The organism is Pseudomonas machongensis, assembly GCF_034961125.1.
GTDB classification, from domain to species: Bacteria; Pseudomonadota; Gammaproteobacteria; order Pseudomonadales; family Pseudomonadaceae; genus Aquipseudomonas; species Aquipseudomonas machongensis.
The window spans coordinates 1-54,422 of the sequence record NZ_JAYFUI010000186.1 but is presented as its reverse complement, the minus strand read 5'-3'; the positions used below and the strand labels follow the sequence as shown (position 1 = coordinate 54,422).

Here is a 54,422-nt window from a genome sequence, read left to right as displayed (position 1 = left end):
CAGGGCTTGCAGGGTCAGGCCATTGCCCGACACCAGGCCGTCCTGGTTGCTGAGCAGCCGATCCAGGCGTACATCCAGTGCCTGTTCGCTGTACAGCTGGCCGGCACTGTTGTCGAAACCTCGGGCCACCAGTTCGAATGCCCGCTGGCTGGAGATTTCCCCAGCTCGGTTATCGACGTCGGCGATCTGGCGCAATTGCAACTGACGGGCGCTGATCAGCCCATCACGGTTGTCCAGTTGGCCATGGTTGAGGTCCAGCGTCAGCTCGGTCAGGCTGGTCAGGCGCCCGCCCTGCTGATCGAGCCGGCCGACATTGACGCCGACCGCGCCGTTGCCGCTGACCTGGCCGTCCTGGCTGTTGTCCAGGCGACTGGCTGCAAGGTCGAGTGCGGCCTGACTGGTGATGCGGCCGCCGCGGTTATCGACGTTGCCCGAACTGCTCAGGGCCAGGCCACTGGCTGCCAGAACGCGCCCACCACGGTTGTCCAGCCCGCCCAGGTTTAGCGTTACCACATCCAGGCTGGAGAGTTCGCCACTCTGGTTGTCCAACTGCGCCCATGCGGCGTTAAGTGCACCCTGGCTGGTGATCCGTCCTCCCCCGCCGTTGAGCAATTGACCACCCTCGAGCGTCATACGCCTACTGCTCAACACCTTGCCTTGCTGACGATTGTCCAGCGTACCTGCCTTGAGCCGCAGATCCCTCCCGGCACCAAGGTTCGCACCGCTATTGCCCAGTGCGCCAACCACCTCCACGCTCAAGTCGCGGCTGGCAGTGATGCTGTGGCCCTGGTTGTAGAGCGCGCCAGCAGCGATGGTCAAGTCGCCGTCGGCGGTCTGGCTGCCATCGGCCAGCACCCCTGCCTGAATCAGCCCACGGTTGCTCAACTGGCCGGCGGCCGACAGCTTGAGTTGCCTGGTGGCGGTCAGGCTCTGGCGGTTGGCCAGGTCTGAGCGGCTGTCCAGTTGCAAATCACGTCCGGCATGCAAGGCCCCCTGCGCATCAATGCCGCTGGCGGACACCCGCATATCGCCTGCGGCGCTGGCCTGGCCGATGCGCAACTGGCCATTGGCGTCGAGTTGTATATCGCCACCACTGGCAGCAAGCTGGCCATCCAGCTTCACCCCGACCCCCGCCTCTGTCCCCACCAGCTTGATAGCCCCGGCGTACATGCCACCCAAGGCGCTGGAGTCGATGGCCAACTGCGGCTTGGCGCTGCCATCGTCGGCCCGCGCGGTCGCGGCGAGGGTCTGGGCATCGACGTCGTTGCGCCCGGCGATGATCGCCAGCTGGCGCGCCTGGATCTCGGCGTTGACTTTGGCGCTGCGGGTGATGATCTCGAAACGGTCGACGTTGCCGGCATTGAGCCCAGCGCCTTCGATGGTCACGCTGCCCTGGTCGACCTGATAACGGCTCAACTGGCCGCTGTCGATCACGGGTTTGCCGGTGCTCAGGGTCACCTGCGGCGTATTGATGAAGCCGCAGCCGTTGCAGGTGATGCCATGCGGGTTGGCGACGATGACGCGGGCCGACTGCCCCGCCACTTCGGTATAGCCGCGCAGCTGACTGGGGTTGGCGCCGTTGACTTCGTTGAGGATGGTGCTGGCGGCTGCCCCTTGCAGGTTGGGGTTGCCGAGGATGATGCCGCCCAGTTGCGTGGCCTGGGTACGCTCGGTGGCGTTGTTGAGAATCAGGCCCTGCTGGCCGACGTTGTAGTCGCTGAACTGGTTGTGCGACAGGCCGCTGCCGTTGGGTGCGGCGATGTTGACGATCGGCACGCCGTTGCCCGCCTGGCCGAGGCTGGTGCCCGGTGCACTGACCGCAACGCCGTCGGCAGCCTGGGCCCACAACGGTTGCCAGAACATGACGTTGGCCAGCAGCAGCGCCAGTCCACGTTTGGGCAGGCCGCAGAAGTGCTCGCGCGTCTGCAGGCGGGCGGAAGGCTGGCGGGCGAGGAAGGCGAAGCGGCGAACGTCCATGTGCTGTCTCTTGAATCAGTGGGTCAGATGAACAGGTCCAGGCGGAAGTACACTGGGCGTTCCTTGTCGGGTAGCGCCCCTGGGCGCTCCAGGCTGTGGGCGAAGGTCACGCTGGCCGCCAGGTGCTGGCCGCGGGCGAACAGCTCGAAGGCGTGGCTGCTGGCCTGGCCATGGCGGTCGCCGTTGTAGCGGTCGTTGCGGATCACGCCAACGTCGTAGCCCAGGCCCACGCCATACTCGGCCAGCACCGGGCGCAGGGCGGCCCAGGTGATCGGGCGAGTCCAGCGCAGGTCGTTACGCCAGTACGCGCCACTGTCGCCCGACAACGACTGGTCCTTGAGGCCGCGCACCGAGGCCTCGCCGCCCAGGCTGATGCGCTGCGGGCTGAACAGCACGTCCTCGCTGCGCTGACCGGTGGCCAGGCTGCTGAAGCTCAGGCGCTCGCCCAGCACGTCGAAGCCCTGCACGTAGCTGACGGTGGCGGTGTACTTGCGATAGCGCGCCACCGGTTCGCCGGGGCGCGGGTGGCCGTTGTCCTGGGCGTCGAAAGCACCGATGCCTTCTTGCAGGCCGAGGTCGAGGTTGACGAAGGCATTGCCCAGGCGACGGCCATGGTTGATGCCGAACTGTGCTTCGCTCAGACGGTTGCTGCTGCCATCCAGGCGGCTGTCTTCGATGTAGTTGTTGGTGCGCAGGTGGGCGATGCCGGCGTTGAGCGAGGTCTTGCTGGTGGCGTCGCGGTGCACCACGCGCTCGGCACGCAACTGGTGGTTCTGGCTGTCGCCGCTTTGCCTGAAGCTGAAACCGTTGCCCTGGGCTTGGGCGCGGTACTCGCTCTCACTGTAGCTGTAGCTGAAGTTCCACCAGCCCCAGGGCAGGTTGTAATAGAGCGCGCCGTTCTTCGAGCCCTGGGTGTGGTCGCTGACCACGTCGTGGCCGCCGCGTAGCACCAGTTGGTCGGCCAGGCCCAGCGGGCTGTCCCATTCAAGGCCCAGGTTCAACTGCTGCTCGCCGGTGCTGCGCTGCCCGCCGTTATTGCGCGACAGCGAAGCGCGCCAGGGTTTCTGCGCCTGGTTGCGAACCAGCACCTGGCTGCCGCCCAAGGCCTCGCCGGGGGCCAGTTCCATTTGCGCCCGGTTCGACGGCAAGCGGTTGAGCTGGTCGACCATCTGCTCGATTTCACGCAGGTTCAGGCCCTCGCCCGGCGAGCCGGGAAAGGCCATGGCCAACTCGCGCTCGCTCAGGCCGCTGCCAGGATCCGCGCGCAGGCTCTCCAGGCGCCCTTCGACCACCAGCACTTGCAGATGGCCGGTGGACAGGTCCTGCTGCGGCAGGTAGGCACGGCTGGTCACCCGGCCACGGTCCAGGTAATGGTTGGTGATGACCTTGAGCAGATCGTTGAGCTGGCTGACGCCCAGGCACTGGCCAATGAACGGCGTCATCAGGCGTTCGCGTTCGCCCTTGGACAGGCTGTCGGCACCCTTGAGGGTAATGGTGCGGATGGTGAAGCAGCGAGTTTCTTCGCGCGACGGCGCCTCTGCCTGCCCGGCGGCTTTGCCCGGCAGGGTGCGCAACTCGTCGAGGCGGCGTTGCTGTTCTTCGAGCAGACGGTTCTGGCGTTCGCGGATCAGGTCCTGGTCGCCGGGTGAGGCGGCTTGGGCACCGCCGACATCAAGAATGGCCAGCAGCGCGCAGACGGCGAGTCGCGGTACGGGGGTAACACCTGCCAGCATGTTCCATTCCCTGGAAATGAAATAGCGGGCAATGTTATTTAGCCATCATCTTGGCGTCAATTTAGCGTCTTCTTTCTAATTGCCGATCCCGACTTGCCTGAGCCGTGTAACCCTCGTAGTAGAGCGCTCGGAAACCATGGATCTTTTTTTCAACAAAGGAATAAAAGGCGGGGCTTCCCATCCTTTTCCACCACATTCGCAGCCCTACGGCATCACCGGCCGCTCATAGTGCGAGGTCGTACACAACGTCCGCAGCGGCACATGCCGTCCGGCCCAGTTGCGTGCCAACCGGTGGGAACACGTCCCGAGATCATGACGTAATCATTTTCACTTCCACCCCGAGGACCTTCATGTGCTAATCCGAGCGACATTTCGGTGGGGCAAAAAGCGAGGCAAGATTTCTGTCAGCGATAAAATGAGAATGCATAAAAAATCCAGTCACCGCTAAGTGACTGGATTCTTTGGAGTTTTTTGGTCGGGACGGAGTGATTCGAACACTCGACCCCTTGCACCCCATGCAAGTGCGCTACCGGGCTGCGCTACGCCCCGACTCTATTCTCGATACCGCTGAGAACGGTAAGAAATCTAACCTAACCTTTTGAATAATGAAAGCTTTTTTTCAAAAAAATCCATTCATCGTCAAGCAGGTTACTTCTTCAACACCACCAACACATCCTCCAACTCGGCAATCATCTGTCGAATCAGCTGCTTGTACTGGGTCGTGTCATCCTTGGCCTCATCACTGGACATGCGCAAGCGCGCACCGCCGATAGTGAAGCCCTGGTCATACAGCAAGGCGCGGATCTGGCGGATCATCAGCACATCTTGGCGCTGATAATAACGCCGGTTTCCGCGGCGCTTGACCGGGTTGAGCTGCGGGAATTCCTGCTCCCAGTAACGCAGCACGTGCGGTTTTACCGCACAGAGCTCACTGACTTCACCGATGGTGAAGTAGCGTTTGCCCGGAATGGGGGGCAGCTCGTCGTTATGGCTTGGTTCCAGCATAGGCCTCAACCCGGGCTTTCAGTTTCTGCCCTGGACGAAAGGTGACGACGCGCCGTGCGGTAATCGGGATCTCTTCCCCTGTCTTGGGGTTGCGGCCCGGCCGCTGGCGTTTGTCGCGAAGGTCGAAGTTGCCGAATCCGGACAACTTGACCTGCTCGTTCTCCTCAAGCGCGTGACGAATTTCTTCGAAAAACAACTCGACCAGTTCCTTGGCCTCGCGCTTGTTAAGCCCCAGCTCCTCGTACAGCCTTTCGGCCATCTCAGCTTTCGTCAGAGCACCCATGCCGTTATTTCCTTAACGTGGTGTTCAACCTTTGTTCGAGCGAGGTGAGGATATTTTGCAGGGTGGTGTTCACCTCATCGTCGTTAAGAGTGCGCGATGGATGCTGCCAGGTCAAGCCGACCGCGAGGCTTTTTCTATCAGGATCAATACCTTTACCCTGGTAGACATCAAACAGCCTGAGGTCTGTGAGCCATTCCCCTGCATTGTCACGAATTACTTCAAGCACGGCGCTCGACGCCACATCACGTCCTGCGATCAACGCCAGGTCACGACGGGTTTCAGGGAACTTGGACAGTTCGCTGAATTTCGGCAGACGACCTTCGACCACATCACCCAATACCAGCTCGAAGACGAACACCGGACGCTCCAGGCCGAGGGTCTTGGCCAGTTCCGGGTGGATGGCGCCCAGGTAGCCCACCTCCTTGCCGTCGCGCTCGATGCGGGCGGTTTGGCCAGGGTGCAGGGCTGGGTGCTTGCCTGCGCTGAAGCTGAAGTCGGCGAGCGCGCCGGAGTAGCCCAGCAGGGCTTCGACGTCGGCCTTCATGTCGAAGAAATCGACACTGTCACGGCCGTTGGCCCAGCCTTCCGGCAGGCGGCCGCCGGTGATCACGCCGGCGATCATCGGTTGCTGCTTGAGGTCGCCCAACTGGCCGACGAAGCGCAGGCCGCTTTCGAACAGGCGCACGCGGTCTTGCTGGCGGTTGAGGTTGTGCTGCAGCGCCTTGACCAGGCCCGGCCAGAGCGAGGCGCGCATCGCGGCCATGTCGCTGGAGATGGGGTTGGCCAGCATCAGCGGCTCGACGCCAGGGGTGAACAGCTCGAACAGCTTGGGGTCGATGAAGCTGTAGGTGATGGCTTCCTGGTAGCCGCGGGCGACCAGCAGGCGACGCAGGATCGGCAGTTCGCCGCGCGATTCCGAACGAGCCTTGGGGGCCAGGCGGGCTTGCGGGTAGCGAACCGGCAGATTGTTGTAGCCGTACAGGCGCGCCAGCTCTTCGATCAGGTCGACTTCGAGGCTGATGTCGAAGCGGTGGCTCGGGATCTCGACAGTCCATACCCCTGCCCCATTGGCGCTGGTTTTCAGCTTCAGGGCGTTGAGCAGTTGTTCGATCTGGGCCGGGGCCATGTCCATGCCGAGCATCTGGCTGACGCGTTCGGCGCGCAGGGTGACCGGAGCAACCTTGGGCAGGTGCTGCGCGCTCACGGCTTCGACGATCGGGCCGGCTTCGCCGCCGACGATCTCGAGCACCAGGGCGGTAGCGCGCTCCATGGCTTCGCGGGCCAGTTGCGAGTCGACACCGCGCTCGTAACGGTGCGAGGCATCGGTGTGCAGGCCGTAGGAACGAGCCTTGCCAGCAACGGAAACGGGCTCGAAGAAGGCGCTCTCCAGGAACAGGTCGCGGGTCTTCTCGGTGTTGACACCACTGTGCTCGCCACCCATGACGCCGGCAATGGCCAGGGCGCGGGTGTGGTCGGCGATGACCAGGGTGTCGCTACGCAGGGCAACTTCCTGACCGTCGAGCAGGACGAGCTTCTCACCCTCCTCGGCCATGCGCACACGGATGCCGCCGTTGATTTCGGCGAGGTCGAAGGCATGCATCGGCTGGCCGAGCTCAAGCATCACATAGTTGGTGATATCGACGGCTGCGTCGATGCTGCGTACGTCGCTGCGACGCAGGCGCTCGACCATCCACAGCGGGGTCGGCTTGCTCAGGTCGACGTTGCGGATGACGCGTCCCAAGTAGCGTGGGCAGGCCGCGGGAGCGCTGACGTCCACCGGGCGTACTTCATCGTGGGCAGGTGCGACGGCCGGGACCACCGGGCGGGTAACCGGGACGTCGTACAGGGCGCTGACGTCACGCGCCAGGCCGGCCACCGACAGGCAGTCGCCGCGGTTGGGGGTCAGGCCGATTTCGATGCTGGCGTCGTCCAGGTTGAGGTACTGGCGGATGTCTTCACCCACCGGTGCGTCGGCTGCCAGCTCCAGCAGGCCGTCGTTCTCTTCGCTGATCTGCAGCTCGGCGGCCGAGCACAGCATGCCGAAGGATTCGACGCCACGCAGCTTGGCCTTCTTGATCTTGAAGTCGCCAGGCAGCTCGGCGCCGATCATGGCGAACGGGATCTTGATCCCGGGGCGCGCATTGGGGGCGCCGCACACCACCTGGAAGGTTTCCTGGCCGTTACTGACCTGGCAGACACGCAGTTTGTCTGCGTCCGGGTGCTGCTCGGTGGCGAGGATCTCACCCACCACGATGCCGCTGAACTGGCCAGCCGCCGGGGTGACGCTGTCGACTTCCAGGCCGGCCATGGACAGGCGGGCGACCAGTTCGTCACGGGAGACTTGCGGGTTTACCCAACCGCGCAGCCACTGTTCACTGAATTTCATGCTGTTCTCCTGAAGATTGCGTCGAGGTGTGGCCTAGCGGAATTGCGCCAGGAACCGCAGGTCGTTGTCGAAGAACAGACGCAAATCGTTGACGCCATAGCGCAGCATGGCCAAGCGCTCGACACCCATGCCGAAGGCGAAGCCGGAGAATTCTTCCGGGTCGATGCCGGACATGCGCAGCACGTTCGGGTGGACCATGCCGCATCCCATCACTTCCAGCCAGCCGGTCTGCTTGCACACGCGGCAGCCTTTGCCGGAGCACATCACGCACTCCATGTCGACTTCGGCGGACGGCTCGGTGAAAGGGAAGAACGACGGACGGAAACGCACCGCCAGCTCTTTCTCGAAGAACACCCGCAGGAACTCTTCGATGGTGCCCTTGAGGTCGGCGAAGTTGATGTCGCGGTCGACCAGCAGGCCTTCGATCTGGTGGAACATCGGCGAGTGGGTGATATCCGAGTCGCAGCGGTAGACGCGGCCCGGGCAGACAATGCGGATCGGCGGCTGAGTGCTTTCCATGGTCCGCACCTGAACGGGCGAGGTGTGGGTGCGCAGCAGCATGTTGGCATTGAAGTAGAAGGTGTCGTGCATCGCCCGGGCCGGGTGGTGGCCGGGGATGTTGAGCGCTTCGAAGTTGTGGTAGTCGTCTTCGACCTCAGGGCCTTCGGCGATGCCGTAGCCGATGTGGGTGAAGAACTGCTCGATGCGCTCGAGGGTACGGGTGATCGGGTGCAGGCCACCGGTGGCCTGGCCACGGCCTGGCAGGGTGACATCAATGCATTCGGCAGCCAGGCGAGCGTTCAGCTCAGCCTCTTCGAAGGCGGCCTTGCGTGCGTTGAGCACGTCAGTGACGCGTTCCTTGGCGTCGTTGATCAGCGCACCGACCTTGGGGCGCTCTTCGGCTGGCAGGTTGCCCAGGGTCTTCATCACCTGGGTCAGCTCGCCCTTCTTGCCGAGAAATTGGACCCGGATCTGTTCCAGGGTATTGATGTCTTCAGCGCGCTCCACGGCCTCAAGGGCTTGGGAGACCAGCGCGTCCAGGTTTTCCATGTACAGACTCCAGATACGAAAATAGGGGAAGAGCTTTGAAGGCTCTTCCCCTATCGATGACGTTTTACACCCGCCGACACGGAGCGCCAGCGGATGATTGTCGCGGGTACTTAAGCCAGGACGGCTTTAGCTTTCTCGACAATCGCAGCAAACGCCGCTTTTTCGTTCACTGCCAGGTCGGCCAGAACCTTGCGGTCGATTTCGATCGACGCCTTTTTCAGGCCAGCAATCAGACGGCTGTAGGACAGGCCGTTGGTGCGGGCACCGGCGTTGATACGAGCGATCCACAGAGCGCGGAACTGACGCTTCTTCTGGCGACGGTCGCGGTAGGCGTATTGGCCTGCCTTGATGACCGCTTGCTTGGCAACGCGGAATACGCGCGAGCGTGCACCGTAGTAGCCTTTAGCCAGTTTCAGAATTTTCTTGTGACGCTTACGAGCGATGACGCCACGCTTTACACGAGCCATGAGTAACTTCCTCTATCTTTGACCGAAATTAACGTACGCGCAGCATGCGCTCGACTTTTGCAACGTCAGACGGGTGCAGCAAGCTGGCACCGCGCAGTTGACGCTTACGCTTGGTCGACATTTTGGTCAGGATGTGGCTCTTGAAAGCGTGCTTGTGCTTGAAGCCGGAAGCTGTTTTCAGGAAACGCTTCGCAGCACCGCTCTTGGTTTTCATTTTTGGCATGTTGGAACTCCGCATTCGATAAAATTACACAATAATCATCAGGCCTGCCGTGCCCGGGAGATTACTTCTTCTTTTTGGGAGCGATGACCATCATAAGCTGGCGTCCTTCCATCTTAGGATGCTGTTCGACGGTCCCGTATTCGACGAGGTCGGTTTCGACCCGCTTCAACAGTTCCATACCCAGCTCCTGGTGGGCCATCTCACGGCCGCGGAATCTCAGAGAGATCTTGGCCTTGTCCCCATCGGTAAGGAAACGTACCAGGTTGCGTAGTTTTACCTGGTAATCCCCTTCTTCCGTCCCTGGACGAAACTTGATTTCTTTAATCTGGATCTGCTTTTGGTTCTTCTTCGCTTCGTTGGCCTGCTTCTTCTTCTCGAAGAGGTGCTTGCCGTAGTCCATCACCTTGCAAACAGGTGGGACAGCGTCAGCGGAGATTTCCACCAGATCCAGCTTCGCTTCATCAGCGATACGAAGCGCTTCATCAATCGAGACGATGCCAATCTGCTCGCCATCAGCGCCAATTAACCGAACCTCGCGTGCCGAGATATTCTCGTTGATCGGTGCCTTAGGTGCAGTTCGTTTATCGTTTCTCATTTCACGCTTAATAGTCATTACTCCGATTCTTGGCGACCACGCCGGGAAACCGCATGCGACAGAAGCTCAGCGAATTGCGCGACGGGCATGGAGCCCAGGTCTGCGCCTTCGCGAGTACGCACAGCGACGGTTTGCGTTTCGACTTCGCGGTCCCCTATAACCAAAAGGTACGGGACCCTCAGCAACGTATGCTCGCGGATTTTAAAGCCGATCTTCTCATTTCTCAAGTCGGACTTGGCACGGAAACCGCTTCCATTCAGCGTTTTTTCCACCTCGAGGGCAAAATCGGCCTGCTTGTCGGTGATATTCATGATCACCGCCTGGGTCGGCGCCAGCCACGCGGGGAACACACCGGCGTAGTGCTCGATCAGCATGCCGATGAAACGCTCGAAAGAGCCGAGGATGGCGCGGTGCAGCATTACTGGACGCTTACGGGCGTTATCTTCGGCGATATAGCTGGCATCCAGACGCTCCGGAAGATTCGGATCGTACTGCAGAGTACCGCATTGCCAGTTACGACCGAGGCAGTCGCGCAGGGTGAACTCGATCTTCGGACCATAGAACGCGCCCTCGCCCGGCTGGTATTCCCAAGCCAGACCGGATTCGTTCAAGGCGTCGGCCAGCGCACCTTCAGCACGGTCCCACAGCTCTTCGGAACCGACACGCTTGGCCGGACGAGTGGACAGCTTCATGGCAACGTCGGTGAAACCGAAGTCCTTGTATACGTCCAGGGTCAGCTTGATGAAGTCGGCCGCTTCCTTCTTCACCTGCTCTTCGGTGCAGAAGATGTGGGCGTCGTCCTGCACGAAGCCACGCACGCGCATGATGCCGTGCAAAGCACCAGACGGTTCGTTGCGGTGGCAGGCACCGAATTCGGCCAGGCGCAGCGGCAGATCGCGGTACGACTTCAGGCCCTGGTTGAACACCTGCACGTGGCACGGGCAGTTCATCGGTTTTACCGCGTAGTCGCGGTTTTCCGACGAAGTGGTGAACATGTTCTCGGCATAGTTGGACCAGTGGCCGGAACGCTCCCAGAGGATGCGGTCGACGACCTGCGGGGTCTTGATTTCCTGATAGCCGTTCTCGCGCTGGACCTGGCGCATGTACTGCTCGAGCACCTGGTAGACGGTCCAGCCGTTGGCGTGCCAGAACACCATGCCTGGGGCTTCTTCCTGAAGGTGGAAGAGGTCGAGCTGCTTGCCGATCTTGCGGTGGTCGCGCTTTTCGGCTTCTTCGATGCGCTGGATATAGGCCGCCAGCTGCTTCTTGTCAGCCCAGGCGGTGCCGTACACGCGCTGCAGCTGCTCGTTCTTGGCGTCGCCGCGCCAGTAGGCGCCGGACAGCTTGGTCAGTTTGAATGCCTTGAGGAAGCGGGTGTTCGGCACGTGCGGGCCACGGCACATGTCGACGTATTCTTCGTGATAGTACAGGCCCATGGCCTGCTCGTCCGGCATGTCTTCGACCAGACGCAGCTTGTAGTCTTCGCCACGGGTGCTGAACACATCGATGACTTCGGCACGCGGGGTCATCTTCTTGACGACGTCGTAGTCCTTGTCGATCAGCTGGTGCATGCGCTGCTCGATCGCAGCGAGGTCCTCGGGGGTGAAAGGACGCTCGTAGGCGATGTCGTAATAGAAGCCTTCGTCGATCACCGGGCCGATCACCATCTTGGCGGTCGGGTACAGCTGCTTCACCGCGTGGCCGATCAGGTGGGCGCACGAGTGACGGATGATCTCCAGTCCCTCTTCATCTTTGGGGGTGATGATCTGCAGGGTGGCGTCGTGTTCGATCAGGTCGCAGGCATCGACCAGTTTGCCGTCGACCTTGCCGGCCAAGGTGGCCTTGGCGAGGCCTGCACCAATGGATGCGGCAACTTCAGCTACGGTTACGGCCTTGTCGAACGAACGTTGACTGCCATCGGGAAGAGTAATGGTGGGCATGGCGCCTCCTCTCCTAGTGGTGACCCCTACCAAAGGTCACGTGGGTTGGGATGAGCCAGTACAAGATCCGACCTGCCTTTCCCGGGGGAAAGCCTGCCTCACAGCGGCAGAAGCCTTTCGGCCTGTCAGGGGCGAACCAGAGTGACTGGAAAGATAACTTGCGCGCTGGACGTGAACAGCTGCAAGCCGGCCATGCTAGCACGCGGCCTGCGCGTGACGCAGAAATATTTGGAATTTACGCCGGAGCGGTGAACTTGTACGGAAAAATTCCTATCAGACCCTCTGAAGCATCCTACTCTTGATGAGACCTAACCCAAGGAGTGTCTGGTTATGCGAGTTCAGTCTCTTCTGGCCGCGTGTGCCGCGAGCGTCCTGCTGCTGCCACTGGCCGCCACCGCAGGTAACTTCCCCGCCGGCAAGGAGGCAGCCTACATGACCCAGTGCCAGCAAGTCGCGACCGGCCAGGGCGTGGACGCGGCAACGGCGAAGAAGCACTGCGATTGCGGCGCCCAAGCCATCAAAAAGAATTTCACCGATAAGGAGATCCAGGACCTCGACAGCACGGACGGCGTCGACGCCAAGTTGATGGCGAAAGCCCAGAGCGTGGTACAGGCCGCCTGCAAGCCAAAATGATGACCCGCCGAGCCGCACCGATCGCGCATTGTTTGCGCCAGATCAGTATCCGGCTAAGGTAAACAGCGCTACATAAGCAGAATTAGACTATGATGTTGCCGGTGCTCCGTAGCCTCGGCCGCATTGCACCACTGAAAAACTAAATGTTCTGGAGATTCACCTCATGTCCAATCGCCAACAAGGCACCGTCAAATGGTTCAATGATGAGAAAGGCTACGGCTTCATCACCCCAGCAGGCGGCGGCGACGACCTGTTCGTACACTTCAAGGCCATCGAATCCGACGGCTTCAAGAGCCTGAAAGAAGGCCAGACTGTTTCCTTCGTTGCCGAAAAAGGCCAGAAGGGCATGCAGGCTGCTCAGGTTCGTCCGGAGTAATTCGGATACCGCAGTAAAAAAACCCGCCTTCACCGGCGGGTTTTTTCATGGATTCGGATTTATCCTGACAAACCATCTCCCTCGGGCGATCAGCCGCAGTTGGCGCGGATGACCTTGCCCTGCTCGTCGACGTTCAGGTTCAAACGATCGGAACGGTATTCCAGGGTGACGACATCATGGGGCTTGAGGATGCGAGCGGTCTGCGCGCCAGTTGCCTTGCGGGCCTGCTCGAGCAGCTCGGGCGTGCCCTGCTTGCCGACAGCGAAATCGGCACCACCGGCGCTGCAACGGCCATCGCCACCAGCAGGGGTCGCCGGCGCGGCGCTGCCGCCATCAGACGAGCCACCGGTGCTGCAACCAGCCAGAACGGCAGCCATCAGCAAGGTCGCCAGGGAAGCGCGGGTACGAAACATGAATCCTCCTAATCGATCTCGGGAACTGTCATATGCGACCGCTCCGCTCACAGTTTGTTGCAAAACCGCTCAAGTCTGCCTGATCTCGCCCGATCAGGCCAAAAGCAATCGTGACCGGATTTTGCACCGTGGCGATTGGTTAGGGCGGGCGGCCTGCTTATGCTTAAGTCGCAGCGCAACGGCGGCAAAGGCATGATTTACTTGGCAGACGTGGAGTGCGTCTCGCCTCCCCCGCGAACGCCAGGAGCCGGTGTTCGACCCCAGGCACTAGGCACAGTCGCGAGTACCCCCATGAACACCCACAGCATAGACGCCGACATCAAGGTCAAATGGGCCGAGGGCCAGAGCGCCTACAGCCCGGGCACTCCGGAAGAATTACTGCTGATCGCCATCGACCTGCTGGTCCGTGATCGGGGCAGTGAAGCGGCCCGCAGCTTCATCGAACAAGTGTTCGAGCGCTACGCGCCGCACGCCGCTATTTCAATCGAGCCAGGCGAGCGCTGAGCAGGTCGAAGAAGCCCTGGGCGTCGCCGTTCTCGACCCACATCACGTTGGCCGGCTGCTTGAGCACGCCGTACCAGTCGGCGACAGTCTGGGCGAAGGTCGGGCCTTCGCGGCTGTCGACCGTCATGTGGATCTGCTTGCCACTGAACAGCTCTGGCTTGAGCAGGTAGGCGATGACCGTGGCGTCGTGCACCGGGCCACCGCTCATGCCGTACTTGTCCATGTCGTACTTGATGTAGGCGTTGAGAATGTCCACCACCTTCTTGCTGGCGTCGTTGCCGACAGCGGCGAGCTGCTTGAGGCGAGCGTCGCTGGTGATGATCTTGTGGGTCACGTCCAGCGGCAGGTAAGTCAGCTTGACGCCACTGGCCAACACCACTTCGGCAGCATGCGGATCGGCGTAGAGGTTGAACTCGGCCACCGGGGTGATGTTGCCGCCATTGAAGTGGGCGCCACCCATGATCACCACTTCCTTGATGCCCTTGACGATTTCCGGCTTCTGGATCAGCGCCAGAGCGAGGTTGGTCTGCGGGCCGAGCATGGCGATGGTGATGCTGTGGGGCTCGGCGGCATCGAGGGTGTCGACCAGGTACTGCACGGCATTGCCTTTGGCCAGAGGCTGCTTGGGCTCATGCACCGCGACACCCGTCAAGCCCTCCTCGCCATGGACATCTGCAGCGTAGATCGGCGTGCGCACCAGGGGGCGCCCTGCCCCGGCGTAGACTGGAATGTCTTCACGGCCGGCCCATTCGCGTGCCAGGCGTGCGTTGCGGGAGGTCTTGTCGAGGCGCACATTGCCGGCGACGGTGGTGATGGCGCGGATCTTCAACTCCTCGGGCGAGGCCATGGCCAGAAACAAGGCCACGACATCGTCGGCGCCGGGGTCAGTGTCGATGATCAGGTCCCGCGGGGCGGCGAATGCACTGGCGGCGGCCATCGTCGACATGAGCACGACTCCTTGTAGCAAACGTTTGGCTTTGTTGATCAACATCCCGCTTCACTCCTTTGCTTTTGTTGTTTGGTCTGTTTCGGGTGGGCGGGCCGGTAAAGGCGCCCTCTACCTAGAACGTGACGCCCGCGATCAACGCGATATTGCTGTAGGGCTTGCACTCCCCGGTGCGGATCACCGCCCGCGCCCGCTGGCTCAAGGCCTTGAACGCCTCGTGAGGCATGCGCTCACGCTCACCGAGCAAGCCCAGCGCATGCTGCTCCTCGACCTCCACCAGCCCGGGCGGTGCGGCGCTGAAAATCTCGTCGGCCAACACGTGCCGCTCCACCTGCATCTCGCTGAGCACCACGCGCAGCACGCTGGCAAAATCCGGAATGCCCGGCGTCAATGCCAGGTCGATCAATTCCACCCCTGGCGGCACCGGCAGCCCGGCATCGCCGATCACCAGGATGTCGCCATGCCCCAAGCCGGCAATGGTGCGCGACAGGGCGATATTGAGCAGCGCGGTCTTCTTCATGGCGCCAACTCCTTGAGGAAGGGAATGGATGGCTGCGCCCCTGCACGGGTGACCGAGATGGCTGCAGCGCGCTGCCCCCGCACGATCGCCTCGCCCTCCTCCAGCCCACAGGCAAGCCCAGCCGCGAAGCCGCCGACGAAAGTGTCGCCTGCAGCCGTGGTGTCCAGCGGCTTGACCTTGGTCGCCGGGAAATGACGGCTGCCATGCTCGCTGACGAACAATGCACCTTCAGCGCCCAGGGTGACGATCACCTTGCCCGCGCCCCATTCGCGCAGGCGCTCGGCGGCACAGCGAGCACTGTCGATATCGTTCACCGGCAGGCCGGTCAAGGCCTCGGCCTCGCTCTCGTTGGGGATGAGGTAGTCGATATGGGCGAACCACGCTCTGGGCAGCGGGTCCGTCGCTGGGGCCGGGTTGAGAATGACCGTCTTGCCCAGCTCGCGACCGCGAGCCAGAGTCCACGCCACGGTGGCAGGTGGCACCTCGAGCTGGCAGATGATCACCTCGGCGTTCTGCAGCAACGCATCGAAGCGCTGCACCGACTCGGGGGTCAACAGGCCATTGCCGCCCGGGATGATGACGATGGCGTTCTGGCTGGCGGCATCCACCACGATCAACGCCACGCCACTGGACACGCCCGCGCAGACGCCCACCGCCTGGCAATCGATATTTTCGCTCTCCAGGGCCTGGCGCAACTGCTGGCCATAGGCGTCATCGCCGACATTGCCGACCATGGCCACGCTCGCCCCCAGGCGCGCGGCAGCGACGGCCTGGTTGGCACCCTTGCCGCCGGGCACGGTGAAAAAACTGTCGCCGGCGAGGGTTTCGCCGCCACGCGGCAGACGCTCGGCACGGGCCACCAGGTCCATGTTGAGGCTGCCGACCACTACGACCTTGGCATGCATGGGTCTTCCTTAGCGGTAATCATTGAACAGGTCCGGGCGCGGCCCGGTGGATTCGCGCAGCACGATACGCGGCGCGACGATACGTTGCTGCGCCGTATCGCGGCGCGGTGTGGCGATGCGCGACAGCAGCAACTGCGCAGCGCTGTCGCCCAGCTCGCGGATCGACTGGCCGACAGTGGTCAGCGGCGGATACACATAGCGGCTCAGCTCGATGTCATCGAAACCGATTACCGATAGCTGACCAGGGACGTCGATATTGCGCTCGGCCGCAGCACGCAACACACCGAAGCCGATCATGTCGTTGCCCGCAAAGATCGCCGTCGGCGGCCTGTCTTCGAGCAACTGCGCAGCCGCTGCGTGCCCACCAGGGCTGGTAAAGTCGCTATGCAGCACGCGATCGGCGGCCACGTCCAGTCCGGCCTCGGCCATGGCGCGACGAAAACCGGTAACACGCAGTTGGCTGACGCCGGTCTCGGCCGGCCCCCCGATGCAGGCAATGTCGGTATGGCCGAGCTCAAGCAGGTGGCGCGTAGCCAGATAGGCCCCCAGCTCGTGATCGATACGCACAAGGTCGGCATCGACACCTTCGAGGGCTCGGTCGACGATGACCATTGGCGTGCGCACGGCAGCCAGGCTTTCGAGCAGGTCACGGTCTTCGCCCACCGAGGCGACGATCAGGCCATCAATGCGTTTTTCCAGCAGCACCCTCAGGTAGCTGCGCTGCTTCTTCGGATCATCGTCCGAATTGCACAGGATCACGCAATAACCGTTGCGCTCGCAGCCGTCCTCGATACCGCGCGCCAGCTCGGCGAAGTACGGGTTGACGCTGCTGGGCACCAGCAAGCCGATGGTCGCGGTGCTGCGCGCCTTGAGCGAGCGGGCCACGGCGCTTGGAACATAGTCCAGTTCGGCGATGGCGGCCTCGACCTTCAGCCGCACGTGCTCGCTGACCGGACGGGTCTTGTTCAATACATGGGACACGGTGGTGTAGGAAATACCCGCCAGTGCCGCGACGTCTTTGATGGTTGCCATGGGTCAGTTCCGCCGGGTCGCACGTCGGCTGCGATAGGTCTCGAGGACCACGGCGATGACGATCACAGCGCCAGTGATGATGCGCTTGGTTGGCTCGGAAGCGCCGATCTGCGCCAAGCCCGCAGCCAGTACGGAAATGATCAGCACACCGAAGAACGTGCTGATGATCGAGCCTCGCCCGCCCATCAGGCTGGTGCCGCCGATCACCACGGCGGCAATCACCTGCAACTCAAGGCCCGAGCCCGCATTCGGGTCAGCGGCCTCAAGGCGGGAAATCTGGAATAGCGCGGCCAGACCGGCCAGCAACCCCATCAGCGCAAACACGCCGATCTTGTACGGACGCGGGTCGATGCCTGCCAGGCGCACGGCCTCTTCATTGGTGCCGATGCCGATCAGGTAACGACCGAACACGGTCCGGGTCAGCACCAGCTGGGCGAGCACGATCACCAGCAAAGCGATGATGAATGCCGGGGAGATCCCGAAGGCGATCGGGTTGGAGAACCAGGAGAACGCGTCGCCGATATAGGCGGTGCGTGAATCGGTGAACTGGTAGGCCAGGCCGCGGGCCATTTCCAGCACGCCGAGCGAGACGATGAACGACGGAATGCGCCAGGCCACGGTGACCGCGCCGGTGATGCTACCGGCCAGGGCGGCGATGGCCATGCCCAGCAGCGCGGCAGGCAGCACACTCCAGCCCCAGCCGAGGATGGCGACGCTGACGGTCGAGGCGGCCAGGGCAAGTACCGAACCGACCGACAGGTCGATACCACCGATGATCAGCACGAAGGTCATGCCGACGGCCAACACCATGAGGTCGGGTATCTGGTTGGCCAGGGTGCTGAAGGTGGCGTACGAGAGGAAGTGGCTGCTCAGGAACGAGAACAGCACGATCATCGCCAGCAAGGCGCCGGCCAGCCCCAGGTAGGTGCCCAGGCCGAAATAGGTGCCGCTGCGGCGGGCCGGCGTGCTGCCGGCGGATTCGAGGGAGGGGGTCTTCATACATCCATCCTGGGAGCTGCGTCATGCAGCAGTGCGTCACGTTTCTGATAACCGGCGAAGGCGGCGGCAAGGATCTGGTCCTGGCTCCAGCGATCACGGTCGAAGGTCTCGATCAGTTGGCCAGCGGAAAGCACGGCGATGCGGTCGCAGATCAGCATCAGCTCGCGCAGGTCACTGGACACCACCACCAGGGCCTTGCCCTGGCGGGCAAGCTCGGCCAGCAACCCATAGATGTCGAACTTGGCGCCGACGTCGATGCCGCGGGTGGGTTCATCGAACATCAGCACCTGGCAATCGCGCTCCAACCAGCGACCGATCACCACCTTCTGCTGATTGCCACCAGACAGCTCGCCGACCGCCTGGGCGGGGCTCGCGCTACGGATACGCATGGCGCTGATCTGCCGCTCGGCAAGCTCACGCTCGGCAGTGGCGTCGAGGATCCCGGCCCGCGATACCGCACTCAGATTGCCCAGGGCGACATTGGCGCTGATCGAATGCGGCAGCAGCAGGCCTTCGCCCTTGCGATCCTCGGTGATCAGCGCGATACCGGCGCGCACAGCGGCTTTGGGCGAGTCGATGACCACCGGCTGCAGCGGGCGTCCGAGCTGGATGCTGCCACTGTCGGCGCGATCGGCACCGTAGATCAGCCGCAACAGCTCGGTACGCCCGGCACCGATCAGCCCGGAGATACCGAAGATCTCCCCTGCCCTGACCTCGAACGACACATCGCGCACCTTGTCGCCACGGGTCATGTGTTCGACCTTGAGCAACGGCGCACCGATTTCGCGGCGGCCAAGGTCGATGTGCTCGCCGACTTCGCGACCGACCATCAGGTTGACCAATTCGTTGCTGCTGTAGCGAGCAATCGGTTCGGCGCACACCAGCTTGCCGTCGCGCAGCACGGCGATGCGCTGCGATACACGCTGCAGCTCTTCGAGCCGGTGCGAGATATAGACGATGGCCACGCCGCGCTGGCGCAGACGTTCGATCTGCGTGAACAACAGCTCCACTTCGCGCGCAGTAAGCATCGCAGTGGGCTCGTCGAAGATCAGCACGTGGCAGTCGCCGATCAGGTTGCGGGCGATCTCGACCATCTGCTGATGGCCAATGCCCAGCTCGCCGACCGGGGTGTCCGGATCGATGGCGTCCAGCCCGACCTGGGCCATGGCCGCGGTGGCCAACTGGCGCAGGCGCTTCTGGCTGATCCAGCCGGCGCGGCTGGGCAGGTTGTCGAGGAACAGGTTCTCGGCAACGGTGAGCGTGGGCAGCAGGTTGAGCTCCTGCATCACCATGCGCACACCGAGGCGCTCAGCCTCGCTGCGACTCGCGGGGCTATAAGGCTGGCCGCGGTAGGTCATCTGCCCGGTGGTGGGGGTTTCCAGGCCACTGATGAGCTTGGACAAGGTGCTCTTGCCGGCGCCATTCTCGCCAGTCAGGGCGAGCACCTCGCCACCGCGCAGGTCTAGCGTGACATCGCCGAGAACGGGCTGGGCGTACGTCTTGCCCAGGCCGGTGACACTGAGCACGGATTCATGGGCCGACATGGCCACCTCTCTCATGGAACGCGCTGCAACTGCTTGAACTGGCGCTGACTCTGCAGGAGCGGCGAACCACCGCTGCATCGGGCTCAGCGCACTGCCAGCATCACTTGGTGATCAGTTCTACCGGTGTCTGGATGACATTGTCGGCATCGACATCAGGCTTCTCGCCCTTGACCATCTTCAGCGCCGCCTGGATACCGAACACGGCCTGCTGGCTGGCTGCCTGGTCGAGCGTGGCGAGCACACGGCCGTCCTTGAGCATCGGCTTGATGGCGTTGATGTTGTCGTAGCCGACCACCTGTACCTGGCCGGTCTTGCCGGCAGCACGCACAGCCGAGACCGCGCCCAGGGCCATGCTGTCGTTACCCGCCAGCAGCGCCTTGAGATCGGGGTATTCGTTGAGCATCGAGGCGGCAACGGCGTTGCCCTTGTCGATCTCCCAGTTGCCAGACTGCACCGAAACGATCTTCATCTGGGCAGCCTCCATCGCATCCTTGAAGCCCGCGGTGCGCTGCTGGGCGTTGGTGGTGGTCGGCACACCTTCGATGATGCCAACCTGATCGCCGGCCTTGAGCTTCTCTTTCACCAGGTAATCGCCAACCAGACGCGCGCCTTTGCGGTTGTCGGGGCCAACGAACGGCACGCTGATACCTTTGCTCTTGAGCACTTCGGGGTCGAGGCGGTTGTCGATGTTGACCACGGTGATGCCCGCGTCCATGGCCTTCTTGATCACGGGCACCAAAGCCTTGGAGTCGGCCGGAGCGATGACCAGGGCCTTGGCGCCGGTGGCGATCATCTGCTCGACGATACGGATCTGGTTGCCGGTGTCGGTTTCGTCCTTGATGCCGTTGGCGACAAGTTCAAAATCGTTGGGATGTTCTTTCTGGTAGGCCTTGGCGCCATCCTCCATGGTGCGGAAGAACTCGTTGGCCAGCGACTTCATGACCAGCGCAACCTTGGGCTTGTCCTCGGCATGGGCCTGGGACAGCGGGATGGCGAGAGACAGGGAGGAGAGAATGGCAATAGCCAGCAGACGACCTGGGAACGGCAGCTTCATGGATAACTCCGAATCTTGTGGTTTTTATCGGACCGCAAACGTTTGCGCTGCCTTACTATGGGAACAGGAACAGGTTTTGTCAAATGACTTTCCGGGGTTCCAGCTCCCGTCGTACTGCTCGGAGATTATCCGGTAAATAGTCGGAAAACCGAATAGCTTCCGTGAAGATTGTTCGGATTTCCGAATATCAAAACACCTGCAACCCGCCTTATGGGAAAGCCCGCGCTTACCATGGCAGCGCCGTAGTTGAGTGCTCCACACACCGCTGCGAGCGGGTTTGCCCGCGAAAAATCCGACTCAATTCGCCCTGCGCCGCACCACTGCCGCACCCTTGGTACGGAACCTGCCTACAACCCAGCGCGAATAAACATCTCATTTGGAAGAGAGAAGAAAAAAAACCATGAACACCGCACTGAAAACCTTCGCACCGGGCGCACTCGCCCTGCTGCTTGCACTGCCAATGACCGTTTCCGCCAAGGAAGCAGAACAACAGCAGAAGCTCGCCAATGTGGTCATCCTCGCCACTGGCGGCACCATTGCCGGGGCCGGCGCCAGCGCTGCCAACAGCGCGACCTACCAAGCTGCCAAGTTGGGCATCGACAAGCTGATTGCCGGCGTGCCGGAACTGGCCGACATCGCCAATGTACGTGGCGAACAGGTGATGCAGATCGCCTCCGAAAGCATCAGCAACGACGACCTGCTCAAGCTGGCCAAACGTGTCGCAGAGCTGGCCGACAGCAAGGATGTCGACGGTATCGTCATCACCCACGGCACCGACACCCTGGAAGAGACAGCCTACTTCCTCAATCTGGTCGAGAAGACCGACAAGCCGATCGTGGTCGTCGGCTCGATGCGTCCGGGCACCGCGATGTCTGCCGACGGCATGCTCAACCTGTACAACGCCGTGGCCGTGGCTGGCGACAAGCAGTCACGTGGCAAGGGCGTACTGGTGACCATGAACGACGAGATCCAGTCCGGTCGTGACGTCAGCAAGTCGGTCAACATCAAGACCGAGGCGTTCAAGAGCGCCTGGGGGCCGATGGGCATGGTCGTGGAAGGCAAATCGTACTGGTTCCGCCTGCCGGCCAAGCGCCACACCAGCAACTCCGAGTTCGACATCAAGCAGATCAGCAGCCTGCCCCAAGTGGACATCGCCTATGGCTACGGCAACGTGACCGATACCGCTTACAAGGCCTTGGCCCAGGGTGGCGCCAAGGCGATCATCCATGCCGGCACCGGCAACGGCTCGGTGTCGTCGCGCGTAGTCCCGGCACTGCAGGAACTGCGCAAGGAAGGCGTGCAGATCATTCGTTCCTCGCACGTCAACCAGGGCGGTTTCGTGCTGCGTAACGCCGAACAGCCGGACGACAAGAATGACTGGGTCGTGGCCCATGACCTGAACCCGCAGAAGGCGCGCATCCTGGCAATGGTCGCCATGACCAAGACCCAGGACAGCAAAGAATTGCAGCGGATCTTCTGGGAATATTGATTCAGGTTTGAGTTGGAGCGGCCCTGTGCCGCTCCTGCTACAACCGCATTAGCCTTTGGATGCTTTTTGCCTGACATGCTGTTGCGAAAAAACTGACAGTGAAATACTGTACGCACATACAGCAAAATAAGGAAAGTTCCATGGCCAGCACCGCCGCAGCGCCCAGCAGTTATGAACAACTGGGCGTACGCATCCAGAAGATCATCAACAGCCCCACCGCCCAGCGCAGCCGCGCGGCGCTGATCTTCCGCCTGGAGCACGAGTCACCCGACGACTGGGAAACCCTGCTCGAAGAAATCGCCGAGAACGACAACGTCACCCTCGCCCACCGTGACGATGGCGGCATCCAGATCTTCTGGACCGTCCCCAAAGAAGACTGATCCTTCCTCCCCGCCCCACCTCTTCCACCGAAAGATGATTTGCGCTCGCCCATGAAAAAACTGCTGTCTGCCGTCGCCCTGCTCCTGTCCGCCGCCACTCCAGCGCTCGCCAACCCTCCCGCCACCTTTGCCGAAGCCAAGGTCGTGGCCAAACAGAAGATCTATCTCGACCAGGCCAGCAGCGCCATGGGTGAGCTCTACTGCGGCTGCAAATGGACCTGGGTCGGCAAATCCGGTGGCCGTATCGACCCTGCCTCCTGCGGCCTGCAAGCCCGAAAGCAGCAGACCCGCGCCGACCGCACCGAGTGGGAACACATCGTGCCGGCCTGGACCCTGGGTCATCAACGTCAATGCTGGAAGAACGGTGGCCGCGAGCACTGCGCCGACGACGACCCGGTATTCCGTGCCATGGAAGCCGACCTGTTCAACCTGTACCCGGCCGTGGGCGAGGTGAATGGCGATCGCAGCAACTTCAACTATGGCATGGCCTCGGGTGTGGGGCAGCAGTACGGCCAGTGCAAGACTCGCGTCGATTTCAACCAGCGCGCTGCCGAGCCGCGCGATGAAGTCAAAGGCCTGGTCGCCCGCACCACCTTCTATATGTTCGATCGCTATGGCCTGAACATGTCTCGCCAACAGCAACAACTACTGATGGCCTGGGACAAGCAGTATCCGGTCACCACCTGGGAGCGCGAGCGCGACCGTCGCATCGCCGGCATCATGGGGCACGCCAACCCGTTCGTGAGTGGTGAGCGGCGCTGGACAGTCGGCTACAAGACCGTCGGCGACGGTGTGGTCAGTGGCGTTGCCGACAAACCCATCAAGGCCACACCTCAGCCCACCCTGGCCAAGGCCAGCATGACGGGCACGATCATCGGCAACCAGAACAGCCACGTCTACCATCTGCCCAGCGGCTGCCCTGGCTACAATCAGGTGTCGGCCAAGAACCAGGTGAGCTTCGAGTCCGAGTCGCAAGCCCGGGCGGCCGGTTACCGCAAGGCCGGCAACTGCCGCTGAGCCTCATGAACCGGGAGCGCCTTTACGGCGCCCCGGAAGCAAGATCAGTCATGCCACCGGAATGCGAGCAGTCCGCTCGACCTGCAGCGACACGAGCTGGCTGACGTCATCCAGGCGCTGCAACTGCTCGCTGCTGAGCTTCACCTCAAGCGCCGCCAGGTTCGATTGCAACTGCGCCAGCGAGCGCGGCCCTATCAACGGCAATGTGTCGTGACTGGCGGCCCAGGCGATCGCCACCTGATCTGCCGGTACGCCAAGCTCCTGCGCCACACCTAGCAGCGCATCGAGGATCGCGCTGCGCTGCGGCGAATTCTCTGCCTGGAACACCTTGCCGCCCAGGCCCTGAGCTCGCCCGGCCTCGCCCTGGCGGTACTTGCCGGTCAGCATGCCGCCGCCCAAGGGCGAGAAAGTCATCATGCCCAACCCCAATGCTCGACAGGTCGGCAGCAGGTCCAGCTCGCATTCGCGGCGCACCAGGCTGTGTTCGAACTGTGCAGCAGCAATAGGCACGGCGCGAGCAAGCTGGGCATAGGTGGCCGCATGGGCCACACGCCAGGCAGGGAAATTGGACAGGCCGACATACAGCACCTTGCCTGATCGCGAGAGGTCTTCCAGACCACGCAGCAGCTCTTCGGTCGGGGTCACATGATCGGGGAAGTGAGCCCAGTACAGATCGACACGGTCCGTGTTCAAACGCTTGAGACTGGCCTCCAAAGAGGTGACCATGGCTTTGCGGCTATTGCCGGTGGCCAGCACGCCCGCAGTGGGCGAGGCGCCCTGGGTGAACTTGGTCGACAGCACCACCTCATCGCGGCGCCCTGCCAGCAAGCGCCCCAGATGCGTTTCAGACTCACCGAACTGATAGATGTCCGCCGTATCGATGAGATTGCCGCCAGCCTCAAGATAGGTGTCAAACATCGCCTTGCATGCATCGGGGTCGGCGCCATGACCCCAGGCGGTGCCAAAGTTGCCTGTACCCAATGCCAGCTGGGACAGTTGTAATCCGGTCTTGCCAAAGGGTGTGTAGCGCATAGATGCTCCTGAGCCGATGAATACCGTTCCAACAGGCGCCAGGGTTGATCGCCCCCGGCCAACAGAACATTTGCATATACAAATGTTGTAGGTACAATATTTCACATGAACACATCAATCAAGCCCTCCGGCTGCACAAACCTCAAACTGCGCCAATTGACGCGCATGGTCACCCGCCACTACGACCAGCACTTGGCTGCCATAGGCCTGAAGAACACCCAGTACGCCCTGCTTTCCCATGTGCTGCGGCTCGGCCCGTTGCGTCCAGGTGAGTTGGCCAAGGCCATGCAGATGGAACCTTCGACCCTGACGCGCAACATGCAACCACTGGTAGCCCAGGGCTGGCTGACCATTTCGGCAGGCGGCGACGCGCGCAGCCGTGCGGTGCAGATCACAGAGGCCGGGATAGAAAAACGCGAGGAAGGCAGTCAGGCGTGGCAGGCGGCCCAAGACTCATTGCAGGACGCGCTGGGGCTCGAGCGCATCAGCGCGCTGCATGTACTGATGGATGCGTGCATGACCACGCTCAATGACCCGGAGGCTGAAGCAACTGACTCCCTGTAGAGTCGGCCCCGTATCGTGACCAGACGCCCCCGCCAAGGGCGTGCGCTATCACGCCAGCGTCTGCAGATAGGCGCTGGCCTCTCGATAACGGCTCAGCCGGGCGATATCGGCGGGCCCCGGACATACGATTCGCGAGAGGTCACTGTTGTCGGCGAGGTCGGCCAGCTTCACTTCGCGCGCCAGCGGATCACTGCCCAGCCGCACGACGAAATCCTCGTAGCGCTCACCCTCACGCCGACTCAACGCCAGCAGCGCCGCCAGGATTTTCAGAGTGAAGCCCTCGCGGGCCAGGTCGGACAGGGTCAGCGGCGTATCCTCCAGCACATCGTGAAGCACCGCGACGATCCGCTGCTCGGGCGTCGAGACCCGCGCCATCACCCGCAGCGGATGCAGGATGTATGCGGCGCCGCCTTTGTCGATCTGCCCTTCGTGGGCTCTGGTCGCCACCACGATTGCTCGTTCCAGGCTAGACATGACCCCTCCTTTCACCCCGCACGTCGTCGCACACGCGCCATTGCAACAGCATCGACAAGGATGCCGTCACGCAAAGCATAGTCCAGTAAATGTCCTTCGACTTCAAAGCCATGGCGCTTGTACAAGATCAGTGCCGGTTCGTTGTCGCTGTATCGGGGCCTATCGAATGGTAAGGCGGGCGTGATCGGCCTCCTTGGCAGTAGAGGCCGCAGTACTGGGGGCTATGACCGAGGCTATGCAACGCCCCTGCCCGGGCGCGGGAGTATCAGCGCTTGACGCCGTGCTGAATGACGATCGAATCCGTGCCCAGGCGTGCCATGACGTCGGCCTTGCGCGCATCGGCCTCGTCCTTGGTGGGGAAAGGCCCCATCAGCACGACAGGCTTGCCGTCGCGGTATTCGACCCAGGAAGGGATGCCTTTTTCGATCAGGCGCGCGGTCATGTCGGTGAGTGCCCCCATATTGGCCCCCTGCACGACTTCGACATCCCAGCCTTCCGGCGCCGGTTCGCCAGCCAGGGCATCGGCACGGCGCTGCAGCTCGGCACCGCCGCAGATCTCACGGATACGCAGATTGTTGCCGCTATCGTCGACCAGGATCTCGTACTGGCCATCGTGCTTGATCGCCACATAGCTGCGATAGGCTTCGTACTGGCCGGCGTCATCCTTGCCGCGGACCTGGCCGCAGATCGAACCCTGAGTGTCGATCCGCACGTTGGCGAACTTGGCCGTCTTGGGATTGTGCAGGTGTTCGGCCACCTGGTTGTGCACGCCCTCGACCTCGTTCTCACAGCCAGCCAGGGCCAGCACTGCCAATACCACTGCCAGTTTGCGCACGCGTGTACCTCCAGATTCGAAGGGGCGCATTCTAGCACGAGGCACAGCACAGACCGAGGGTCAGATTGGCGCAGCAGCGGCACCTGGCCCGAGCTGGCTAACCATCAATGCTTGAGGGCATTCCTTATTCTGGAAAGAAAATTCGGCTTTCGCCCAGGCTGAGCAACGGTCGTCACCGGTCTTCGCGGAAGGCCACGTGCAGGTGCAGTCAAGTGCGGCACTGGCGGGAGTTGCGCCTCGACTTCGGATCGACGCGCCATGTGCAGATCGCCTTCTCTCCCTTTGTAGATATCCATGACTGCATTGTATTTAAACTCGGCCAGCGCCTTGGCCTGCTGCCGCTTCGCGAGGACCTTGCGATCACCGATTTCATAGATTATTTGATTGGCCTCTGCGTACAACTGGTCCACCCACTGAAAGCCCGTCTGCTCGACATCCCGCAACTGCCCATTGGCCTGAAACATTTCCAGCAGCAGGGCCGGCCTGTTTTCATTGAATGAAGAAGCGAGTTCTTCAAGACCTTGCGCCCAATGCGATTTGAGGAAAGCCAATACCGCCCGCCCCCTTTCTGCCCGATCATTGATTTTCCAGAATTCATTGACCTTGGCCATATACGCATGAGGATCACTGAACATTGTCATTCGCCAGTCCAGTGACGCAGTGCTTCCATGCGAGGTTATTCGCGGTCTGTTGTTCTCAACGCCTGCCGCATAACCTGGCGGCGTTCGGTAATGCCCAGTTTCCGTCGTAATGCCCACCCCATCATAAACCCCGACGAAATCAGGAAACCCCCGCTCACCCTGCGGCCGAATGGACATATGCCTGTTCATCGTCGACACATAGGCGTTATCTCCCCAGATGGCGATAGCCCACGGCGGAGCTGAATCAAGTTGCTCACCCCACGGGACGAAGCCCAAGGCATTGTGGTCCACATCGGTCATGACATCAGCCAGAAATGCCGATAGCACCGGGTAAACGGGTTCTAATCCCTGTTGATCCTTTAGCGTGACGGGGTTGTTGCGAACCATGCGATACAGGTTCAGCCCATCCACGACACCAGCAGGGTCAGCGCTCAACCAGCGCCCGAGCCAAGGCTGGTAGTACCGCAACCCGTAATAGTACAACCCGGTGGCGTCACACTCCTTTCCGGAGTAGCGCAAGGTCTTGTAATCCGCCTCCACCTCGCTACGTGCCGTCCACACCGCAGTACCGCCATAGGGGTAATACTCTTCCTGGCTGATGACCTCGCCCTGCTCATCCAGCTCCAGCTGACTGCTGCCCAACAGGTCGTCGAAGCTGTAGCGCAGCGTGTCACCGGTCAACCCATCGGGCCAATGCAGCAAGCGCGCCTGACCTCGCCCGGCACTGCCCACGGCAACCACTTCAAGCGCCTTCTGCGCGGCGCCGTCGAAAGCCTGGTTGCGCAGCTCGAGCCCAGGCAAGTACAAGACCCGGCGCTCCTGGATACCGTCACCGATTTGCCGGGAAGTGACTTTCAACAGGCGCCTGCCAGCCCCGTCGTAGCGGTAATGCTCACTATCATCAATCGTGCTGCGGGCGACCTGCACCACGCGCCCCAGTTCGCCACGCGGATTCCAGTGCAAAGGCTGGCCAGCCTGTAACCACAGCGCGTGACCAGCGCCGTCGAACATCCGCTCGACATCACCCGGATCAAGGCCCTCTTGCCAGCGCACAGCACGATTGCCATGGGGGGAGACCAGCAGGTCCGTAGTGTAGCTGTTGCCACTGCCCGGCGCGCTGTGACGGATTTGCGTCAAGTTGCCGCCCCTGTCGTACTTGTAGTCGCGCTGATAACGGGTAAACGCCTCGGGGCCACTCGGCAACGGCACTACCGCCGACGGAACACCCACCCCCTGCTGCCCATGCGCCGCCAATTCCCGACCACACGCCTGCACCAGCTGGTAAAGGCTGTCGTAGATGAAGGTGTTCTGTGCCAACACTTTTTGGTTACGCCAGAACCGAGTAGCCTGCGCAGCGTTGTCTACACTGGCCACTTTGCCCACGGGGTCATAGACGTAGCGCAGGTATTGCAGCAATCGGCCCCCTGCCGGATGTCCGTCTGGGCGTTCCGTCTTGATGGCTGACACACGTTGCGTCTGCGCTTCATATAGATAGTGGGTCAGCACGCCATTGCCATGTAGTTCCCGCTGCTTCTGCCCCACGGCTGTCCAGGTCAATGCCTCAAGCACACGGCGCTCTTGCTCCTCACCGTGCACATGCACCGAACAGCTGCTCAAGCGGCCAACCACATCATACGCATGGCGCTGCCGATGCCCCCGCGCATCGGTTTGCGTCAGTGCCGCGCCGGTGGCGTCGGCGCTACAACCACTGACGTGGATGATGGGCTCCAGCTTTGCCTGCCAAGCTTGCTCATTCTCGCCAAGCCATTCAGGCCGCTCGGCATCCCTCAGCATTTGCCGGGCGACGAGCAGTGGCGTCCCCGTCAAAGCGATGCCGCACACCTGCTGCAGGCCACCCATGTCATAGTGGCGCAGGCATTCGCCCAGCAGATTGCGCGCACGCTCGACGGCACCGTCAAGCGCCCAGATCCAGCGCTCGCACACTGCACGCTCGGCGCCCTCTGCCTGTTCATCAAGTGAGTGTAATAACCCTGCAAAGGCTACCGACTGGTAATTCCAGCGACGGGTAACCCCCACGCCGCTGCGACGCATCAGTGGCCGTCCCGCGCAATCGTCCAACGCAAGCAGCGTGCCGGCATCGACACTCTGAGAACGTACCACCGCGCCGCTCAGAGCAGGCTGCAACAGCAGATTGGGTGGCGCACCTGGTGCCTCACGCCGGCTTTGGGCCAGACGCGGGTCTATGCTTTGCACATGATGGCCACGTGCATTGAAATGAAGGTGGGTTACCCGACAATCCGTTGAGTCAGGGCTATCCGGATGGCGGTGAAAACGGATATTGCGGACGATCAGGCCCCGGTTATCGGAGACGCTGACTTCAGGCGTGTACGTGTGAAGCGACGCGTTGGCACCCTGCATGGAGAGGCTCCCTTCATTGGGATCGGCGGAAGACGCCAAGCAGCCTCACACATGCCGCTACCTACTCCCTGGCGATGTTCTCGAACCATTCAATGCGAGATTAGCCATCCCTGAGAGAGCTGCCACCTCAAAGGGCGAAAATGAGAAAGGGCGCCCCCTTTCGGGACGCCCTTTTCAGATTTGGTAGGCACAATTGGACTCGAACCAACGACCCCCACCATGTCAAGGTGGTGCTCTAACCAACTGAGCTATGTGCCTGTCGTGTGGTGCGCATATTAGTGATCGAATGCACACCTGTAAAGCGTTTTTTCTCAAAAAAATCAAAAACTTTGCAGGCTGGAGCTATGCCCGGACGCAAAAAAGGGCGACCCTTGCGGATCGCCCCTTTTCTTCGATTTGGTAGGCACAATTGGACTCGAACCAACGACCCCCACCATGTCAAGGTGGTGTCTGGATGGCTCATAAATCATTGATTCAAATGAAATTAGCGCACTGGATAATAGCAACGAAAATTTGGAAAATAGCCTATAACAATCAATAAGTTAGCAAGGGGTTTTGCAAACAGATCTGCGTAAAGAATATTCCACGCGCCGTCGGCGCCACAAAACCGACCAAAAAATTGCAGCCGCGGGTGGCTCGGCCCAAACTGGATGTGATCTTCTCTGGTATCGCCCATTTCAGTTGAGCGCACGGCTATGGATCCCGAGGTCATACATATTCCAGAGTTGGCCCAGCTACTCAGCCGCTCCGAGGCATCAATCCGGTCTGCACGACAGGCGAATGCTGCCTGGCTACCACCCTCCTTTCTACAGGGCGGCCGCGTCTGTTGGAGGGTTGCCACAGTGCGAAAATTTCTCGAGGAATGGGAGGCGGGCATCCATACTCCAGCGAAACCCGGTAGAAAGCGAAGGACTCCTCCCACGCTCACTAGCATTCGCTAGCTGATGCTAGTTTTCGATCAGTCCGATCGTCAGATGCCACGCAGCCTCTGGTACGTTGAAGTGCAAGCGCAGCTCCGATAGCATCTTGCCACTTACTGGTTCGCAGAGATCGACATGGAAGCCTTCTCCAACACCATCACGAAAAGATTAGGTCTCCTGGTCCTAGGGCTAGGGGTAATCGTGTTGATATGTGGCCTCTACGCAATGGGTGGCTCGCACATGAGAGCTCAGAAATTTTTCGAGTCTTGGTTTGAGGTCGTGTTGTGGGATCGAAATGCAGTCAGGCGCAATCCGGCTGTATTGTACGGCAGCTATATGGTACTGGCCGGCCTACTGCTATCAATCCTTTACGACAAGGTTACGGGAAGACTGGTCAACTGGATCTTGACAGGCAACGTCAGCGTCCCTGAAAGGAATCAGCCGTAGCAACATTAACCAGGACGAGCATCCGGATCAGGAGTACACCGCGCAGCAGCTGGCCGAGATCGGGATCAGCGTGCTGGGAAAGGTGTTCTGGTACTCGGTCCTCCTTTAACCCACAACAAATGACCGGCTGCCCGACGAGGAGAAGGTCATTCAGCAAGACTTGCAGGAAGCATCAAGCATGAAAGAACCGGTGGTCGTTGATAGCGCAGCATCCTTCCTGGAGGTCATCTCCTCTATAAGCGAGAACGTTACGCTGCCTATTTTCAAGGGGTGGCCAAGCTTTCACGTTGAAATCGAAGGTGATCGCTATCGGGGGACAATGACCCCGAAACTGATGCTAGGCTTCGTTGAATTTCACGAGCAACTACTTCGAGCGTATGCTGAGATCCGTTATGGATCTCCAGCCCTTACAAGGCTGACATCGGCAGAGAAGGCGGAGCTGGACCTCGTCTTCCAGATATCCAAAGGCTGCACGGACGGAAAGGCCTCCCTCGATGAAGTCATCAATAAGCTGCTTGCGGCGTTACCTATGAGCAAAATGACCGGAGCCCAGGTGGCAACGTTCCTGATCGTTGCCGTGCTCTCTTTCGCTGGCTATCACGTTTTCTCCGAATGGAACTCAGGCGACCTGGAGAAAGCGCGATTAGCAGCGTCCCAGGCCCAAAGCGACTCGAATGCCAGGATCGCTGAAAAGCTTGCCGACGTAATCGCTGGCGGATCCATGACCACGGAAGCTGCGCGTGTGCGCGACCGTGCGAGCGAGGGTTATCGCGCAATTGTCAGCGCTGCTCCAGATGCTGATTCGATGGAAATTCAAGGACACCATTACAACGCTGATGAACTGGAGCATATTCGCGCTCAGGAGCCGAAAGACCGGGTTAGATCTGAGCGAAGAGAGGATCTTCAGGTTGAGATGGTCAAGCGCAATCAGGACTATCTGTCCTTGACCCTTCGGCTTCCCGGCGAAGAGTACACGTTCCCAGGTCGTGTTGAACTATCAACGTTTGATCCGGATAAAATTGACCGACTTTTCGATGCCATCAAGCACAACAAGCCCGTCCGCCTCTTCCACTTCTCTGTCATGGAAAACGGCAGAATCCTGCGCACGGCTGTACTAGCCGTCGACGACATCACCTCACCCAGGTAGCTGATGCCCGCCTCGGCGGGCTTTTTCATGCCTAAATAGGACACCTTCAAGGGTCAAGTGGTGCAGCGGATGAGTAATGAAAAGGAAAGCAGCGATAGCTTCTGGTCTAGGTACAAAGAAGCGGAACGAATCACGACCGCACTCAAAGGGCCATGCCCTCCTCCGCCTATGCCGAACGATGCCATTCTGGGAGGACTTGCTGGTGGCTTCCCTGCCATGCTCGCGCTCGGACTTGCTGGTGTATATGGCGATCGCTTTGAGTACATCACCCTGGCTGTAGCTGGTATATCAGGAGGATCGGCGTATCTCGTAAAGCATCTAGCGTATAGAGGTTGGCACCGTGAGCTAGAGCACCAGCTTCGCCAAACCACACCCCGTGACGCGGAATACCTGCCATGAACCGGTGCTCTGAACCACTCCTTGCTGACACATAAGGTCTAGACTGAGGGCAATTCATCGCTGGTACGGGTAGGGTTAACTATGATTTCAGCCGAGAATGATCGCTTCCTTCGCCTCAAAGAGGTGATGAGGATAACAGGGCTTGGTAGGAACACAATCTACACCAGGATGCGCGACGGGACGTTTCCCCGGCAGGTCCACTTAGGGCCAAAGTCAGTAGCTTGGCTTCAGTCGGCGATTTCGCAATGGATGGAATCGGTAGTGGAAGGCAGCTCGTCGGCTCATCAGATCAGGCCGTGAATTCGGGGTATGGTTTCTCTGGACGCCGCGAGAATATTCAACCAACCCGGCCACGCTCGCTGCAAGGACGTCACGGACTCGCGGCGTCCCTTTTACATCCCTTTCTGGGCTTCAGCCCGACGTGCATCAATGTAAGCAGCGAGATCTGCAAGGTGAACACCTCTGGCCGACTTCTGGCTTCGCTCGATGTAGATCAGCGGAAGACGAATTTCTCCCCGAGAGATTTTGTGCTTCATTTTTTCAGGGCTCAAATGGGGGAAATAGTCTGCGCAGACCCTGTCCAGAGGAATCACAGCTAGGCCGTCATACTGCGCCAGCAACAGAAACTCAGTCCTCATCAGCGCTATCTCTTACGACGCACAAGATCCAACGCCTGCTTAAATTCAGACTTTGACTGCTCAGTTCGATTCTCCTCGGCTCGCTTACGCGCGCTTGCCGGCAGACCAGCGCGATTATTCCCCTTCTCGATAGCATTTTCAGCTATGTAGCTGTCGACCCACTCATCGAGCTCATACCGATCAAAACCTACGCCCTGAGCGCCAATGGGGAACTCGTTCACGAAAGGCCGTACGGTCTTGTTGAACTCGGCTTTACACATTCCCAGGTAGCCTGGTGCCGATCGCCATCTCAAGATACGCGGCAGAATCTGTTGCTCCCACTTCATCGTTATCTCCCGCAATCTGATAACCAGAGCTAGTTTTTAGCGGATACGGACCAATCTCGATAGAGCAGTCCGTCAGCTATGTAGTCTGAGAGCTCTCAATTTCAAGCAAAGCCCATTCCTTAGCTGCAGCGACAAACTCCAGCATGTCCGATAGTTCGGCATCGCCCACATCACGCCGGCGGTGCGCCGCAAAAGCCATTTCGGCAAGCACAGCAGCGCGGCCATCAGGGTCCCCGATCAGCTCAAAGCTGTCACAGAGTTCGGCCAGCCAGGCCTGAGGTAGTCCCGACATCATTCCGCCCTGCACCACCACGACTGGGCGTAGAGCGTCCCGTCGACTTCCTCAACACCGGTGATGATCATGCCGCCTTGAGCCATCCCGGTCACGCGCGCGTCGTGTAGCGACGGGATAACGTCGGGCCCTGGGGTTGGGTTGAACACCCAGGCGCTCAGGCACTGCCGACCGAGCACGGTACTGTGTCCGTACTCGATGTGAACATCAGCGCGAATCGGCTGGATCTTCGTCAGTTGTCCATTGGGGATCGCAACGCCGCGCACTCGGCGGCGAACAAGGAGGAAGTACATACGGCACCAATACTGTATATCGATACAGTATTTGAGCATTGCATGCGCCGCCAGCACCAGTACCGCCTGGCGGACTATGCTTTGTGCTCGAGCAGGAGGGACGGGAAATGTGTGGACGGCTGACCCAATACCGGGGCATTCACGACTTCGTCGAAGTGCTCAGCATGCCGGATGTCTGGAGAAACAACGTCGGGGAGCATGCGCTGCAGCGGTACAACGTTGCGCCTACTACGCCCGTTGCTGTGCTGCGCATGGGTGAGGACGGTCTGCGTGCGGACCTGGTGAGGTGGGGATGGCGGCCGCACTGGGCGACAGATCGCGCCGCGCCGATCAACGCGCGCGTCGAGAAGGTCGCTCACGGCCCGTTCTTTCGGGCCATCTGGCCGCATCGGGCGATTACGCCTATCGACGGCTGGTACGAGTGGGTTGATGAGGGTGGGCCGAAGAAGCAGCCGTATTACATCCGGCGGCGGGACGGTCAGCCGGCGCTATGCGCAAGCATCGGACAGTTCACCGGCAACGAGCACGATGGCTTCGTCATCATCACAGCAGACGCCCAGGGCGGGCTTGTGGACGTGCACGACCGCCGGCCAGTTGTGCTTGAGCCGGAGCTGGCGAGAGAGTGGATTGCAGCAGGGATGCCAAGCGATCACGCAGAACAGATGGTGCTGAATCTGGGGGAACCAGCCGAGGCATTCGAGTGGTACAAAGTCAGCACAGCCGTAGGGAACGTGCGGAACCAGGGGCCTGAGCTGATAGCGCCTCAGTGACGATTCAGCGGTGCTCGCCCCATGGCATCTGAGTGGTACTGGTGAGCCGCCTTGATCTGCGACTCCAAGATCAGTCGCAAGCGCTCCACTTCCTGCGCAGGCAATCCAGCCTCTTGCGCCTCAAGATGGCGCCTCATAGCCTCCTCGACATCCTTATAGACCTGATGGTCTGGCATCACGACTTCGCGCTTGTCCTTCATGCTCTCCTCCCTGGCGGTCAGTGGATGATATGAGGTGCCTTGCCAGTAGCGATGAGCTGATGCTCGGTAACCTGACGGTAAAGACGATCGGCTAATACGCGGCGCCGCTCGATTTCCTCGGGGGGCTCATCATCAGCCACGGCCTGCTGTAGCCTTCGATTGGCGTCGAGCGCTTGGCGAAGCAACTCTTCACCTGCAGCGATCATTCCTTCAAGCGTTCGCTTCACTGACCTACCCCGATGGCTTTGTCAGGCCATTATAGGACGCTTCACAGGCCAGGCCGGCTATTCGGCTTCGCTTAAGCGCTGTTGGACTGAATCATCGGCACGATTGCACCGCCGCCTCCAGCAGCCGCTCGTACGCGATCCGCTGTCGGCGCTCGGCCAGCAGTTCATGCATCTCCGCCTATCGGCCGGACTAGATCAATCGAGCAATGCGGACGACTGGCCCCCCCAGCTGAGAGGTGGATTACCCGATATGACCTTCCAGCCATTCTCTGCAAGCCATCGAGCAGTGATTCTGTTCGCAAAAAAAGCTATCACGAAACAGCCAAGCCCCCACGTGCAGATGTGCAGCAGCATCGTAAAAAAGAACCAGCCCCACTGCCCCCTGAACGCAAAAGGAAAAGCCCCAAAGAAGAATACCGTCCATGAGAATCCAGCTTTCACTTCACGCGAAATGCCATTTTTCTGAAAGTGTACGTGCGCCAACCCCTGCTACTCCATGCCAGTTGATATTGATAGCAAAATGATTCTACAGCATTCCGTTGTTTCCGAATCAACTGGCGTGACCTGCTATCTGTGATGAGGTGTCGATAGGAGCCCGTCGTACTCTCGCTGGCACAGCTCCACAGCTATTCTGGCTTGGTCATAAGCTTTCGCCAGGTCTCCCGCTCGAGCATCAGCTCGTGCGAGGGCCATGGCATCTAGGTCAGCGACACGCTGTAGCAGCGGCCTGGAGCTGCTTTTCGTACCCGATCCGCTGTCGGCGCTCAGCCAGCAGCGCCCGCACCTTCACCTCCAAGCTGTCGGTCTTTCGCAGGCCGGCAGCTGCCCACGGCGGCACGGCAATATCTGGCGCGCGGCACGGCACCTGGACCGGCACCTCGACGCGCACATAATGGATTTGCGGCTCAACTTGGCCAGAACACCCATAAATTGCCAGGATGCCCACCACCCCGCACCCACGGGAAAGGCCAATAAGTCCGCGGCTTACAGCCTGGAAAAAGCCAATCTCACACCCGCGGAATCGCCAGTTGCCCACCAGCATCATAAGCCAAGCTCCTTGTCGATGATCGAGGAAGCGGCGGCACACTGATCGCCACCGGTGCGCTCCTGCTGCAGGCGGTTCGCCGCCGCGTAGTCGTCCTGGGCGCTGACCTTGGCCTCAATCAGCGTTTGCTCTGCCCTGGCCTGACGCTGCTTCGCCGCCATGGTCAGGTCGCCCAGGGCCTTGCCCTGCTCCTGCGCCAGGCCGGCCAAGTTTTCGCGGGCGGCGGCGCACTGGGTGGCCTGGTCCTGCTGGTGGTCGAGCAGCGGCCGGAAGTGGCTGGTGGTGGCCCAGGTGCCGACGGCGATGCCCAGCAGGATCAGCAGGCCTGCGCCGGCGAGGCGAAGCAGCCAGGCGTTCATGCCAGCACCCGCACAGCCAGGTCATAAAGCGCTTTCCGCTCAGCTGCGCCATGAGGCACGCGCCCAGGCTGGCCAGTGTTGATGATGCTGCCGATATCGCTGACGCGCCCGGCGTCGGCCAGGTCGTTCAGGCCGCGCTGTGACCACCACCAGGCTGCCGACTGCGCAGCGTGCTCGGGCTGCTCGAGCAGTTCAGGTTGTTCGAGCAGGGGCAGGCCCAGGGCCTGGCCAGCGGCGCGGTAGTTGTCGCGACCAGTCAGCTGGATCAGGCCGCGCCCGCGGTACCGCCAGCCGTCGCCCGATGACTCAGGGCCATTCCCCATCCGCCCACCATAGACCCGGTTCGCGATCTTCTCCGGCCGCCTCGCGTAGGCGCCAGCGGCCTGGAGAGTGAACCGACTTGGCCAGGTGCGCATCAGGGCCTCGGCGCTGTAGTTGAGGTTCTCCACCAGGTTGCGCAGTTGTCCCGACTCATGGCCTACCTGCGCCAGAAAAGCAGCCTGGCGAATCCGGCTGTCGATACGCCAGCGCGCCATCGCCCGGTTCAGTGCAGGCACAAAAATGCCCGCGACTGGGCGGGCATTGGGGAGGATCTGCAGCAGCTGCTGCTCAGTGATCGGCATTCGGGTTTCTCCGAGGCAAAAAAATACCGCCAGGCGGCGGTCGGTGGATTCAGTGAGGATCAGGCAGGCGGCGCGGGCCAGTCGATTGTTGCGGGGTATCCAGCCTGATCAGGCAGGCGGTTCAGCGCGATGCGGTACCGCTTCCATTCCTTGAGCAGCGCGGCCTCAGCTTCGGTTGCCTCGTCCAGATCGACAGCGTCCTGCAGCGGCGCGATCGCTGCGTCTGCAACTGACCGGCGCTGCGAGGTTTCGCCTTGCACAAGCGCAAGCATCTGCTCAGCAGCGGCCTGAGCCTTCTGGTCGGCGGTGATCAGCTTCGTCCAATCGATAACACCGGTGGATGACGGATGTGTCGCCGCAAGGTCAAGGCCTGGCAGTTCCACTGGGCCGTCCGAAGGGTCGACGATGTCTACAGGAAATCTCGCAGACTCCGGCGCATCAGCTGCGTGCGGAAGCCGCAAACTGACGATCAACTTGCCGGCAGTGCGCTCGATCGGGTCAATCAGGCAGGGAACAGCAATCGCGCTAGCGGGCAGCGTTGCGCCATCTGGCAAGGGGCCGAAGTCCAGTGAAATGCCGTTGACGATGAGTGTGTCGCCCTGACGCGAGACTGCAAGGGTCTCGTCTGAGCGTACAGGAGAAAGCTTTATAATCATGCTGCCCACCTTCCTTTTGCGATGTACCTGACGGTCACTGTCTGTGCCTCGGATGTCGGCGCGATTGCGAAGAATCCGGGTGATACGCCCGAGCTACCCGGCCCATTGGGCACGCAGAATGCAGTGCCGCCGGAAGGTACGATTTGAATAATGCACTCGGGCACGCCTACAAAGCTGGCGGGATAAGAGGCCCCGGCAATGAGGTTCGAGACAAACAGAGCCCCGAATGGCCGGTTGATTGTCGCCGAGCCCAGCGCAGCCGATCCCTCGCAGATCATCGTGCCGTCAGCAAATTTCGTGTACCTCCCATTCGAATTTGCTCCGCTCTCGAAGATTGCCCCGGATGCAACCGCGCCAAAAACCGCAGCTGTCGCCGCACTGCCGAGAACAAGTGCTGAACGAGCAGCGGCAGGTGTCGCTGCGGTGAACAGAGCATCGCCCGTTGCGCTCGCCCCCAGGCCCTGGCGTGCTTCGGCCGGAGTTTTGCCGCCGGTGCCGCCCTGGGCCACGCTAAGAGCTGTTGTCAGCCCAGCCATGGACGTTATGTCACTGTTTGCACCCTGCGCTGCTGCGCCGATATTGAGGCGCAGGCCTGCGGCATCCTGGGGCTGGCCCAGCAATGAAAGAGTTGCCCCGAACTGCTCGGCAATCTGCTTCAGCCGGTCGGCCGCGTCTTTGACATACCCTTGCATCGGCGCAATGCCGTACACGCCGCTCGCAACGTTCGCGCCCTGGTATACGGGGAGAATACCGAGAACGCTGTCGCTCGCGACGTTAGCCACCTCGTACCATCTGCCGTCCGGCCCCAGAAATGCGTCACCGGCGCGAGCGTTCAGCGCGAAATTCGTGCCCGTGCCCGTGACGGCTGTTTGCCCAGCAGTGATGGCCACTGAGCCTTGTCTATACCATGGCATCCATGGGACTCCTAGTTGAATGGAAACGGATAGTTGTCCGCGTTAATCACAAGCGCCGTCGGATAGACCAATGGAATATCAAAGAATAGGCTTGTGGAGGATGACGAGATATACATCGTGGTTCTCGCCGCATCGCATGACATGAAATACACCCCTCCTGCCGAACCCCAACACCCATCCATGTAAGTCATCAAATTGGAGTAAGCAGGGGCAAGTCCTCCGGGGTGGGATGTTGAGGGACTCATCGCGCCGCCGCCGAAACTTCGAGAAAACGTTATACTTGCAGCGAAGTTTCCCGCCCCAATACTTATGGGTGAACGGCAGGTGTAATACCAAGGCGTGGACGGATCAGAGACTTTTCTGTCCCATCCGCGAACACCGCCCTGATACACAACGCCCCATCCGCCAGTAGGCGACTGGTTAGCCGGCGGAGGCGCTTGCACTCTAGCCACAATGTTGAGCGGGTATTGAAGTGAGTTAAAAGTGAGGTTACCGCTTGGGTCGTAACACTTTAGCCCGGCGCCAAACATCGTGTTTCGCATCGTGTCGAAATAGTAGAACTTCGTATCAGGCCCGGCCATAAGGTAGTAGAACGTGGTTGTGTCTCCGACCTGGCTGGAGCCGCATGAAACCCCGCTTCCGTTGATGAACACGATAGGCGCAACGGCGCCAGTCACGGAGAAGCCGTACATAGGGTCCATTGGGTTAGTCAGATCGTAGCTACCGGGCTCGCTCGGCGGCAACTGCGCCGAACGCAGGGCAAGGCGCGGCCATCGAATCTGCTCGGTCATGTACCCGCTTTTTAGCAGGCCATACGTGATCTTTTCAGTATCGAAGAGTAACTGCCCGTTCTCCTTGAAAACTTTCAGCCCGGCCGCCATGCGCCCCCCTAGTAGTAGCCGTAATGGATACGACAATTCATTGAGTAAAAGCCCCATCCTGCTGCATACGAATAAGTCCAGGAAATAGAGGCGCCCGAGGAATCAATTGCCATAACGACACCCGGTCGCTTTCCGAGATAGGCGGACTGCTGACCTATATCCGCAACAACATGGAACAAGGTCTTTCCCGCTGGTGGCAAAGGAATTGATACCGCTCCATTTGCCGAACCGGTATCAACGTACCCCATCATCTGGCTTATCGAGCTGGTCATATCAAGAACAAGCGCGCCGGCCTGATTGTAAATCTTCAGGCCGGTACTCATACGTTTATTCCCAGGTCAATTGCCATTACGCCGTTTGCATGAAAGATGCGAAGGCGCTGGTTCGTAATCGTCATCTTTCCCTGACCTGCGACTGAGCCGTTGATTTCGAAGTTGCCGTCTTTGTTCAGAGCCCAACCCGTTGTGCCGGCAACGTAGTTGTTTGACATGATGATGTTCCCAATCATCGCGTTAGTGATCCAACCGTTACCGATCAGCGCCTGATTGATAAACACCTGGCCGCCCTGGATGGCGAACGGCGAAGTCAGCGTGCCGTTGATGTTGTTGACGACCGCGAACCTGTCAACGGACACCAGGAACTGGCTCTGCAAGCCCGCCGGACCGTTCTCGATACCCAGGCCAATACCAGCAGCGACGTACTGCCCCTGGGCGTTCAACTGCATCTTCACGGCCCACATTGTGCTGGCCTTGCCATCAAGGTCGGCCTGGGCCTGGCTCACGGTCTGGACCGTAGCAACGGTGTCGCCGACTGTTGCTTCCAGGGTCTCGGTCTTGCGCACCACCGCCTCGGTTTCGTTCGCGATGACAGTGACCTGAGAGGCGAATCGGGCTTTCGTATCCCAGACATCGATCGCGCCAGCAAGGTCGCCATCGGCCTTGTCGTCACGCCAGGCCGCCTGAAGCGCGCTTAGCTGGCTGGCCGAGGCCACTACCCTGCCATCGACATCCTCGATCTTCGCCGTGTTGACTTGAACCTGCTGAGCCAGGCCATTCGCCGACTCAATGGACTGCCCAACATCGATCCAAAACGACACATTGGGTGGTGAGCTTGCTCCACTCGGGTCTGCCGGAACGTCGTGCACCGCCTGGTAGATTCGGCCGTCGACAACGACCATTTTCCCTTTCTCGTATGCGAGGTCCTTGTCATAAGCCTTCAAGCCGCCAAGCGCGCTGATCTGGTCCTGCAGGCCGTCAATCTTGTCGATCAGTTCCTGACCCAGCTCGGTCTCACCGATCTGGCCGGCGATCATGTCAAGGATGGGGCTGGGGTTGGTCTCGGAGATACCCAGTACTCCGCTGCCCACCGGGTACCAGGGGCCGATATTGCCGATACGGTCAACAAGGCGCGCCCAGTAGAAAAAACGCGCCCCGCCGGACAGGCCCTGCATCACAAACTCGCTTTGCGGGTAGGCAACATCGGTGAGCTTCGTGGCCTGCTCGAGATCGTTGGTCGGCCCGTACCAGATCTCTGTGCGTTGCGTGTCCTCGGCCCCGGGCGGGATGCCCCACTTCAGCGAAATCCCGAAGATGATCGAGTTGGCATTCAGGAACGTTACTGCGGGCGGGAGCCCATCCTTGCCCTTCAGCTCAGTCAGCATCGAGTCACGCCAGGTCGACGTGATATCGAACGCACTCACGGCGCGAACACGCGCAAGATAGGCGCCAGCGTAGATGCCCGTCACGTCAACTGACGTGGTGCCCACTCGCTGCAGGCGAATCCAGTTGCCGTTGTTCCTGCGCCACTCCACGTCGTAGGCGACCGCGCCCTCAACTGCCGGCCAGGCAATCGTCATCGTGCTGATGGCAATGCCCTGGTCGACGGCGTAGCCAGAGGTCAGGGTTACGCTCGCCGGCGGTGGCACCGTTGTCACAGGGATAACGCTGATCGGCCGCTCCTCGAGCTTGGCGCCGGTGTCGATTGCTGCGAACTTGCTTGGGTTGAACTCCAGCGCGGTGAACTCGTACTCGCCCTCAGTGGTGCGCACGCGCTTGAGCACACGGAACAGCTGGACGGCCAGGTCTTCGTAGTCGATCGCCCACTGCAGCTCAGGCTCTGGCTGCAAGCCATAGGCAGTCGTCACAGTCACTGCACGACCGCTCACCGACTGCACGGTCCTGCCTTGGGCGGTGCCGTTGGGCAGGTTAATGATCAAGCGGTCACCGGCCTTGATCGGCGTGTCACGATCTAAGGTCACGACGCGGCCTGCAGCGGCAGAGATCCGGCCACCGTTCGGGCGCCCGGCGACCAGCTCATCAGCAACCGGGATGACGAAGCCCGGCAGCACGTTTGCGCCTTCCATCCCTGTCTTGAAGGAGACCGTGCGGTCTTGGTTGTTGCTCAGTAGCGCCCACTTGCCGCGGCGCTGGGCCTCGCTGGCCCGCGTGCAGCCAATGGCGGAGATTTCAACGGGGCGATCCCGGTACCGGCGCTGCAGTGCAATGTCGGTCACAGGTATGACGTCAGTGTCGTAGTTGTTCGCCGGGTTGTCGTAGCTCACCAGGGCGCGGCTGTAGTGCGTGTCGCGGCCCGCGCCGCCGTAAACGAAGTCGCCGCCGATCACGTTCGACCGAGTGAAGACGTAGTCGATGTCCTGCGCGCGCGGCATGTCGGCCTGCATGTACAGCGAGCCCTGCGCCCAATAGACCATCCCCCGATAGATCGCCGAGAGGTCGCGCAGCAGCGTCCAGGCCTCTGCCTTCCCTTGGAGGTTCAGGTCGCACAGGTAGCGAGGCTCCTGGCCGCCCACGCCATCGGGCACCAGCTGGTCGCAGTATTGGGCGATACGGTACATCTCCCACTTGTCGACCATCCATGGCTGGATTCGCTTGCCCAGGCCGAAGCGGTCATTCACGCACAGGCCGTAGGTGGCCCACACCGGGTTGTTGGTCCAGGCCTGCTTGAAAGTGCCGTCCCAGATGCCTGTGTAGGTGCGGGTCTCCGGGTCATAGTTGCTCGGCACCGGCCAGCGCTGCGCCTTGCAGTTGACCGTCACCGCTGGGATGTTCTGGAACTGCTCGGCGTTGAACTCGATGTACAGCAGCGCGGTGTTCGGGTAGCGCAGCTTCTGGTCGATAATCTCGGTGTAGCCAGCGATCACCATCTGGTCGGCAATCGTGCCGCTGTTGGCGTTGGGCGTGATGCGGCGAACACGGAAGGCCCAGCCGGAGGTGGCTGGAGGTAGGCTCACAGACTCGGACCGCTGGTAGCCGTTGGTGGTCTTGCCGTCCACGGCCCCGCGCAGGGACTCCACGAACGCCCCACCATCGGTGGCGACATCGATGGCGTACTCGATCCGGTAGCCACTGGTGTTGCCGCTGCTGTCTTGGCTGACCAGGCGCGGCCACGAAAACCGGACGCGAACCCGGGAGAGCTGCAGGTTGCTCAGCGTGCGCGTGAACGGCGTGTCACTCCGCAACTCGGCGTTCACCGTCGTCTCGTTCTCGATCGCCGGAATGCCTTGGATGTAGTCCTGCTCGATCGAGCCTGGGCGCCACTCCCACTTCACACCGGGGAAATTCACGTTGCCGCTGGCATCCATGATCGGCGTATTGTCGAGGTAGATATCGCGGTCGGTCGGCGTGCCGTCGAACTCGCCCTCGCCCACTGCCAGCAGGATCTTGGCGATGTTCGTCGATCGCAGGCTGTCCGGTGCTTCGACCGGGTTCTTCGGCTTCTTCTCGCCGCCCTTGGCGCCGGTGACTTCTGGCAGGAGTGCTGCGCCCATGCTTTCCTCCGGGCAATAAAAAACCGCCAGGAGGCGGTTGGTGGTGTTTCGTTCGAGTGACTACGCTTTGTCCTCTGCGTAGACAGAGGCGGATATGATCGCCCCGCCCCAGCGCCGCTTACCGATACAGATCGGTACCGGGTTACCGCTGGCCGTGGTGTTCTTGGCGCTGCCAAAGGCATACGAGGGTAGGTTCTCGGGCGCGCCACTCATGGATAGCCCTTTGGCTTGAGGGCTGAGCATCTGGATGACGCCTCCGAGCGCCATTGACCCGCCACCCATGCCAACTGCAAGCGCAGTAGCCGCGGACCATCCGAGGGGGTTCCACCATGCCAAAGCGACAATCGCGACACCGATGATGGTCTGGATCAGGCCTCCACGCTTGCTACCGCTAACAACGGGCGCAATACGAATTTCCCCATCCCCAGCGAAGCAGAGCTCCTCTTCCTTGAGATTCCTTGCGCCTCGGAAGACTGCGAACTCAACCCCTTCGCTCTTGGCCGTTATGAGAAACCTTTCAAATCCCGGAATCTGCACGCAGAGCGCCTTGATCGCCTCCGCTGGAGATCGCACGGACAGCCTGAACGACCGCCCGAACTGCCTGAGTTTTCCGTAAAGCACCACGGTGGTAACCGGCTGATATTCGATTGCAAGAGCCGCCATTATTTTCTCCAGACAATAAAAAACCACCCGAAGGTGGTTTGTGAGTAGCAGGACCAATCTATCAGATGCAGCCTTTGACGCCAGCGGTAACGCGGTCGAGCGGCGACTGCCAGGTCCGGTAGAAGTGGTATCTGATCAATGACCCCTTTCCGCTCGGAATAATATCGACCAAGTGGAGCGGTGACTGAGCGTCTGGTGCCAATACCGAATAGCGGTTTCCGGAGGTTTGTAGAACGCCGCCAATGCTCGCCCCCAGCACTGTTGTGTTCTGCCAGGTATCGCGAATGCATTCCGCAACTGCCCTCGGAGTCTTCGATGACTGAAGCTCTAATAGTGGTGGGTTACTCCGGGTATCCCCAACACTCGCGCAGCCCCCCATTACCATCAAAGCCGCAGCAGCGATCAGAATTCGCATGTCATCCCTCCCTTGAAAGGGCCGAATGTATCACCTCGCGGCGCGGTGGCGCAGCATCAGGCGGGTTCGGTCTAGCCATGGGCCACCGAAGACGATGATTTCTGATGGCCTGCCGTAAAGGTGGTGCAGCAGGAATGGACCAGGACCGAACACGCTAGCACTCTCGCCGGGCAACGCCGGGTCGGCGTCCAGATAGATCCCGGCATGGTTCGGGTGCACGGTGCGCCCCACGGCCATGACGATCATGTCGCCACGTTGCGGCCGGTCAACTTGGTAGAAGCCAGCTTGCTCGTAGAGCTGCTCGTACAGGCTCGGGTTGTCTGCCTGCTCCCACCACCCGTCCTCTCGGGCGTAGGCCGGGAAATCCAGCCCCCACTCGCGCTGGTACCAGTCCGCGCAAACCTGCCAGCAGTCCCAGGCACCGTGCACGAATGGACGCCCCAGCAGTGCGGTCTCGCCGGTCGGCGTGATAGTGCGCAGGTCGCCCTCCGGCCACGACAGAATGTGCCAGGGCAGCCCTGTGGCCTCGCACATGGCCAGGTCGCGCGGGGACGGCCTGCTGGTGGCGTCAGGGTGCGAGTGCACGATGCCGATCACCTGGCCCCGGTCTTCCGCCTCGGCGTACTGCTCGGCCGCGATCCGAAATTCCTCGGTGGGTTCGGTGGCCACGTTCTCGCACGGGAAGTAGACCTGCTTTCGGCCAACCGCCAGCAGCAGCCCGCAACACTCGCGCGGGTATTCCGCCGCGGCGTGCGCTTGCACGGCGGCAAGGATGTGTTTTCGCATGCTCAGCTCCGTGCGATCAGGGAGACGGCCGGGAAACCACCAAAGGGCAGCGGGTTACCCACGCCGAAGCGCGGGACACACCCGGTGCCCAGGCAGCCGTCGCATTCGTCCAGTTCAGGGTTGTCGGTGAGGTTGCCGTCCTTGTCACGGTACGGCCCGGTGTAACCACAGTTCGGCCCTCGGTAGCCGTTGGTCATGGCCCAGTGGCACAGCGTGGTCATCTGCCGCCCGATGGTCTCCCCGCCAACGTCACCGGGGCTGGCCAGCTCCCAAGAAACCATCTGGCCGTTCTCCGACACTTTCTGGTCGATGTACCAGACCTCGATGCTCTCCTGGGCTGGGTCTGCTCCAGGGTTGCCTTCGGGGAAATTCGCTGCGTCCAGGAACTGGCCGAGCGTATTCCGGATGGTCAGCTTGAACTCGAGCAGGTCGGCGAAGGCGAAGCACAGCGCGGTAATCCTACCGTTTACGTTGCCGACCGATATCGTCGGGCGTACAGCGGTGCCGTCCGAGTTTGCCTCGATGCCCTCTACCTGCAGCGGCCAGGCGCCGTACTCCTCACCCTGCCACCAGATCGATTTCGCCGGCAGTTGGTCGGCGTCGGCGCCAGCGGCTGCGAGCTCCTGCGCCGTGTGCGGAATGGCGTGGCCATGAAAGCGCAGAACATCAGCGCCGAAGTCAGAGCCGTCAAGTTCGAACAGCAGCACCTCGGAGCCTGGCTCAAGCTTCTGGATCTGTGAAATCAGGCTCATGGGTGAAAGGCCCTCTCGAGAGTCGCCGAAACCTTGAACCGCCCCCCTCCAACAGGGGTAGGCTTCGGATCCTTGCAGGTGAACAGCCCCAGCTCGCCGAGCGGGGTTGTCCAAAGGAAGGCCTTAGCGCCGCCGTGCCGGTCGAAGAATTCCATGATCTTGAGGGTCTGAGCCTTGGTGGCGAAGACAGTTACTGGGTAGCTGTCCTCCTTGTTATTTGGACCGTCGCCTACGGTCTGTCGATACCCGCTGCCAAACTTAGACTCGCGAACCCGATATGTGATTTCAGGCGCTTCTCCGCGCTGAGTTGCCCAGGTGAAAGTCTCTATCGCCATCAGCGCCTCCCCGTGGTGTTTCGATAGCTAACCCCGCCAGGCCGCCAAGAATCAGCAACAGCCTTTTCGGCAGCGATTTGAACCTGCTTTTGCATGTTCTGCTGGAGCAATGTTGGATCGAGTTGCATGCCATCCCCACTACGGTCTTCCATGACTAGGCTAACTGGCGCCGAGAGGCTGACTGAGGTTCCATTACCCCCGACAGCCCGGACACCAAGCTGGCCGCCCGCGGTGCGAGTCAAAGGCATAACGGCTTCATCCCCTGCTTCACCCATCACCCCCAGCCTGCCCCCAGCCATGCCGAAAGCCGTTGGGGTGCTCACGATTGAGTTGGTGAATGCGCCGCCGTCGGCGAACATTTGCACGCCGTTCGACCAGGCGCCGCCAAGAGCCTGAGGGAAGTAGGCACTGGAATATCCCGCTTGCGACGCGCCGAGGTTTGACGACACGGCACCCGGCGAACCTGCAACCATTCCGTTACCACTTCCACCGCCAAAGTAGGCAGAGGCTGCAGACACCCCTAAATTGACCACACCGCCGAGAAGCCCCGAAGCTGCCTGTCGCGCAGCGATACGAGCCATGTCAGCCAAGATTGACTTCGTGAAGTCGGCGAAAGAAAACTTGCCGGTAATGGCAAAGTTCACGACCGCGTCCTCCATCGAACTGAAAGCGTTGGTGAACAAGGATCTTGTCTGCCCGGCGACATCCCGGGCCTGTTCCAGGTAGTTCTGGAAGGCCGACGATACCCCTTTGCGCCAGTCGCCTTGGGCGACGGTCATCTGGTCGTAGTTGGCGATGGTGGTTTCCTGCAGGTCCTTCTCGGTCTTGCTCAGGGCTGCCAGCTTCTGGTTGTACTCATCGAGGCTCATACCTCGGGAGCCGTCGCCGTACTGGTTTGCCAGATCCAGCCGCTGCTGGTTCATACGGTCAGTGATGGCGTTCTGCTGGTCCTGCAAGCCGCGCTGGCGGTCGCCAAGCCCAAGCCCGTCAGCGGAGCGCTGTCCCTGCAACCTCAGCGCCAGCACCTGCTGGTCGAGGGCGTCGGTGTAGGTCTGCACTGCCCTGGCCTGCTTGATCAGCCGGCCCTGCTCGTTGGTTGCCAGTACCGCCAGCTCGGTGTCGGCGTCCTTCTGAGCCTTCACCATGGATGCGCGGGCATCGGCAATCTTCTGGTCGAGCTGGACTCGCTGCTGGGCGCTGGTACTGCTTCGCCCTTTTGCCTCCTCCAGTGCCTTGATCTCTGCCTCGTAGGCATTCGTGACCTCGGCCTTCTGTTGCTCGATGATCGCGGCGCGCTGGCTAGCGTAAGACTCCTGGGAGATCAGGCCGGCCTTCTGCGCGGCGTCGAGCTCTTTCTGGTAGTTCTTGTAGGTGGACAGGATGGCGCTGAGCGCGTTCTTCTGGTCGTTGAACCCAGACAGATCTACGGGTGATGACGCCCCCTTCGGGTCCTTATATTTGGCGTTAATCGCCGCCTTTTGCGCGTCGATGCTAGCTTGGGTCAGGCGCGCGTTATTGGGATCAACAGCCCTTAGGTCTGCGATCTCCCTTTCAAGGTCCTTGAAATCATCCTTTCTTTTCTGAGCATTGCTGCGTATTGCCTTGCTGCGCGCGTCGAAGCTAAGAATTGCTTTTTGACCTGCCAGTTCAGCCTTTGCTGAGTCACTGTCAAGCTTTGCAATCTCCTCCTTGGCAGCCTTTTCGTCCCGCAGGAAAGTTAGCCTGTCCGTCCAGTATTCGACCATCCTTCCACGACTTTGGAATAATCCGATATCCCCAGACTGGACTCGCGCAAGCTCAGACTCGGCCTTCTCAATCTCTGCGCTTATGTCGCGCCTGCCAAAATTTGACACCCCGTCAGCAGCCTTTGCCACCGCGTTGTAAGCCCTTTCCCAGTAGCTCAGATTTTCCAGGATCTTTGGAGTTCGCTCATTGATGGCGTCGGCGTACTGCTCTGTCGCGAGCTTCACCGCACCAGCATGATCACCCTGCTTCTCCAATGCCACGATCTGCGAGTAAACCGAAGCTGTCAGGTAGTGATATTGCTCATTCAGCGCGGCCGAAGCCTTCACTGGGTCGTCCGCCAGCTTCACGAACTCTGCGACAGTGTCCGATACAGCCTTTCCAGTGGCCTCGTTCATGGATAGGGCGGCCTGGGTTATGCCTTCGAAGCTCTCGCTCGCGATCTTTCCATTGCCTGCGAGCGTAGCCAGAACGGCGGCAGCTGCTCCAGTGGTGCCAACCGTAGCGCTGGCTTGTTTTGCCATTTCCCCAAGCTGGTCAGCGGTTACGCCCGCGTAGCTACCCGTCAACACCAGCGACTTGTTGTACGCGTCGGACTCTTTCAAACCCTTGTAATAGGCATATCCCAGCCCCGCAACAGCAGCTGATAAAGCAGCGATGGGTGCAACCACTGCCGCTAGCCGTAACGCAGACGCGCCAGCGCTGTTCCCGATCTCCAGAATGTTGTGAGCAGCAACCCGGAGATTTCCTTCAGCCAAAGCATTGCCAAGCTGCAGGACGTTCTCGCGAGCACCCTTCGTGTGCAGGCCCAGGCTGGAAAATGCGGAGTTCGTTTTCTCGATCTCGGCATATTTGCCGTCGATCTTCTTGAGCGCCTCGTTGTACTGGACCTGACTTATCCGCCCTGCATCCAGGTGCTTTCCGAGGTCTTCTACTTGCCTGTCCAGCTTTGCCAGCGCGGACTGCGCCGGGTCTACGCTGCCCAGCAAGCTCACCAGAGCTTTCTGCTCATCCATGGTCGACTTGACCAGAGCCTGTTGCTGCTTGTCGAGCTGCGCACTGATCTTGAGGAATTCAGCCTCGCCATACGCGCCGGTTTTCGTCAGTCGAGCAAGCGACTCTCGCTGCTTTGCAAGCTCTTGGGTGGACTTGGCGCCCGCCGACAGCGACCTTTCCAGAGCCTGCATCTCGTTCATCAGCCCAACAGCTGACTGCTCTGCCCGCTCACCAGCCTTGGTCATCTTTTCCAAGTCGGTGGCTGCCTGAACGGCATCCCCGGAGTCGATCTGAAGACCGAGAGAGGCAATGGTGGTCATGATCTACTCCATCGATTCGGCCATGACGGCCAAGGCCTCAACCTCCATGACGCGGAGATCGGGGAAAATTTCGGTGAGGTCGCGGCGCTTGATGCCAAGCATCGAGGCAGTTGCGGGTATGGCGGCGTAGTCCAGGCCAGACGGGCCGCCAGAAGCGACCCGCCACTGCGTGCCCAGAGCATCGAACAGACGGAAGGCTGGCCATACATCTGGCCAGACCTCTACCACCTCCTCCTCAATGTCATTTAGGGTCAGCCCCAGCGCCGCCAGTTGCTCGACGGAAGGGCCGCGCTCGTAGCAGGCCCGGGCCGCCGCTCTCAGTTTCCCAAGCGGGCCGGGTTGTAGGCGGCCTGGAAGGCATCGACGACCGCCTTCGGCGCGCCGGTACAGGTGCGCACCAGGTCGGTGATGGCCTCGGCGCTGAACTCGTCCTCCAGGTCCCAGCCAGTGACGATGTCGCCCAGCTGTTCGGCTTGCAGGGCGATTTCACCGGTGGTGACATCCTCCCAGGTTGCCCCTTCCTTCTGGGCCCTCGCCGCCCAGGCGTCGCGCGCCTTGTTCCAACGATCGAACATCGCGGACAGGGCCACGCGGTCCATGTAGCGGAACTGGAACTCCACCGGGGCCGGCTCGGCGCCAATGCGCGGAACCTGCACCACAGCGGCAAACGTGGGGTTCTGCGCGATCTTGATCTTCGCCATGAGTGCTCCTTACGCGCCGGCCTGGATGCGAACAGGACGGCCCGACAGCGCGATGCTGATAGTGCGCGTCATGAGGCTGTTACGGTCCATGGTTGGGGTGGTGGTGATGCTCACGTAGCCCGGGTAGAGGATCTGGTCGCCGCCTGGCAGCTTGAGGCGCACCACCACCAGCTCCTTGCTGTCACCGTAGGTCTCGACCAGGGCGACGTAGGCCGCGCTTGGCTGGTCCTCGACAGTGATCGACAGGGTGATCGGGTTGCGGTTGGTCGGGAACTGGCGGTCGTCGTCATCCTCCAGATAGCCCACGGTCAGGTACTGCTGCTCACCGCCGGCCGAAGTGAACGCGGTCACCTTGGAGATCTGCGCCCAGGCAGTCACGGGAAGGACCGAGCCTACGCCGGCGCCGGGGGTGTACTTGTCCACATTGGTGGTGTTGAGGCCTTTCAACGTGAATGTGTCGGCGGCCACGCTTGCAGCAGTGACGGCGCGGTCGGCGATGAGCGCCCAACCGGAGCTGACCAACAAAACATCGCCATTCTCGATGTCGTGACCGACAGAGGTGGCCACCGGTGGCGCGGCGTTGGTCAGGGCGGTAAAGGTGACGGCGGAGCCGAAAACGCTGGCGATTTCCAGCACAGAGCCGTTCGGCAGCGGGAATTTTGCGGCCATGGAGTGTTTCCTCGTTGTTGCCCGCCGGGTGGCGGTTGGTTATGCCCCATCGGGCGATTGGTCCGCGACACCGCGGTAGGTGAAGCTCGCCGGTACCGTGTAGGTCGCCGGCTCGGTGATAGGGGGGCCTTGGTCAACTGGCTCTGTGACAAGGCCTTCGAAGCCGTTGCGGCTGAGCACCGAGTCCACCCGGAAGAGGCTCGAAAGCTCATCGACCAGGGCTTCAGCGGTGCCCATGGGCTGACCTGCTGGGCAGACGATGCTCACCTGGTAGACGCCGGTGTACTCATATGCCTCGCCGCCAAGGTAGCGGCAGGTGGTGCCCGCCGGCAGTTGGAATGCTTGCAGATAGGTTTCGTCGGGCCCGGCCTCGAATCCTTGTTCGAAGTTCGCGACCCGGATCGGGCGCGCCGTGGCCCAGGCCATCAACTTGATCTCGATGGCCTGTCTGGCCCGTGCTTGGCTCATGCTCGATGGATCCTGATGGCTTCTTCGACGATGCGCTGGAAGTCGGCTACGGTGACGCGCACCATGCCGCCAGGCGCCTGTGAACTGTGCCCGTACTCCAAGGGGATGGCATACGGCAGGTTGTTGACGATAAAGGCGACCTCGCCGGCTGAGAGGTCACCGGCAGCCAGAAGAAGCCTGTCCAGCGTCTCGCCGGCGCTCTCGATGTCTTCGATTTCGCCTGCAGCGGGGGAACCAGTGGTGAGCTGCCAGTTACTACGGAAGCGGCCGCCCACGTAGCCCTGGCCAACCCTACGAACGCCAAACCCGAAGTTTTCACGCTGCTCGCGCTTGGTCAGTGGTTTGCGAAGCCGCAGGCCTCCCTTCAGGTTGCCACTCTTGGTGTAGTTGGCCTGGTCGGAGGTAATGCCGGCATTGATGGCCGCCGCCTTCGCGTTGTAGGCCGCGATCTGCTCCGCTGCGCTGCCCTGAGCCTCGACGTTCACCTTCCAGAGGTCAGGATTGCCAACCGGCGACATGGTGACCAATCTGCGGCCAACCATGATCACGACCTCACGGAAGGTCAGGTCCACTGCCTCCTTGGCCGCCTCGGCGAACTGTTCAAGTTGCGCGGAAAAGCTGCCGTCCGACCCGCCGTAGCGGCTGGTCATGTTCGAGCCACGAGGCATGGTCACTTCCTCAACTGAATGGCCCATGTGGCCTTGGCCGCGTCCTGCCCGACATCCATCACCCGGTATCCGCTGATGCGGTCACCGATGGCGGGCGTGGCAGGCTGTTCCGTGGCCGCGTCGTCGTTCTTCATGAGAAGCTCGTTCTGTAGCGCCTTGAGGCGCACGTCTGACGACAGGATGCGCGTACCGTCGATCTCCCGGGCCTTGTACTGGCCGAAGACACCGCGGCCGGCATAGTGCAGCGTCGTCGCCCGCGTACTACCGCCCTTCTCGGGGTCATACGCCCCAGGCACCGACCGGCTGCCATCGACCGCTGCTCCCGCGTCGGCCAGGTCCGTATCGAAGGCTCGCCCCAGGTCAGCCTGCAACTCGCTTCTAAGCCCCATGTCACCCCCTGACGATCTTGACCTGGCCTGAGCCCAGATACCGCGCCAACAAGGCCAGAGCGAAGGATTCACCCGCACTGATGGCCTTGGACGTGCTCGAGTAGGTCTTGCTGCTCGACACACCGTCAGCATCTACGGACTTGCTCAGAACGCCGGTTTCCTTCGCCTGGTACAGGTTCCCTGCTGCCGCCTCCACCGCCACCTCCGCGCCTGCCTGCACGACATCGGCGGGAACTGTCTCGAACTCGGGCAGGCCCTGATTAGTGAGCCAGGTGTTGGCCATCAGCACCGCGCGGGCTTTCTGGTCGTCTGGCACCCAGGTCGGCCCAAGCAGGGCGTCTACCTGCTCGACGGTGATGTAGATGGTCATTAAGCGGCCTCGTCCAGCAGCTTCTGGAGGTCTTCCAGGGTCACGGCGGCGCTGAAATCGACGCCCTTCTCGGTCAGTTTGGCCTTGATCTCATCGGCCTTGTTGGATTCATCGAGGAGCTTCTGCAGCTCAGGCTTCGCGGCCTTATCGCCGTAGGCGACGCCCTTGGCATCCAACGCCGCACGAATCTCGTCCACCTTCAGCGGGCCGCCGGCCTTGGACTTCTCCTCCTTCGTCGGCTCCGGGTGCTCATAGCCATCAGGCGCGAAGCGCGCGTCGATGATCTTGTACCCCTTCTGCCGCAGCTCAGCTTTACGTTCAGGGCTGATAGGGTGTTTCTCGTAAATCACTTTCTCGCTCATGGCGATCTCCAGGGGAATGCGCCCCTGAGGGCGCGGTACCGGTTACTTGGTGGCGTCACCAATGGTCAGCACGCCGGCCGAAGCCTTGATACTGTTCGCCACCAGGTCCCAGTTGGTGCCGGTGGACAGCTCAGCGTTGGTCGGCGACTTGCCGCCGTTGGTGGTGTCCCAGGTGTAGCCCTTGAGGCCCAGGCCAAAGGTGTAGTCGGCCTGCATGGTGGTCTCGATGCGCTCCTTGCCGTTGGAGGTCTCGATGTTGGTAATCAGGTCGGAACCATCCATCACCACCGCGGCGCCGTCAGCCAGGCTGAGCACCTTCTGCTTGTTCGGTGTGCCGGCCTCGTACAGCGCCGGGGCGTCGGTGATGATCACGGCCTTGCCGAGGATGTCGACCACCTGTACGCCGGAGAATTGGAACAGGCGCTCGGCGTTGGCGAGGTTCTGGCCCACCAACTTGTGGTACATGGCACCGGTCATGACCTGCGCCACCAGGCGCTGGGAGGCGTCACCGAACAGGGCATGAGCGTTGTTGATCGCGACGTAGGTCACGCCAGCGGTCGCCGACACGTCGTTGGTTGCACCCGGCTGGTTGCCGATGGCGCCGGCCAGGGCCGAGATGGCGGTGTTCAGCTGGTCCGCCATGATGGCTTCGGACAGGTTGCGACTGATCACCTCCAGCGCTTCTTCCGGGTTCTTCTGGATCCAGGAGAGCTGGGAAGGCTCCCACAGGATCGGGCCGAAGCCGCGGGCAATCTTCACCGAGTCGTACTGCTTCTGGGCCAGCGGGGTGGACGCCTGGGCGCCGTTGGCGGCATAGCGGTCAACGCGACGCTGGGCGCCGTGCAGACCAGCCCAGAACGATTCCTGGAGGAAGTCGCCGTCGATGCCCTGGGTGGTCAGGCGGATAGCGCCGGCCGAGGATGCGTTGAACTTCTCGACATCCTGGGCCAGGGTCTCGATGGTGGTGCGCTTGAGGTATTCGTTGAACACCTTCATGTTTGAAAGGGCCATTGCAGACTGTGTGAAAACCTAGCAATCTGCCCCGCCCTTTAAGAGAATGCTCCGTATCGAAAGATACGGAGCATTCTTCGTTATGGCCTACATACAAGGAGAGTCCCGCAGCCAGACCAGCTTGTTCCCGGTCTCGCTGGAGGAATTGATCCCGGAAGATCACCTCGTACGGGTCATCGACCTGTATGTCGCCAAGCTTGATCTGGGTCAGCTCGGCTTTGAGAAAACTCAGCCCAAGGCCACCGGGCGCCCCGCGTACGACCCCGCCGATCAGCTAAAGCTCTACCTTTATGGTTATTTCCAGCGCATTCGCTCGTCCCGGCGCCTGGAAGCCGAATGCCAGCGCAACATCGAAGTGATGTGGCTGATCAACCGGCTCAAACCCGACTTCAAAACCATCGCCGACTTCCGCAAGAACAACAAAGCTGCGTTCGTCGCGACATGCCGTGCCTTT

64 protein-coding genes and 2 tRNA genes (1 of these 66 running past the window's edge) are annotated in these 54,422 nt (G+C 61.1%); 12 read left to right on the top strand and 54 right to left on the bottom strand.

The window, feature by feature from the left end; all coding sequences use genetic code 11:
- The 11 genes from VA602_RS18350 to thrS form a co-directional block, all read right to left on the bottom strand.
- Positions 1-1,977, bottom strand: partial view of a hemagglutinin repeat-containing protein gene (locus VA602_RS18350; RefSeq protein ID WP_323453903.1) — the 5' portion only. Its footprint begins 11,670 nt before the window's first position; only the first 1,977 of its 13,647 coding nucleotides appear in the window; its start codon is at positions 1,975-1,977; the stop codon falls past the left edge of the window.
- 23 nt (positions 1,978-2,000) lie between these two features.
- Positions 2,001-3,710 (bottom strand): ShlB/FhaC/HecB family hemolysin secretion/activation protein, encoded by a 1,710-nt coding sequence (locus tag VA602_RS18345; RefSeq protein WP_323453902.1) that lies wholly within the window; start codon positions 3,708-3,710, stop codon positions 2,001-2,003.
- A gap of 472 nt (positions 3,711-4,182) precedes the next feature.
- Positions 4,183-4,259 (bottom strand) — tRNA-Pro (locus VA602_RS18340).
- A 99-nt stretch (positions 4,260-4,358) separates the two neighbouring features.
- Positions 4,359-4,715: a MerR family transcriptional regulator gene (locus VA602_RS18335; RefSeq protein ID WP_054892048.1), complete on the bottom strand. Its 357-nt coding sequence runs from the start codon at positions 4,713-4,715 to the stop codon at positions 4,359-4,361.
- A complete protein-coding gene (gene ihfA / locus VA602_RS18330; protein ID WP_003250679.1) occupies positions 4,696-4,998 on the bottom strand; it encodes an integration host factor subunit alpha in 303 nt (100 codons plus the stop codon). Before ihfA ends, VA602_RS18335 begins: the two co-directional genes overlap by 20 nt.
- 4 nt (positions 4,999-5,002) lie before the next feature.
- Entirely contained in the window at positions 5,003-7,384 is a 2,382-nt protein-coding gene (gene pheT / locus VA602_RS18325) for a phenylalanine--tRNA ligase subunit beta (RefSeq protein ID WP_323453901.1), read from the bottom strand.
- Between the two features lie 33 nt (positions 7,385-7,417).
- Positions 7,418-8,434: a phenylalanine--tRNA ligase subunit alpha gene (gene pheS / locus VA602_RS18320; RefSeq protein ID WP_054892050.1), complete on the bottom strand. Its 1,017-nt coding sequence runs from the start codon at positions 8,432-8,434 to the stop codon at positions 7,418-7,420.
- Positions 8,435-8,544: 110 nt separating this feature from the next.
- Positions 8,545-8,901: a 50S ribosomal protein L20 gene (rplT, locus tag VA602_RS18315; protein ID WP_003250671.1), complete on the bottom strand. Its 357-nt coding sequence runs from the start codon at positions 8,899-8,901 to the stop codon at positions 8,545-8,547.
- Positions 8,902-8,929: 28 nt separating this feature from the next.
- A complete protein-coding gene (gene rpmI, locus VA602_RS18310; RefSeq protein ID WP_003250667.1) occupies positions 8,930-9,124 on the bottom strand; it encodes a 50S ribosomal protein L35 in 195 nt (64 codons plus the stop codon).
- Between the two features lie 61 nt (positions 9,125-9,185).
- Complete coding sequence (gene infC / locus VA602_RS18305) at positions 9,186-9,737, bottom strand: translation initiation factor IF-3 (RefSeq protein ID WP_172964767.1); 552 nt, start codon at positions 9,735-9,737, stop codon at positions 9,186-9,188.
- Positions 9,737-11,659, bottom strand: a complete 1,923-nt coding sequence (gene thrS, locus VA602_RS18300; RefSeq protein WP_054892051.1) for a threonine--tRNA ligase — start codon at positions 11,657-11,659, stop codon at positions 9,737-9,739. The genes infC and thrS overlap by 1 nt, the downstream gene beginning before the upstream one ends.
- Before the next feature lie 330 nt (positions 11,660-11,989).
- Between thrS and VA602_RS18295 the strand changes: the two genes are divergently transcribed.
- Together VA602_RS18295 and VA602_RS18290 are read left to right on the top strand one after the other, a co-directional pair.
- Positions 11,990-12,292, top strand: coding sequence for a hypothetical protein (locus VA602_RS18295; protein ID WP_054892052.1), 303 nt, complete (start codon positions 11,990-11,992; stop codon positions 12,290-12,292).
- 163 nt (positions 12,293-12,455) lie between these two features.
- A complete protein-coding gene (locus VA602_RS18290; RefSeq protein ID WP_012313861.1) occupies positions 12,456-12,668 on the top strand; it encodes a cold-shock protein in 213 nt (70 codons plus the stop codon).
- Between the two features lie 89 nt (positions 12,669-12,757).
- On the opposite strand, the gene VA602_RS18285 is transcribed toward VA602_RS18290, so the two are convergent.
- Complete coding sequence (locus tag VA602_RS18285; RefSeq protein WP_054892053.1) at positions 12,758-13,081, bottom strand: I78 family peptidase inhibitor; 324 nt, start codon at positions 13,079-13,081, stop codon at positions 12,758-12,760.
- A gap of 291 nt (positions 13,082-13,372) precedes the next feature.
- On the opposite strand from VA602_RS18285, the gene VA602_RS18280 reads away from it, so the two are divergent.
- A complete protein-coding gene (locus tag VA602_RS18280; protein ID WP_063545310.1) occupies positions 13,373-13,585 on the top strand; it encodes a hypothetical protein in 213 nt (70 codons plus the stop codon).
- Here the strand turns inward: VA602_RS18280 and VA602_RS18275 are convergent.
- From VA602_RS18275 to VA602_RS18245, 7 genes are all read right to left on the bottom strand, one after another.
- The gene (locus VA602_RS18275) at positions 13,557-14,522 is read right to left on the bottom strand and encodes a nucleoside hydrolase (RefSeq protein WP_323453978.1); all 966 of its coding nucleotides are present in this window, start codon (positions 14,520-14,522) and stop codon (positions 13,557-13,559) included. The two genes, VA602_RS18280 and VA602_RS18275, sit on opposite strands and share 29 nt — an antisense overlap.
- A gap of 124 nt (positions 14,523-14,646) precedes the next feature.
- Complete coding sequence (gene rbsD, locus VA602_RS18270; protein ID WP_054892055.1) at positions 14,647-15,051, bottom strand: D-ribose pyranase; 405 nt, start codon at positions 15,049-15,051, stop codon at positions 14,647-14,649.
- On the bottom strand, positions 15,048-15,956 hold the full coding sequence (rbsK, locus tag VA602_RS18265) for a ribokinase (RefSeq protein ID WP_153772780.1): 909 nt from the start codon (positions 15,954-15,956) through the stop codon (positions 15,048-15,050). Before rbsK ends, rbsD begins: the two co-directional genes overlap by 4 nt.
- Positions 15,957-15,965: 9 nt before the next feature.
- Positions 15,966-16,988, bottom strand: a complete 1,023-nt coding sequence (locus VA602_RS18260; RefSeq protein ID WP_063545313.1) for a LacI family DNA-binding transcriptional regulator — start codon at positions 16,986-16,988, stop codon at positions 15,966-15,968.
- A gap of 3 nt (positions 16,989-16,991) precedes the next feature.
- The gene (locus VA602_RS18255) at positions 16,992-17,987 is read right to left on the bottom strand and encodes an ABC transporter permease (RefSeq protein ID WP_323453900.1); all 996 of its coding nucleotides are present in this window, start codon (positions 17,985-17,987) and stop codon (positions 16,992-16,994) included.
- Complete coding sequence (locus VA602_RS18250; RefSeq protein WP_323453977.1) at positions 17,984-19,537, bottom strand: sugar ABC transporter ATP-binding protein; 1,554 nt, start codon at positions 19,535-19,537, stop codon at positions 17,984-17,986. The genes VA602_RS18255 and VA602_RS18250 overlap by 4 nt, the downstream gene beginning before the upstream one ends.
- 94 nt (positions 19,538-19,631) lie before the next feature.
- Positions 19,632-20,585: a sugar ABC transporter substrate-binding protein gene (locus VA602_RS18245; protein ID WP_054892060.1), complete on the bottom strand. Its 954-nt coding sequence runs from the start codon at positions 20,583-20,585 to the stop codon at positions 19,632-19,634.
- Between the two features lie 400 nt (positions 20,586-20,985).
- Between VA602_RS18245 and VA602_RS18240 the strand changes: the two genes are divergently transcribed.
- From VA602_RS18240 to VA602_RS18230, 3 genes are all read left to right on the top strand, one after another.
- Positions 20,986-22,074 carry an asparaginase gene (locus VA602_RS18240; RefSeq protein ID WP_054892061.1) on the top strand — a complete coding sequence of 363 codons (1,089 nt, stop codon included), beginning with the start codon at positions 20,986-20,988 and terminating at the stop codon, positions 22,072-22,074.
- A gap of 140 nt (positions 22,075-22,214) precedes the next feature.
- Positions 22,215-22,454, top strand: coding sequence for a DUF1654 domain-containing protein (locus VA602_RS18235; protein WP_054892062.1), 240 nt, complete (start codon positions 22,215-22,217; stop codon positions 22,452-22,454).
- Between the two features lie 51 nt (positions 22,455-22,505).
- On the top strand, positions 22,506-23,471 hold the full coding sequence (locus VA602_RS18230; RefSeq protein WP_323453899.1) for an endonuclease: 966 nt from the start codon (positions 22,506-22,508) through the stop codon (positions 23,469-23,471).
- Between the two features lie 48 nt (positions 23,472-23,519).
- Here the strand turns inward: VA602_RS18230 and VA602_RS18225 are convergent, their stop codons facing one another.
- Entirely contained in the window at positions 23,520-24,503 is a 984-nt protein-coding gene (locus VA602_RS18225; RefSeq protein ID WP_323453898.1) for an aldo/keto reductase, read from the bottom strand.
- 105 nt (positions 24,504-24,608) lie between these two features.
- Between VA602_RS18225 and VA602_RS18220 the strand changes: the two genes are divergently transcribed.
- On the top strand, positions 24,609-25,067 hold the full coding sequence (locus tag VA602_RS18220; protein WP_323453897.1) for a MarR family winged helix-turn-helix transcriptional regulator: 459 nt from the start codon (positions 24,609-24,611) through the stop codon (positions 25,065-25,067).
- Positions 25,068-25,115: 48 nt separating this feature from the next.
- On the opposite strand, the gene VA602_RS18215 is transcribed toward VA602_RS18220, so the two are convergent.
- The 4 genes from VA602_RS18215 to VA602_RS18195 all read right to left on the bottom strand — a co-directional run bounded on the left by VA602_RS18215 (position 25,116) and on the right by VA602_RS18195 (position 29,654).
- Positions 25,116-25,541: a GTP pyrophosphokinase gene (locus VA602_RS18215; protein WP_323453896.1), complete on the bottom strand. Its 426-nt coding sequence runs from the start codon at positions 25,539-25,541 to the stop codon at positions 25,116-25,118.
- 265 nt (positions 25,542-25,806) lie between these two features.
- Positions 25,807-26,376 (bottom strand): SPOR domain-containing protein, encoded by a 570-nt coding sequence (locus VA602_RS18205; protein WP_323453895.1) that lies wholly within the window; start codon positions 26,374-26,376, stop codon positions 25,807-25,809.
- Between the two features lie 104 nt (positions 26,377-26,480).
- A complete protein-coding gene (locus VA602_RS18200) occupies positions 26,481-29,396 on the bottom strand; it encodes an RHS repeat domain-containing protein (protein WP_323453894.1) in 2,916 nt (971 codons plus the stop codon).
- A 181-nt stretch (positions 29,397-29,577) separates the two neighbouring features.
- Positions 29,578-29,654, bottom strand: a tRNA-Val gene (locus VA602_RS18195).
- A 437-nt stretch (positions 29,655-30,091) separates the two neighbouring features.
- On the opposite strand from VA602_RS18195, the gene VA602_RS18190 reads away from it, so the two are divergent.
- The 3 genes from VA602_RS18190 to VA602_RS18180 all read left to right on the top strand — a co-directional run bounded on the left by VA602_RS18190 (position 30,092) and on the right by VA602_RS18180 (position 32,609).
- Positions 30,092-30,337 (top strand): hypothetical protein, encoded by a 246-nt coding sequence (locus VA602_RS18190; protein ID WP_323453893.1) that lies wholly within the window; start codon positions 30,092-30,094, stop codon positions 30,335-30,337.
- A gap of 604 nt (positions 30,338-30,941) precedes the next feature.
- Positions 30,942-31,910 (top strand): hypothetical protein, encoded by a 969-nt coding sequence (locus tag VA602_RS18185; protein WP_323453892.1) that lies wholly within the window; start codon positions 30,942-30,944, stop codon positions 31,908-31,910.
- 480 nt (positions 31,911-32,390) lie between these two features.
- A complete protein-coding gene (locus VA602_RS18180; protein ID WP_323453891.1) occupies positions 32,391-32,609 on the top strand; it encodes a helix-turn-helix transcriptional regulator in 219 nt (72 codons plus the stop codon).
- Positions 32,610-32,701: 92 nt separating this feature from the next.
- Here VA602_RS18180 and VA602_RS18175 read toward each other — a convergent pair whose 3' ends face one another.
- The 4 genes from VA602_RS18175 to VA602_RS18160 form a co-directional block, all read right to left on the bottom strand.
- Complete coding sequence (locus tag VA602_RS18175) at positions 32,702-32,947, bottom strand: pyocin activator PrtN family protein (RefSeq protein WP_323453890.1); 246 nt, start codon at positions 32,945-32,947, stop codon at positions 32,702-32,704.
- 5 nt (positions 32,948-32,952) lie between these two features.
- A complete protein-coding gene (locus VA602_RS18170) occupies positions 32,953-33,273 on the bottom strand; it encodes a hypothetical protein (protein WP_323453889.1) in 321 nt (106 codons plus the stop codon).
- A 76-nt stretch (positions 33,274-33,349) separates the two neighbouring features.
- A complete protein-coding gene (locus tag VA602_RS18165) occupies positions 33,350-33,568 on the bottom strand; it encodes a hypothetical protein (RefSeq protein ID WP_323453888.1) in 219 nt (72 codons plus the stop codon).
- Positions 33,565-33,858 carry a hypothetical protein gene (locus VA602_RS18160; RefSeq protein WP_323453887.1) on the bottom strand — a complete coding sequence of 98 codons (294 nt, stop codon included), beginning with the start codon at positions 33,856-33,858 and terminating at the stop codon, positions 33,565-33,567. Before VA602_RS18160 ends, VA602_RS18165 begins: the two co-directional genes overlap by 4 nt.
- A 107-nt stretch (positions 33,859-33,965) precedes the next feature.
- Between VA602_RS18160 and VA602_RS18155 the strand changes: the two genes are divergently transcribed.
- The gene (locus VA602_RS18155) at positions 33,966-34,628 is read left to right on the top strand and encodes an SOS response-associated peptidase (protein ID WP_323453886.1); all 663 of its coding nucleotides are present in this window, start codon (positions 33,966-33,968) and stop codon (positions 34,626-34,628) included.
- Here VA602_RS18155 and VA602_RS18150 read toward each other — a convergent pair.
- From VA602_RS18150 to VA602_RS18025, 26 genes are all read right to left on the bottom strand, one after another.
- Positions 34,622-34,828 carry a hypothetical protein gene (locus VA602_RS18150; RefSeq protein WP_323453885.1) on the bottom strand — a complete coding sequence of 69 codons (207 nt, stop codon included), beginning with the start codon at positions 34,826-34,828 and terminating at the stop codon, positions 34,622-34,624. The genes VA602_RS18155 and VA602_RS18150 overlap by 7 nt on opposite strands.
- 17 nt (positions 34,829-34,845) lie before the next feature.
- On the bottom strand, positions 34,846-35,055 hold the full coding sequence (locus tag VA602_RS18145; RefSeq protein ID WP_323453884.1) for a hypothetical protein: 210 nt from the start codon (positions 35,053-35,055) through the stop codon (positions 34,846-34,848).
- A gap of 567 nt (positions 35,056-35,622) precedes the next feature.
- Positions 35,623-35,748: a DUF2514 family protein gene (locus VA602_RS18140; protein WP_323453883.1), complete on the bottom strand. Its 126-nt coding sequence runs from the start codon at positions 35,746-35,748 to the stop codon at positions 35,623-35,625.
- A gap of 10 nt (positions 35,749-35,758) precedes the next feature.
- Positions 35,759-36,004: a hypothetical protein gene (locus VA602_RS18135; protein WP_407682517.1), complete on the bottom strand. Its 246-nt coding sequence runs from the start codon at positions 36,002-36,004 to the stop codon at positions 35,759-35,761.
- Between the two features lie 92 nt (positions 36,005-36,096).
- Entirely contained in the window at positions 36,097-36,459 is a 363-nt protein-coding gene (locus VA602_RS18130; protein WP_323453881.1) for a hypothetical protein, read from the bottom strand.
- On the bottom strand, positions 36,456-37,082 hold the full coding sequence (locus tag VA602_RS18125) for a glycoside hydrolase family 19 protein (RefSeq protein WP_323453880.1): 627 nt from the start codon (positions 37,080-37,082) through the stop codon (positions 36,456-36,458). The genes VA602_RS18130 and VA602_RS18125 overlap by 4 nt, the downstream gene beginning before the upstream one ends.
- 59 nt (positions 37,083-37,141) lie before the next feature.
- Positions 37,142-37,738, bottom strand: a complete 597-nt coding sequence (locus tag VA602_RS18120; protein ID WP_323453879.1) for a tail fiber assembly protein — start codon at positions 37,736-37,738, stop codon at positions 37,142-37,144.
- Complete coding sequence (locus VA602_RS18115; RefSeq protein ID WP_323453878.1) at positions 37,735-38,628, bottom strand: phage tail protein; 894 nt, start codon at positions 38,626-38,628, stop codon at positions 37,735-37,737. Before VA602_RS18115 ends, VA602_RS18120 begins: the two co-directional genes overlap by 4 nt.
- A 35-nt stretch (positions 38,629-38,663) precedes the next feature.
- Complete coding sequence (locus VA602_RS18110; RefSeq protein WP_323453877.1) at positions 38,664-39,533, bottom strand: hypothetical protein; 870 nt, start codon at positions 39,531-39,533, stop codon at positions 38,664-38,666.
- 8 nt (positions 39,534-39,541) lie between these two features.
- Complete coding sequence (locus tag VA602_RS18105; RefSeq protein ID WP_323453876.1) at positions 39,542-39,856, bottom strand: hypothetical protein; 315 nt, start codon at positions 39,854-39,856, stop codon at positions 39,542-39,544.
- The gene (locus tag VA602_RS18100) at positions 39,853-43,320 is read right to left on the bottom strand and encodes a host specificity protein J (protein WP_323453875.1); all 3,468 of its coding nucleotides are present in this window, start codon (positions 43,318-43,320) and stop codon (positions 39,853-39,855) included. The genes VA602_RS18105 and VA602_RS18100 overlap by 4 nt, the downstream gene beginning before the upstream one ends.
- A 60-nt stretch (positions 43,321-43,380) precedes the next feature.
- Positions 43,381-43,983 carry a tail assembly protein gene (locus VA602_RS18095; RefSeq protein ID WP_323453874.1) on the bottom strand — a complete coding sequence of 201 codons (603 nt, stop codon included), beginning with the start codon at positions 43,981-43,983 and terminating at the stop codon, positions 43,381-43,383.
- A 61-nt stretch (positions 43,984-44,044) separates the two neighbouring features.
- Positions 44,045-44,398 carry a hypothetical protein gene (locus tag VA602_RS18090; RefSeq protein WP_323453873.1) on the bottom strand — a complete coding sequence of 118 codons (354 nt, stop codon included), beginning with the start codon at positions 44,396-44,398 and terminating at the stop codon, positions 44,045-44,047.
- Between the two features lie 30 nt (positions 44,399-44,428).
- Entirely contained in the window at positions 44,429-45,184 is a 756-nt protein-coding gene (locus VA602_RS18085; RefSeq protein WP_323453872.1) for a C40 family peptidase, read from the bottom strand.
- 2 nt (positions 45,185-45,186) lie between these two features.
- The gene (locus tag VA602_RS18080; RefSeq protein WP_323453871.1) at positions 45,187-45,936 is read right to left on the bottom strand and encodes a phage minor tail protein L; all 750 of its coding nucleotides are present in this window, start codon (positions 45,934-45,936) and stop codon (positions 45,187-45,189) included.
- Complete coding sequence (locus VA602_RS18075) at positions 45,933-46,271, bottom strand: phage tail protein (protein ID WP_323453870.1); 339 nt, start codon at positions 46,269-46,271, stop codon at positions 45,933-45,935. The genes VA602_RS18080 and VA602_RS18075 overlap by 4 nt, the downstream gene beginning before the upstream one ends.
- The gene (locus VA602_RS18070) at positions 46,271-49,330 is read right to left on the bottom strand and encodes a phage tail tape measure protein (RefSeq protein WP_323453869.1); all 3,060 of its coding nucleotides are present in this window, start codon (positions 49,328-49,330) and stop codon (positions 46,271-46,273) included. Before VA602_RS18070 ends, VA602_RS18075 begins: the two co-directional genes overlap by 1 nt.
- Positions 49,331-49,333: 3 nt before the next feature.
- The gene (locus VA602_RS18065; protein ID WP_323453976.1) at positions 49,334-49,585 is read right to left on the bottom strand and encodes a DUF1799 domain-containing protein; all 252 of its coding nucleotides are present in this window, start codon (positions 49,583-49,585) and stop codon (positions 49,334-49,336) included.
- 62 nt (positions 49,586-49,647) lie between these two features.
- Positions 49,648-50,031, bottom strand: coding sequence for a phage tail assembly chaperone (locus tag VA602_RS18060; protein ID WP_323453868.1), 384 nt, complete (start codon positions 50,029-50,031; stop codon positions 49,648-49,650).
- Between the two features lie 9 nt (positions 50,032-50,040).
- The gene (locus VA602_RS18055) at positions 50,041-50,700 is read right to left on the bottom strand and encodes a phage tail protein (protein ID WP_323453867.1); all 660 of its coding nucleotides are present in this window, start codon (positions 50,698-50,700) and stop codon (positions 50,041-50,043) included.
- A 39-nt stretch (positions 50,701-50,739) separates the two neighbouring features.
- Entirely contained in the window at positions 50,740-51,168 is a 429-nt protein-coding gene (locus tag VA602_RS18050) for a phage tail terminator-like protein (protein WP_323453866.1), read from the bottom strand.
- Positions 51,165-51,818: a hypothetical protein gene (locus VA602_RS18045; RefSeq protein ID WP_323453865.1), complete on the bottom strand. Its 654-nt coding sequence runs from the start codon at positions 51,816-51,818 to the stop codon at positions 51,165-51,167. The genes VA602_RS18050 and VA602_RS18045 overlap by 4 nt, the downstream gene beginning before the upstream one ends.
- A gap of 20 nt (positions 51,819-51,838) precedes the next feature.
- A complete protein-coding gene (locus VA602_RS18040) occupies positions 51,839-52,225 on the bottom strand; it encodes a hypothetical protein (protein ID WP_323453864.1) in 387 nt (128 codons plus the stop codon).
- A 1-nt stretch (position 52,226) separates the two neighbouring features.
- Positions 52,227-52,595: a hypothetical protein gene (locus VA602_RS18035; RefSeq protein WP_323453863.1), complete on the bottom strand. Its 369-nt coding sequence runs from the start codon at positions 52,593-52,595 to the stop codon at positions 52,227-52,229.
- Positions 52,595-52,957, bottom strand: coding sequence for a hypothetical protein (locus VA602_RS18030; protein WP_323453862.1), 363 nt, complete (start codon positions 52,955-52,957; stop codon positions 52,595-52,597). Before VA602_RS18030 ends, VA602_RS18035 begins: the two co-directional genes overlap by 1 nt.
- A gap of 42 nt (positions 52,958-52,999) precedes the next feature.
- Positions 53,000-53,968: a major capsid protein gene (locus tag VA602_RS18025; protein ID WP_323453861.1), complete on the bottom strand. Its 969-nt coding sequence runs from the start codon at positions 53,966-53,968 to the stop codon at positions 53,000-53,002.
- Positions 53,969-54,050: 82 nt separating this feature from the next.
- On the opposite strand from VA602_RS18025, the gene VA602_RS18020 reads away from it, so the two are divergent.
- Positions 54,051-54,422 (top strand): transposase (locus VA602_RS18020; RefSeq protein WP_323453860.1); only part of this gene is annotated, 372 nt, incomplete at its 3' end.

Excerpts from the sequence above, each read along its gene's own strand:
- VA602_RS18345 (WP_323453902.1), bottom strand. The coding sequence starts at position 3,710 with ATGCTGGCAGGTGTTACCCCCGTACCGCGACTCGCCGTCTGCGCGCTG.
- VA602_RS18335 (WP_054892048.1), bottom strand. The coding sequence starts at position 4,715 with ATGCTGGAACCAAGCCATAACGACGAGCTGCCCCCCATTCCGGGCAAA.
- ihfA (WP_003250679.1), bottom strand. The coding sequence starts at position 4,998 with ATGGGTGCTCTGACGAAAGCTGAGATGGCCGAAAGGCTGTACGAGGAG.
- pheT (WP_323453901.1), bottom strand. The coding sequence starts at position 7,384 with ATGAAATTCAGTGAACAGTGGCTGCGCGGTTGGGTAAACCCGCAAGTC.
- pheS (WP_054892050.1), bottom strand. The coding sequence starts at position 8,434 with ATGGAAAACCTGGACGCGCTGGTCTCCCAAGCCCTTGAGGCCGTGGAG.
- rplT (WP_003250671.1), bottom strand. The coding sequence starts at position 8,901 with ATGGCTCGTGTAAAGCGTGGCGTCATCGCTCGTAAGCGTCACAAGAAA.
- rpmI (WP_003250667.1), bottom strand. The coding sequence starts at position 9,124 with ATGCCAAAAATGAAAACCAAGAGCGGTGCTGCGAAGCGTTTCCTGAAA.
- infC (WP_172964767.1), bottom strand. The coding sequence starts at position 9,737 with ATGACTATTAAGCGTGAAATGAGAAACGATAAACGAACTGCACCTAAG.
- thrS (WP_054892051.1), bottom strand. The coding sequence starts at position 11,659 with ATGCCCACCATTACTCTTCCCGATGGCAGTCAACGTTCGTTCGACAAG.
- VA602_RS18295 (WP_054892052.1), top strand. The coding sequence starts at position 11,990 with ATGCGAGTTCAGTCTCTTCTGGCCGCGTGTGCCGCGAGCGTCCTGCTG.
- VA602_RS18290 (WP_012313861.1), top strand. The coding sequence starts at position 12,456 with ATGTCCAATCGCCAACAAGGCACCGTCAAATGGTTCAATGATGAGAAA.
- VA602_RS18285 (WP_054892053.1), bottom strand. The coding sequence starts at position 13,081 with ATGTTTCGTACCCGCGCTTCCCTGGCGACCTTGCTGATGGCTGCCGTT.
- VA602_RS18280 (WP_063545310.1), top strand. The coding sequence starts at position 13,373 with ATGAACACCCACAGCATAGACGCCGACATCAAGGTCAAATGGGCCGAG.
- VA602_RS18275 (WP_323453978.1), bottom strand. The coding sequence starts at position 14,522 with ATGGCCGCCGCCAGTGCATTCGCCGCCCCGCGGGACCTGATCATCGAC.
- rbsD (WP_054892055.1), bottom strand. The coding sequence starts at position 15,051 with ATGAAGAAGACCGCGCTGCTCAATATCGCCCTGTCGCGCACCATTGCC.
- rbsK (WP_153772780.1), bottom strand. The coding sequence starts at position 15,956 with ATGCATGCCAAGGTCGTAGTGGTCGGCAGCCTCAACATGGACCTGGTG.
- VA602_RS18260 (WP_063545313.1), bottom strand. The coding sequence starts at position 16,988 with ATGGCAACCATCAAAGACGTCGCGGCACTGGCGGGTATTTCCTACACC.
- VA602_RS18255 (WP_323453900.1), bottom strand. The coding sequence starts at position 17,987 with ATGAAGACCCCCTCCCTCGAATCCGCCGGCAGCACGCCGGCCCGCCGC.
- VA602_RS18245 (WP_054892060.1), bottom strand. The coding sequence starts at position 20,585 with ATGAAGCTGCCGTTCCCAGGTCGTCTGCTGGCTATTGCCATTCTCTCC.
- VA602_RS18240 (WP_054892061.1), top strand. The coding sequence starts at position 20,986 with ATGAACACCGCACTGAAAACCTTCGCACCGGGCGCACTCGCCCTGCTG.
- VA602_RS18235 (WP_054892062.1), top strand. The coding sequence starts at position 22,215 with ATGGCCAGCACCGCCGCAGCGCCCAGCAGTTATGAACAACTGGGCGTA.
- VA602_RS18230 (WP_323453899.1), top strand. The coding sequence starts at position 22,506 with ATGAAAAAACTGCTGTCTGCCGTCGCCCTGCTCCTGTCCGCCGCCACT.
- VA602_RS18225 (WP_323453898.1), bottom strand. The coding sequence starts at position 24,503 with ATGCGCTACACACCCTTTGGCAAGACCGGATTACAACTGTCCCAGCTG.
- VA602_RS18220 (WP_323453897.1), top strand. The coding sequence starts at position 24,609 with ATGAACACATCAATCAAGCCCTCCGGCTGCACAAACCTCAAACTGCGC.
- VA602_RS18215 (WP_323453896.1), bottom strand. The coding sequence starts at position 25,541 with ATGTCTAGCCTGGAACGAGCAATCGTGGTGGCGACCAGAGCCCACGAA.
- VA602_RS18200 (WP_323453894.1), bottom strand. The coding sequence starts at position 29,396 with ATGCAGGGTGCCAACGCGTCGCTTCACACGTACACGCCTGAAGTCAGC.
- VA602_RS18190 (WP_323453893.1), top strand. The coding sequence starts at position 30,092 with ATGGATCCCGAGGTCATACATATTCCAGAGTTGGCCCAGCTACTCAGC.
- VA602_RS18185 (WP_323453892.1), top strand. The coding sequence starts at position 30,942 with ATGAAAGAACCGGTGGTCGTTGATAGCGCAGCATCCTTCCTGGAGGTC.
- VA602_RS18180 (WP_323453891.1), top strand. The coding sequence starts at position 32,391 with ATGATTTCAGCCGAGAATGATCGCTTCCTTCGCCTCAAAGAGGTGATG.
- VA602_RS18175 (WP_323453890.1), bottom strand. The coding sequence starts at position 32,947 with ATGAGGACTGAGTTTCTGTTGCTGGCGCAGTATGACGGCCTAGCTGTG.
- VA602_RS18170 (WP_323453889.1), bottom strand. The coding sequence starts at position 33,273 with ATGAAGTGGGAGCAACAGATTCTGCCGCGTATCTTGAGATGGCGATCG.
- VA602_RS18165 (WP_323453888.1), bottom strand. The coding sequence starts at position 33,568 with ATGATGTCGGGACTACCTCAGGCCTGGCTGGCCGAACTCTGTGACAGC.
- VA602_RS18160 (WP_323453887.1), bottom strand. The coding sequence starts at position 33,858 with ATGTACTTCCTCCTTGTTCGCCGCCGAGTGCGCGGCGTTGCGATCCCC.
- VA602_RS18155 (WP_323453886.1), top strand. The coding sequence starts at position 33,966 with ATGTGTGGACGGCTGACCCAATACCGGGGCATTCACGACTTCGTCGAA.
- VA602_RS18150 (WP_323453885.1), bottom strand. The coding sequence starts at position 34,828 with ATGAAGGACAAGCGCGAAGTCGTGATGCCAGACCATCAGGTCTATAAG.
- VA602_RS18140 (WP_323453883.1), bottom strand. The coding sequence starts at position 35,748 with ATGGCCCTCGCACGAGCTGATGCTCGAGCGGGAGACCTGGCGAAAGCT.
- VA602_RS18130 (WP_323453881.1), bottom strand. The coding sequence starts at position 36,459 with ATGAACGCCTGGCTGCTTCGCCTCGCCGGCGCAGGCCTGCTGATCCTG.
- VA602_RS18125 (WP_323453880.1), bottom strand. The coding sequence starts at position 37,082 with ATGCCGATCACTGAGCAGCAGCTGCTGCAGATCCTCCCCAATGCCCGC.
- VA602_RS18120 (WP_323453879.1), bottom strand. The coding sequence starts at position 37,738 with ATGATTATAAAGCTTTCTCCTGTACGCTCAGACGAGACCCTTGCAGTC.
- VA602_RS18110 (WP_323453877.1), bottom strand. The coding sequence starts at position 39,533 with ATGGCGGCCGGGCTGAAAGTTTTCAAGGAGAACGGGCAGTTACTCTTC.
- VA602_RS18105 (WP_323453876.1), bottom strand. The coding sequence starts at position 39,856 with ATGAGTACCGGCCTGAAGATTTACAATCAGGCCGGCGCGCTTGTTCTT.
- VA602_RS18100 (WP_323453875.1), bottom strand. The coding sequence starts at position 43,320 with ATGGGCGCAGCACTCCTGCCAGAAGTCACCGGCGCCAAGGGCGGCGAG.
- VA602_RS18095 (WP_323453874.1), bottom strand. The coding sequence starts at position 43,983 with ATGGCGGCTCTTGCAATCGAATATCAGCCGGTTACCACCGTGGTGCTT.
- VA602_RS18090 (WP_323453873.1), bottom strand. The coding sequence starts at position 44,398 with ATGCGAATTCTGATCGCTGCTGCGGCTTTGATGGTAATGGGGGGCTGC.
- VA602_RS18085 (WP_323453872.1), bottom strand. The coding sequence starts at position 45,184 with ATGCGAAAACACATCCTTGCCGCCGTGCAAGCGCACGCCGCGGCGGAA.
- VA602_RS18080 (WP_323453871.1), bottom strand. The coding sequence starts at position 45,936 with ATGAGCCTGATTTCACAGATCCAGAAGCTTGAGCCAGGCTCCGAGGTG.
- VA602_RS18075 (WP_323453870.1), bottom strand. The coding sequence starts at position 46,271 with ATGGCGATAGAGACTTTCACCTGGGCAACTCAGCGCGGAGAAGCGCCT.
- VA602_RS18070 (WP_323453869.1), bottom strand. The coding sequence starts at position 49,330 with ATGACCACCATTGCCTCTCTCGGTCTTCAGATCGACTCCGGGGATGCC.
- VA602_RS18060 (WP_323453868.1), bottom strand. The coding sequence starts at position 50,031 with ATGGCGAAGATCAAGATCGCGCAGAACCCCACGTTTGCCGCTGTGGTG.
- VA602_RS18055 (WP_323453867.1), bottom strand. The coding sequence starts at position 50,700 with ATGGCCGCAAAATTCCCGCTGCCGAACGGCTCTGTGCTGGAAATCGCC.
- VA602_RS18050 (WP_323453866.1), bottom strand. The coding sequence starts at position 51,168 with ATGAGCCAAGCACGGGCCAGACAGGCCATCGAGATCAAGTTGATGGCC.
- VA602_RS18045 (WP_323453865.1), bottom strand. The coding sequence starts at position 51,818 with ATGACCAGCCGCTACGGCGGGTCGGACGGCAGCTTTTCCGCGCAACTT.
- VA602_RS18040 (WP_323453864.1), bottom strand. The coding sequence starts at position 52,225 with ATGGGGCTTAGAAGCGAGTTGCAGGCTGACCTGGGGCGAGCCTTCGAT.
- VA602_RS18035 (WP_323453863.1), bottom strand. The coding sequence starts at position 52,595 with ATGACCATCTACATCACCGTCGAGCAGGTAGACGCCCTGCTTGGGCCG.
- VA602_RS18030 (WP_323453862.1), bottom strand. The coding sequence starts at position 52,957 with ATGAGCGAGAAAGTGATTTACGAGAAACACCCTATCAGCCCTGAACGT.
- VA602_RS18025 (WP_323453861.1), bottom strand. The coding sequence starts at position 53,968 with ATGGCCCTTTCAAACATGAAGGTGTTCAACGAATACCTCAAGCGCACC.